Origin of the sequence: Flagellimonas zhangzhouensis, assembly GCF_900102925.1 — a bacterium.
GTDB lineage: Bacteria > Bacteroidota > Bacteroidia > Flavobacteriales > Flavobacteriaceae > Flagellimonas > Flagellimonas zhangzhouensis.
In genome coordinates, this window is the sequence record NZ_FNKI01000003.1 from 173,015 (window position 1) to 229,451 (window position 56,437).

Below are 56,437 nucleotides of genomic sequence, written 5' to 3' on the forward strand. Positions count from 1 at the left end.
GGGCATAACACGTAAGGTAGGGTTTTTTAGTATCTTTAGCGCCTAACTCAATAAAACTCCTAACAATGAAAAAAATTCTCCCATTGGGTGCCCTTTTGTTATTTGGTGCATCTACTTTGGTAGCTCAAAAAAAAGAAGCCGATGTAATCAAGGCTTTGGATGCCAAAACCGAAAAATATGGCGAAATCGCCCATGAAATTTGGAACTTGGCAGAAATGGGATACCTAGAAGAAAAAAGTTCTGCTTTATTACAAGAAACTTTGGCTGACGCTGGTTTTACCATTAAAACGGGTATTGCAGGAATTCCAACCGCTTTTATGGCCGAATACGGTTCTGGATATCCAGTAATTGGTATTTTGGGGGAATATGATGCCCTTCCAGGTCTTTCGCAGCAAGCCGTTCCAGAAAAGCAATCTGCTGGAGGTGCCGCAGGTCATGCTTGTGGTCACCATTTGTTTGGTACTGCCTCAACTGCTGCTGCTATTTCCGTAAAAGAGTGGTTGGCCAATAACAAAATTGAAGGTACTATCCGTTTTTATGGTTGTCCAGCCGAAGAAGGTGGTTCTGGAAAAGTATATATGGTTCGCGAAGGTGTTTTTGACGATGTAGATGTTGCCCTTCACTGGCATGCTGGTTCTGCCAATGCTGCAAGTGCTGGAGCCGCTTTGGCCAATAAATCTGCAAAATTTAGATTTCACGGGGTTTCTGCCCATGCTGCCGCTGCTCCTCAAATGGGACGTTCTGCCCTTGATGGTGTAGAAGCCATGAACGCCATGGTAAATATGATGAGAGAACACGTACCAGAAGATGCAAGAATCCACTACGTAATTACCAATGGTGGTAAAGCACCGAACGTGGTTCCTGATTTTGCTGAAGTGTACTATTACGCAAGACACAATTCAAGAGATGTGGTTACGGACATGTTTGACAGGATGGTAAAAGCTGCAGAAGGTGCTGCCATGGGTACAGGCACCACTATGGACTATGAAATGATCGGTGGAACCCACGAACTTCTGCCGAACCTGACCATTCAGCGCATAATGCATGAAAACTTGACCAAAGTAGGTGGGATAAAATACACTGCTGAAGAAAAAGCATTCGCAGAAAAAATTTCCAAGACCCTGGGTAGGGAAACATTGGACATTGCAACGGCTGAAAACGTGCAACCTTTTAAAGAAGAAGCCCAAGCGTTTGGTTCAACCGACGTAGGTGATGTAAGCTTTACTGTGCCAACCGCTGGTTTAGGAACTGCAACTTGGGTTCCAGGAACGCCTGCCCATAGCTGGCAAGCTGTTGCTGCTGGAGGGATGAGCATCGGTACAAAAGGGATGATGGTCGCTGCAAAAACATTGACTTTGACCGCTATGGATATTTTCAAAAATCCAAAAGTGGTTGAAGCCGCCAAGGCTGAGCTGATTGAAAGACGCGGCAAGGACTTTAAATATGTTCCTATGCTTGGAAACAGACCACCAGCATTGGATTACAGAAAATAAAAGACTTGGTTTTGTAACAAACAAGGCTTTATTCATACTTATCAATAAATAAAGCAACCCTTACCAACCTTTAGTGAACAAAGAACTGGAACATCGTTTTGTGACGGAACTTGAGGACAATCAGAACATTGTCCACAAGGTGTGCAGCCTGTACACCAACGACAAGGATTCCCATAACGACCTGTTCCAAGAAATCACGATACAACTTTGGAAAGCATACCCAAAGTTTCGGGGCGATGCCAAATTTAGCACTTGGATGTACCGCGTAGCGCTGAACACGGCGATTACATTGTACAGAAAATCCAAGAAAAGAGTCAAGACCCAAGATTTTGACTCCGTAGTACACAGAATCAAGGCCAATGATTACGATGATACGGAAGAACGGCAATTGAAATTGATGTACGACGCGATAAAACAGTTGGGCGATATTGACAAAGCATTGGTATTCCTTTATCTGGAAGACAAAGATTATTCTGAGATAGCCGAAACTTTGGGGATTTCCGAAGTAAACGCAAGGGTTAAGTTGAGCAGGGTAAAAACAAAATTAAAAACCATCTTAAACCCTTAATGGTATGGATGAATTGGAGCTCTTAAAAAAGGACTGGCAAAAACGGGAAGCACATCTTCCTAAATTGTCCTACGACCAAATATATAAGATGATTTGGAAGAAATCCTCCTCGATCATCAAATGGATATTCTACATCAGTATCCTTGAATTTGTGTTTTGGGCAGGTATAAATATTGGATTCAACAGTCCAGAAACCATGGCGGAGCTCAAGGCCATGCATATCCATAAAGTGATCATGGTGTTGAACATTATCAACTACATCATCATCCTATATTTTATCTATAAGTTTTACAAAAATTACAAGAAAATTTCCTTTACTGACTCGTCCAAAAAACTGATGAAGACCATTTTGGATGTAAAAAGAACCGTTACCCAATACGTTTGGTTCAATCTTATCATCTTCACCACCTTTTTGATCATTAACATGTATGGCGTTTTGATCTACGGCGAAGAAGGCAAAAAAATTATTGAAGCTGCATCTCAAGATGGTGATGCCTTTGTGTTTTGGGCCATGGTCATCGGAATATCCATAGTATTTACAGCCGCCATCCTCTTCTTGATCTGGCTGTTCTACAAACTACTTTACGGAATTCTACTAAAAAGACTTCGGGAAAACTATAATGAACTTAAAAAATTGGAAGTTTAATCGCCTTTGTAGCTATATCTTCTTTTTTGGTTCTCTTCTTCGTAAGCCATCAAATCTGCTTTGGATATCACTTTTAGGAAAGATGGATGTTGCTCAATGGCATATTCCAATTTTTCCAAAATCGCATCGATGGATTCGTTATCGTAATCAATTTCCAAAGGGGTTTTAATCTGCATGGATTGAAGAATACCCTTCTTTTTTACTCGTAATCCCTTTTTGTCGAATGAACGACGAAAGCCATCTATTACAACAGGAACCACAACAGGTTTATATTTTTTAATAATGTGTGCCGTTCCTTTTCGCAAAGGTTTCCATGGTGTAGTGGTACCTTGTGGAAAGGTAATTACCCAACCATCGTTAAGGGCTCTCCCAATATTGGAAATATCACTGAATTTTACTTGTCGATTTACATCTTGACCACCTGCTCTCCATGTCCTTTCAATACTGATGGAACCTGCATAGGCCAAAATTTTGGTCAACAAACTCTTTTTCATGGTTTCCTTGGCCGCCACATAATAAATATTCAATTTCGGATTCCAGAGATAGCCCAAATTTTTAATGTTGTCATCCCTGCCTTTTAAGCTGGCATTGAATACGTGGAACATGGCCACAACATCAGCAAAATAGGTTTGGTGATTGCTCACAAAGAGTACATTGGTATCGGGCAAATCACGAATAATTTGCGATCCTTCAATCTCCAGAGTATTAAAACCCTTATACCGCTGGTGCGTCATCATACCTGCGATACGAATCAACCATCGTTTTAAAAATAAAATATGTCCAAAAGGATTTTTCTTGAACAGACCCATGAATTGGCTTGTTTGATACTGCAAATTTACAAAAACACCGTTAAAGCACTTGCCGCAAAAGCTCTTTGATTTCGCTCAACATCATTGCCGTGGCGCCCCAAACGGTATAACCATTTAATCTATAAGCAGGTACATCTATATTTTTCGCGTAGGAAGTGGTCAAATTTTCCTCGATATGGTTCGAATCGTCCAAAAAATCGCTCAAAAATACCTCTACCAACTGTTCCACTTCACTTTCCTGAAGTACAAATGGTTGTGGTGAGGGATAAATTCCGATATAAGGCTGCACTAAAAAATTACTGGGCGGAATATACACTTCGCTCAATTCTTTAATTACCTCAACTCCTGAAGGGGGCACCCCAACTTCCTCATGGGTTTCCCGTAAAGCAGTTTCCAATAGGGTTTTGTCAATCCGCTCTTCCTTACCGCCAGGAAATCCAATTTGGTTCGAATGCACCCCTGGATAGGTCTTGCGTAAAATCAACAATAACTTGGTTTGCAATTCTTCATCAGGAAAAAACAAGGCCATTACTCCTGCACGTCTGGGGTTGGCATCTCGAACTTTATTTCGCTTCAACCACTCAATTCGCAGTTGAGGAGACATTTTATAATGCGAATCCTCTCCGGGAAGAGGGAGATTTTTTAATTTTAGAGCAAGTTGACAAAATTCATTAAAATCCATGCTGTTGAAACAATCGGCTTTTATCTCAAGTTTATTTCTATTTCTAATTATCTCCTGCGGAGAATCTCCTAAAAAAAGTACAGACAAAGTTCAGGAAAATATTGCAAAAACAGATACTGTTGCCGAGAGTGTAGTTGATACCACCTCAATTGAAAAGGAAGTTGAAGAAGAGGAACCCTTTGAGTTGACGGAAGAAAATGCCATTGATTTCTTTTTTGATTATGCCAAAACGCTTAAAGCAAACAAAGTAAAACTCACGACCACCCTCGGAAGTTTTACCATTGAACTTTATGACAATGTACCTTATCATAAAGCTAATTTTATCTATTTGGCACGTCAGAAATATTTTGACAGCACTCAATTTCATAGGGTTGTGAAAGATTTCATTATTCAAGGTGGTAACTCCGATGATAAGCGAACCGCACAAAAACGTTCTAAAATAGGGCGTTATTTATTGCCGCCAGATACTCGAAAAGGCCATAAACACCATCGAGGCACCATTTCTATGCCCAGTAGTGAAAGGGATAATCCGCATAAACTCGCCTCTCCTTATGAATTCTTTATTGTGGTGACCAAACCTGGCAGCTATCACTTGGATGGTTCGTATACCCCTTTTGGTCGTGTGATCGAAGGAATGGACATTGTGGATAAAATCAACAACGTACCAGTGGGGGATGGAGATTGGCCGTGGCAAAGTGTTTATATTCTTACCGCTGAAGTGCTATAGGTAAACTAAAAAAATATAAATTAGTTTACACGATTTAACAACTCACTCGACATGATTAAAACTCAAGATTTCATCTATGAAGGCGATGGAAAAACCTACCAAGGGGTACTCGCTTTTGATGACAGCCACACAGAGAAACGGCCAGCCGTTATGGTGTCCCACACTTGGTCGGGACAATCACAATTTGAAACCGACAAAGCCATAGCATTGGCAGAACAAGGCTACTTGGCCCTAGCCATTGATGTATATGGAAAAGGGAAAAGAGCCAAAGATGCCACGGAAGCCGAAGAACTTATGATGGAATTGCAAAATGACCGTCAAGAATTGCTCAACCGTCTCCTCCTATCCTTGAACGCCATTAAAAAACATGAGCTTGCCGATGCTGCCAAAATCGGAATTATTGGCTTTTGTTTTGGTGGAAAATGCGCATTGGATCTAGCACGCTCGGGAGTAGCCATTAAAGCTTCCGTATGTTTCCACGGTATTTTTGACCCACCTGGATTGGAGCAAGAGGAAGAAGTGGATATAAAAGCCAAAATTTTGGTACTCCATGGTTGGGAAGACCCTTTTGCTTTTCCAAAAGACATAGCAGCATTAGGTTATGAGTTAACCGAACGAAATGCCATTTGGGAAATTGATGTTTTTGGACACACGGGCCACGCCTTTACCAATCCGAATGCCAATGCACCAGACGATGGTATGATGTACAATCCATTGGCCACCGACCGTTCATGGCTTAGAATGTCAAACTTTTTTGAAGAGGTTTTTGCCGATTAACACTCGCAACGGCAGACTTTCCTTTTCGTCACTTGACGTTTCAAAAGCATCTTCTGTCACCCTTTTTCTTTCATAAATAGAAACAAGGGCAGCTATGATTATGAGATTTTTGAAGATGTACTGACCTACCAAGCTCAGGCCAAATGCCACTTGTGTAAATACTTGATCTGGAAAGAAAAATAAGGGTGTGAAGGTCAACACCATATGAACCAGAGCAGCCATGATTGCATATCTTCGAAACAGGCCCAAAACCAAGAGAATCCCAAGACCGACTTCCCAAACCGCCAATAAAAATAAGGCCACATCATCGGCCATAAAGCCAAATGTAAGTTGATGTATGGTGTTTTTGGCCAAATCTTCGGCTGGACTTAAGTGTGGAATAAATTTTAAGGCCCCAAACCATAGGTAAACAAGACCTATAGCTATGGAAATCAGTTGGTTTTTGAGGTTTTGTTTCATTGTATACGCGTTTTAACTTTTGAACTCGTTCATTAATTCTGGATCTACCTTTACTTTTTTATTCGAAAAGCGATAGGAAACCCCCACATTGATCAAATAATCTGCAAAGGCTGCATCACCATTTCTAGGATTACCAGTCAATTCTTCAGTTTGTTTGTCGGTAACACTTTGCGGACGTTCTCTTCGAACGGCAAAAGGCACATTCACATTCAAACTGAAATTATCTTTCATAAATGCTATCCCTGGATCAATGGACACCACATTTCCTGGTCTTCGGAACCCTTCATTACCCCCAATCAAATCTTTCACAGGCACACCTTCATAGCGAGCTCCCAAGGATGTAGAAATGGTATTGGACAACATTAAACTTGCACCTGCTCTTACCGAAAATTGGTCTGGCACGGCCATTATGGCTTCATTTTGTAGAATCGGACTCAAGGTTTCACGGAATGTGCGGGTTCCGTTAGTTTCTCTTGGGTTGATCAAGTAAAAACCGCCTCCGTAAGCGAAAAGTTTTTCAGCAATCTTTTGATAAAACTGAAAATCGACAGTGACACCAAAACCACCATCCCCAGGTTGAATACTTTGATCTACGGGACGTACTTGTGGACTTCCTTCTGGTCCTACGTTGTAAAAAATATCAGAAGCATTATAGTTTCCAGTGGGTAATTTAAAACCCAATCCTACCGCAATATTTCCGTTTTGATTTTTTTCAAGATCCAATAACCAGTAGCCCACTCCTACTCGGATATCGGCCAAACCTCTGGAAAAGGTTATATTACGTTCATCTCTTCCGTGTTCGTATAAAGATGAACGGGTATTGATCACTGTCGGAATGGTAATGCTGGTATAAAACCTATCCGTGATTCCATAGGTTAAAAAGAAATCCCATGAATGTGAATGATTGATTACTTCTGAACCATTGGCTACGCGATCTGGTTCTTCCTCTGTTCCCCTAAAATGACGGAACGATTTAAAATAGCGGTAATTGGTTCCTATTTGAATGTCGCCTGGACCCAACAAATTGTTTTCCAACGTATTCCCCACACATGAAGAGAAATGACGGATAGCCACACAGCCCTGTGCCTTAGCTGAGTGGAGGCCTAAAAATGAGGCAATAATGCATAGTGTAATAATTAGTGTTTTTGTTTTTTTCATTCGGCTTAGTTGATTGATTTGTGCCAAAACCCTGATTAAAAGGGCATTTGCAAAATTGTTTTGTTTTGTTCAAAGCCAAAATAGACCTATCCAAGCCTGAGAAAAGCTAATGGAAGTGTAAAAAACATTAAGAAAGGGTTAAGGGCCTTAATCAAGCATTAACCATAGGTGATAAAAGCATAATGATAGGGATGTTAATCCTTGGAACTATAAATATTGGGCAAGCGTACATCAAACTTTACCGCAACCAACCTTAGGGCAATCACCACCAAAATTGCGGCGATATAGGCATAGGTTTCCTTTATGGGTAATTGAATTAGCAAAAAGTAACTGGCACCACCTAAAATGCAGGCGGTAGCATAAATTTCCTTTCTAAAAATAACAGGGATTTCATTGCAGAGAATATCACGAATCACTCCACCAAAACAGGCCGTCATGGTACCCAAAAATATACACATAATGGGCAAAAGTTCTGCTGCCAAACCTTTTTCCACTCCTACCATGGTGTATAATCCAATCCCGATGGTGTCAAACAAAAACAACGATTTTCGAAGGTATTTGAGCTTGTTCACAAAGATGATGGCAAAAACCACCGAAATAAAAATAGTAATTACATAGGTTAGGTCTTGCATCCAACCCACTGGAGTATTTCCGATGAGCAAATCCCGTAAGGTTCCTCCACCAATGGCTGTCACAAATGCAATGATGAGAACGCCAAAAAGGTCCAACCGTTTTTCCATGGCGACCAAAACCCCAGAAATGGCAAAGGCCACAGTTCCCAATATATCTATAGTTTGATATAGCATCCTTACATCTTTTGGGTATAGTAGTTATAATCCTTGATTACCACATCCACAAATTCGATGGGTTTCATTTCGGTTTGGATTCCTGTTACTTCTTTGATCCGATTGTCCAAAGAAACAATTATGTTGTGGTTGCCATTCAACTTGGCGCCATCATATAATTCTTTAATGGTCTGAATTTCTCGATCTTTAAAAACAGTAACCTGAGAAAATGTAGGTTGATAGTCTTCAGGCAAATCTCGAAGTAAAGTATCATGTAGAGAAATTCGTTTCTTTTCACTGATCACTGTGGTGCCTGCAGCAATATCACCAAGACGTTGACCTTTACCTCTCAATAAAATTGTTAAAACAGCTCCACCACCAGAAGTCACTGTCACATCAATGATTCGAAGTGCCCATCGTACGAAATAATTCGCAAAGTTGGGTTTGGAACCATCGAGTTTCACCACACGAAGTGACATTGCCCCCTTGCCTATCGTTTTTCCGTTCATCAAGGTTTCAAACAATAAATAATAGAGAAAAGCTGGGATGGAAAGAATCAAATAAAATGCCCATTGATCTTCAAATTCAATATCCAAAGAAGCCAAAAAAACAAAAACCAAAATGGTATAGACCACGATTACAAAACTATCGATGATATAGGCCAACATACGCTCACCCAAATTGGAGGTGTTTTGTTGTATGGTTATATTTTGGGCCGTTTCTATTTGAAATTGTTCCATATTTTAGTTTCTTTACTTACAAACTAACCAGTTAATGCGAGAGGCCGCTTTTGTAAAGCAAAATAAGGATAAATGGGCCGCTTTTGAAAATGCCCTGAACAATAAAGGACGACTTCATCCTGACAAGCTTTCGGATTTATACATTGAGATTACCGATCACCTCAGTTACGCCAAAACCTTTTATCCCAATAGCAACACACAGTTATACCTGAATTCGCTAGCCTCACAAGCGCATCAAAAAATATATAAGACCAAACGAGAATCCAAGAACCGTATTGTTCATTTTTGGAAAACTGAATTCCCTTTAATGTTCTCCCAACATCACCGCGAATTATTGATTGCATTCTTGGTCTTTGCCTTTTTTACAACCGTGGGCGCATTTTCAGCTGCCAATGAAGGGGATTTTGTCCGTTCCATTTTAGGCAATGGGTATGTGAACATGACTTTGGAGAATATTGAAAATGGAGACCCAATGGCCGTTTATAAAAAACAAGGGGCATTTAATATGTTTTTGGGCATCACCATCAACAATATCAAAGTTGCGGTCTATGCCTTTTCATTTGGAATATTTTTAGGGATTGGGACTTTAATGGTGTTGCTCCAAAATGGGATTATGTTGGGCAGTTTTCAATACTTTTTCTACGATAAAGGACTACTTTGGGAATCGGCCCGCACCATTTGGATCCATGGTACCATTGAAGTTTCCGTAATCATTATTGCGGGTTGTGCTGGACTTGTATTGGCCAATGGTATTCTTTTCCCAGGCACCTATACCCGATTGGAATCTTTTAAAAGAGGAGTTAAAAACGGATTGAAAATTATGGTAAGTACCATCCCCTTTTTCATAATTGCGGGATTTTTGGAAGGTTTTGTGACCCGACATACCGAAATGCCCGATTGGCTGGCAATTTTAATTATAACCGCCTCGTTAAGCCTTATAGTATTCTATTACATTTTGTACCCATACCAAATCAAAAGAAAAACAGCTTATGCAAACACCACAGACCTATATTGAGTTTAAAAAACAACGTGAATTAGGGGAAATTCTCTCCGACACTTTTGGGTTTATTCGCAACCAATTCAAACCTTTTTTCGGCACTATCCTCAAAATAGTTGGGCCGTACATTGTGGTAATGTTGATTGCCATGGGTTTTTATATGTACACAGTAGGCGACATTTTTAATGTTGCTACCGTTTATAACACCGTACCTGATCTTTCACCAATTATAATGATTTTGGCCATAGTAGTGCTCATGTTCAGTTCAATTGCCGCTTACGTTTTGGCGCAGGGAACGGTGCTTCATTACATAAAATCCTATATCGCCAATAATGGTGTTGCCAATTATGATGACGTGCACAAAGAAGTGTATCGTTCCTTTTGGTCCTTGATCGGGTTGGGCATTTTGGTTGGATTATCTGTGTTTGTGGGGATGCTATTTTGTTTCATTCCTGGAATATATTTAGCTGTGCCGCTTTCAATTTCGTTTGCTATTCTGGTCTTTCTAAAGAAAGATGTAATGGAATCTTACAATTATAGTTTCACGCTCATCAAGGAAAACTGGTGGATAACCTTTGCTACACTACTTATAATTTACATTATTGTCGCTGTTGCCTCCTATGCCTTTAGTCTACCTTCGGTTGTTTATATGTGGATTAAAATGGGCATATTTTCTGGGGAAATGGATGCTGAAACTTTCAATTTGTTCAATGACCCAGTGTATTTGATTTTGAATGTGATCAGCACATTGATTCAATTTTTAATGAATATCATCCTGTTGGTTTCAACCGCATTTATATTTTTTAACCTTAACGAAAAGAAAAACTTTACAGGTACCTTTGAAAGAATCGACAACTTGGGGAAATCTTCAGAGGATTAATGCTACGAACACTGCTTTTTGGAATTTTACTTTTTTGTGCAACATCCATGTTTGCGCAACAAGATTCCATTGTGCAATACGATACTTCGGAGATTGAACCCCTTGAGGTTCGTGAAGAAGATTTAAGCGCCTACCGAAACAACGATGATTTCAATTACGAAATCGTGGAACAAGAATCCACTTGGTTGGATGATGTAAAAAATTGGTTCTACAATATCTTCCAACAACTATTTGAATGGATTTTTGGGGTGGAAAAAGCAACTAGCTTTTTGGCTACCTTCCTTCAGATTCTGCCATATTTGCTATTGGCATTGTTCCTTTATCTGGTGATTCGGTTTTTTGTGAATACCCATGCCCGATCTGTGCTTTTGAACAAGAAAAATCCCAATACAGTATCGCTATCCGAAGAAGAACGCATCATCAAAACCGAGGATATTGAACAACTCATTAAGGACGCTTTGGCGCAAAACGATTACCGTTTGGCCATCCGATATTATTATTTGTTCATTCTTAAGCAATTATCGGAGCGCAATTTAATTGATTGGCAACGACAAAAAACTAACGACGATTATATTGAAGAGCTTTCCAACCCTGAATTAAAAATTACCTTCGGCAAGGCCACTTTCTTATACGATTACATTTGGTATGGGGAATTTACCATTGATCAAGAACGGTACACCCAAGTAGAACAAGTATTTGTAACCCTTAAAAAATCAATCAACGCAGATGTCTAAAAAGGGTTGGATTTACATAGCGATTGCATTTTTTACCCTATTGGGGATATTTGTTTTGGAATACGGTAAACCCAAAAACATCAATTGGTTCCCATCCTATGTTTCACATCATAAAATTCCATACGGCACTATTGTTTTTAATGATTTGATGGAGAAACATTTCCCAAATTCAATTCAGCAAGTGCAGCAACCTCCCTTCGAGTTTTTAATGCGAAATGATGAGATTGAAGGCACCTACCTATTTATGAACGAATCCGTTGCTTTTGAAGAAGCAGAACTCCATACACTTTTAGATTGGGTAGATTTAGGAAACACCCTTTTTGTAGCTTCCGAATCATTTGATAAAACGTTACTAGACACATTGAATCTGGATTTGAAGAGTCTGTACAATACCAGCAAACTAGACCCAACCTTTTACCATCAATTGGTGAACCCCAAGTTGAGCAACACTCCTATTGCTTTCAAACAAGATTATTACGCAGAAACCTTTGGCGAAATAGACACATTGCAAACTGTAGTACTTGGTGAAGTTTATGGAGAATCGGATAGTACAGAAACCATTTCAAAGTCTGTAAACCTTATCAAACATCCTTTTGGTAATGGAGAAATCATTTTATCAAGTTTTCCCAAGGCCTTTACCAATTACTTTATACTAAAGGATAACAATCGGGAGTATACGGCAGGGATTATGTCCTACCTAAACAGAGCTGAAACTATTTATATTGACAATTTTCATAAGTCAGGAAAATCGTTCTACACCTCACCTATGTATCTATTTCTAAATACCAAAGAATTAAAATGGGCCTATTATCTAATTCTAATAGGAGCATTGGTCTATGTGATTTTTGAGGGCAAGCGAAAACAACGTGCCATTCCGATTGTGGAGCCCGTAAAAAACCAAACATTGGCTTTTACTCGCACCATTGCCGATATGTATTTTGAAAATGGGGAGCAAAAACTGATTGCAGAGCACAAGATTGCGTATTTTTTGGACTACATCCGAACCAAGTTGCATTTGCCCACACAAGAATGGGACGAAACCTTTTTTAATAATCTTGCTTCGCGAAGCAATGCAGAAGTGGAGGACGTAAAAGCACTTTTCAGTTTGATTGTAAGATTGCAGTCCAAAGAAAAAATAACCAATGAAGAATTGGAAAAATTGAACAAAAATATAGAAGCATTTAAAGCAAAAGCTGATGGAAAATAACGACTTGAACTTTGACAACAGGGTACCCTTGGAAGAATTGCGAACCACAGTAGACCAAATAAAAAAGGAACTGGCCACTGTGATTGTTGGGCAACATCAATTTATTGAATTGTTGATTGTCTCGATTTTGGCCGACGGTCATGCTTTGATTGAAGGTGTTCCTGGCATTGCAAAAACGGTTACAGCCAAATTATTTGCCAAAACCCTTAAAACAGGTTTTAGTCGAATCCAATTCACACCTGATCTAATGCCCAGTGATATTTTGGGAACCTCAGTTTTCAACTCAAAAACCACGGAATTTGAGTTTAAGCAAGGTCCTATATTTTCCAACATTGTTCTGATTGATGAAATAAACCGTGCCCCTGCCAAAACACAGGCAGCCTTGTTCGAGACCATGGAAGAACGTCAGGCAACCATCGATGGTACCACTTACCCCATGGGACAACCTTTTATGGTATTGGCCACCCAAAACCCTATTGAACAAGAAGGAACCTACGCCCTACCCGAAGCACAATTGGACCGCTTTTTATTTAAAATAAAAGTGGATTACCCTTCTGTGGAAGAAGAAGTACAGATCCTACAAACCCATCATGAACGCAAGGGAGAAAAGCCTCAAGACCATATTAAAGCAGTTTTGACGCCTAAAAAGTTAATGGAGTTCAAGAAGAACATCCATGAGGTGATTGTGGAAGGAAAAATCATGGATTACATCGCCAAAATCATTTCTCAAACTAGAAATCATCCACATTTATATTTGGGTGCCTCACCAAGGGCTTCCATTTCTACCTTGACTGCCGCTAAAGCATTTGCTGCCATTGCTGGACGTGATTTTGTGATTCCTGAAGATGTAAAAAAAGCCTTGGTTCCCGTACTCAACCACAGGGTAATTTTAACCCCCGAACGTGAAATGGAGGGTATGACGACAGAAAATGTCGTTTCCATGATCATAGAATCTGTTGAAATTCCCAGATAGTCATGCAGTTTTTAAGGTCATTTTACATACACACTAAATTTTTCTGGTACATCGCCATACTGGCAGCCAGTTTTGTTTTCTCCTATTGGGTTGCTGTAATTTACCCGATAGCATGGATTTTGGTGTATGTGCTATTGGCCTTTTTCTTTGTGGATATTTATCTTTTATATGCCACCCAAAATGCCATTTCGGCTAAAAGGGAATTGCCTCAAAAATTATCGAATAGTGATGATAATGTGCTATCGGTGCAATTGAGGTCAAAATATGCTTTTCCTACCAAAGTGGTTATTATAGATGAGCTACCCGTTCAGTTTCAAAAACGTGATTTTGAGTACAAAACTGAGTTATTGAAAAACGAAGATCATATCTACCAATATTCTGTTCGACCTGTGGAACGTGGCGAATATGTTTTTGGCAATTTGAATGTTTTTGCTTCCTCGCCCATTGGCATCGTAAAAAGAAGGTTTGTATTCCAAAAAGACCAAATGGTGCCAGTGTACCCTTCTATCATCCAAATGCAACAATATGATTTTTTGGCATCGAGCAACCGATTGACAGAATTTGGACTTAAAAAGATACGACGCATCGGTCACACCCAAGAGTTTGAGCAGATCAAAGAATACATTAAAGGGGATGATGTGCGGACCATCAACTGGAAGGCTACCGCAAAGAAGAGTCAGCTCATGGTGAACCAATACCAAGATGAACGTTCCCAGCCCATTTATTCCATCATCGATACCGGAAGGGTAATGAAGATGCCATTTAATGAGCTTAGTCTTTTGGATTATGCCATCAACGCAACCTTGGCTTTTTCCAATGTAGCACTTAAACGAAATGACAAAACAGGAATGTTGGCTTTTTCAAAAAACATTGAATCTTTTGTACCTGCGGTTCAAAAAATTACGCACCTCAACACTATTTTAGAGAGTTTGTACAACATCAATACCCGATTCTTGGATTCGGATTTTGGGTTGTTGTACGCGCACATTAAGCGGAAAGTAAATCAGAGAAGCTTATTGATGCTCTACACCAATTTTGAGCACATTTCTGCCCTAAAAAGACAATTGCCTTACATTTCTGCGATTGCCAAAAAACACGTACTGGTAGTTATTTTCTTTGAAAATTCTGAATTGGAATCTTTGATTTCAACCGATGCTGAGAATATTCAGGCCATTTACCATAAAACCATCGCAGAAAAGTTTTCTTTGGAAAAGCGATTAATGCAAAAGGAACTGCAAAAACATGGCATCCACACCATTTTGACCAAGCCCGAAAACTTGACCATCAATACCATCAATAAATATTTGGAAATAAAGGCTCGCGGACTTATTTAAGATCCACCTTACGAGAAAGACTAAGCGTATTTAAACTTGGAGGTGCATCGAACGACCCAATTTCAATCGGATTTAAATCTAATGGTTGATTCTCATAGAGGTCAGAATATCTACCCCGTAATCGTCTATTACTATCTTTTTTGGCAAAAAGTTCAATGGCCAAACCAACGGTCACTCCGCCTAAAACGGTCGCTGCCAAATCTTCGTTGTCCCAGCTATTATTTGGATTGGACGCATCAACAGCTTCCTTGGCAAGTCCTGCAATTGCACTACCTGCAACTGCACCCACAAAGGTCCAAACGCGATTCCCTTTTGAAGCCTGTTTGGCTATCCCAGCACCAGCAAGTCCGAAAAGACTTCCGCCAATAAAATGAAGGGTTTTATCGTGTTCCAATTGGCCATAGGAGCTTGAGGCCAATACAAAAAATATTAGGGTGGCTAATAGTGTTCTCATCTGCGGGTAAAAATATTGAATATCAGCAGAAATTACCTTGCCGTTCAACTAATAGTCCTGCATTTCATCCCGAGCCACATAGAATTCGGCCATCATATCAGCTAAAACCTGAGCTGCAGGCTTAATTTCATGGATTAAACCTGATACTTGACCTATCTCCAACTCCCCTTCTTCGGTATTACCTTCAAACATGCCCAACTTGGCCCTACCCCTACCTAAAAGTTGAATCAAATCTTCTTTTGAGGCACCTTCTGCATAGGCTGTTTGTACTTCTTGGTAAAATTTATTTTTGAGCAATCGAACAGGGGCCAATTCTTTTAAGGTTAAATGTGTATCTCCCTCTTGAGCATTTACCACCCATTCTTTAAAAATATCATGTGATGATGCTTCGGGGGTAGCTACAAATCGACTCCCTACTTGAACGCCGTCCGCACCCAAGACCATTGCGGCCAACATAGCTCTTCCTGTTGCAATTCCACCAGCGGCAATTAGGGGAATGTTAATTTTTTCCTTTACAGATGGAATCAAAACCATCGTTGTGGTTTCATCTCTTCCATTGTGACCTCCTGCTTCAAAACCTTCGGCCACCACAGCATCTACACCTGCCTCTTGAGCTTTAAGCGCGAACTTTACGCTGCTTACCACATGAACCACGGTAATACCCTTGCCTTGCAAATATTTGGTCCATGTTTTAGGATTTCCTGCGGATGTAAACACGATTTTCACCCCTTGGTCTACGATAATTTGCATCAGCTTTTCAATGTCGGGGTACAACATAGGCACATTCACCCCAAAAGGTTTGTCCGTTGCCTTTTTACATTTGATAATGTGCTCCTCCAACACTTCGGGATACATGCTTCCAGCCCCTAAAAGGCCAAGTCCGCCTGCGTTGGAAACTGCAGAGGCCAAACGCCATCCACTGGCCCAGACCATGCCGCCTTGAACAATGGGATATTCAATTCCGAAAAGTTGTGTGATTTTATTTTGCATGAAGATTCAATTCAAGATATCAGCAAAATAACCAAAATAATAAGGATTAGACTATGAAATCACCCCAGAACCGACCAACTCATCATCAATATACCAGGCTACAAATTGCCCCTCGGTGATTGCGGATTGTTTTTCTTTAAAATCCACATACAAACCATTTTCTACTTTGTAGAGCGTAGCAGGCTGTAAAGGTTGACGGTATCTGATTCGTGCCATCACTTCCAAAGTCTCATCTGCTTTTAAAGCCAAATCTGGTCGCACCCAATGTTCTTCATCAGCTTTTACAAACAAGGTGTTGCGCAAAAGTCCAGGATGGGTTTTTCCTTGTCCTGTATAAATGATATTTTGGTCCACATCGGTATCGATAACAAACAAAGGTTCCTTGGTGCCTCCTACATTGAGTCCTTTTCGTTGCCCGATGGTAAAGTAATGAGCCCCTTGATGTTCTCCAACCACCTTTCCATCTTCCAAAGCATATACCCGTTTTTCCGCCTGAAACGCCAATTTTTCCTTGGGTGTGTGGAATTCTGGAACCTCAACTTCAAATTGTGAAGCGGTGCTGGGCACCTCAACAATAACCCCTTTTTTGGGTTTTAATTTCTGCTGTAAAAATTCAGGTAGGTGCACCTTACCCACAAAACACAAGCCTTGGGAATCTTTTTTATCGGCTGTAATCAAATCGTTTTCCGCTGCTATTTTTCGAACCTCTGGCTTTAACAATTCTCCAATGGGAAATAAGGTTTTGGACAATTGTTCTTGCGACAGTTGACATAAAAAATAGGATTGATCCTTGTTCGGGTCCTTTCCCGCCAACAATTGATAGGTTTCGGTTCCATCTTCATTTTGGATGGTTCCTTTACGGCAATAATGTCCTGTGGCCACGTAATCTGCACCGAGTTGCAAGGCAATCTTTAAAAAGACATCAAACTTGATCTCACGGTTGCAAAGCACATCTGGATTGGGTGTCCTTCCCCTTTCGTATTCGTTGAACATATAATCCACGATACGCTCCTTGTATTCCGCACTCAAATCCACCGTTTGAAATGGTATGCCCAACTTCTCGGCAACTATCAACGCATCATTGCTGTCCTCCAACCAAGGGCATTCTTCGGAAATGGTCACAGAATCATCGTGCCAGTTCTTCATGAACAGGCCAATCACCTCATAACCCTGCTCTTTGAGCAGGTATGCTGCCACACTGGAATCCACTCCACCTGAAAGTCCCACAACTACCTTTTTCATTGCAATCATTTAAGGGTACAAAAATACAAAAAGGGTCTTATTAAACCGATTTTTCCTTCTAGTCGAATTACAATTATCAAACTGTCAACTCTTTAGCTCTATTTTAATTTTGTTAAACTTTTTCAATAAAATATTAAACACTATTGTTTTCATTTTGTTTAATCATAACTTTATTTAGTTAAACAATCTAAAAAGCACATGAAAACTTTCAACACAATTACTCGAATTACTTTACTGTTTTTGTTTGTAGCATTTACTTCTTGCTCCGACGACGACAACGGAGGAAATATGCCTCCAGAAACTGAACTTAACATTGTAGAAACTGCACAGGCCACTGCAGAGCTCAGCAGCTTGGTAAGTGCGCTACAAAAAGCGGATGAAAGCCCGAGCAACAATCTGGTTACAGCTTTGAGTGCTGAGGGATCATTTACCGTTTTTGCTCCAACCAATGCCGCATTTGATGATCTTTTTACACAACTGGATGGATTTGATTCTTTGGATGATTTCAACACCCAGCAGTTGCAGGACTTACTGGCAATAATTCTAACCTATCATGTTGTGGGGGCAGAGACCTACTCCACTGACCTTAGTAACGGACAAAGTATAACAACCCTTCAAGGTTCGGATGTTACTATCTCAACGGATGGTGGTGTTTTTATTAGTGACGCGACTTCAGTAGATGCACAAGTAACCACTGCAGATGTAGAAGCCTCGAATGGGGTGGTTCATATAATTGACAAAGTATTGTTGCCACAAGCTATTATTGATGAAATAGGTGACATTATCTTAAAGCCTATCACCGATTTGGTTATGGGCAATGAAAATTTGGAGAGTCTACTAGCCGCCCTTATTGCTGCCGATGGAGATTTACCAACTGTATTAAGAGGTGATGGTCCATTTACCGTATTGGCCCCTACTGATGAAGCTTTTGATGCCTTTTTGGATGGAGCAGCTTTAGCTGATATTCCTACTGATGTTTTGACCAATGTATTGTTGAACCATGTAATATCAGGGGAAGTTTACGCTGCCGATTTGGTAGGTTTAGGTGCAGGATACACTAATACATTAGCGGTTGGTGCAGGTGAAAGAAATATGAGCCTATATTTTGATACTTCTTCGGATGTTAGTTTTAATGGAGTTTCAACCGTTTCAACTCCAGATGTTAAGGCCTTGAACGGGGTAGTTCACATTGTGGATGCCGTGATTGATTTACCTAACATTGTAGATCATGCTGTGGCCAACCCAGGGTTCTCATCTTTAGTTGCTGCTTTAACCGATGGTGGGAATACAACCTTTACCGACCTACTTTCCAACGAAGAAGAGGACTTTACGGTATTTGCACCTGGTAACGATGCATTTGCTGCATTTACCAATCCCAATGGAAATGACATCAATGCTATTCTATCTAACCATGTAGTCGTTGGGACTACTGCATTTTCTTCAGATTTGACCAATTCTTACGTGAATACAGCTGCTGAATTTGATACTGATGAAAACTTAAGTCTATATATAAACACCGACGATGGAGTAACACTTAATGGTACAAGTTCAGTTGTAACCGCTGATGTGGTGGCAACCAATGGTGTGATTCATGCTGTAGATGCAGTAATCGACTTGCCGACCGTGGTGACCTTTGCTGTTGCGGACCCTAACTTTTCTACCTTGGTTCAAGCATTGACTGAATTGACACCTAGTACCGATTTCGTAAGCGTTCTTTCTGCACAAGGTGGAGCAGGAAGTGACCCGTTCACCGTATTTGCACCCACCAATGATGCTTTTGCTGCTTTGGCCAGTATTCCAGAAGAAGCTGACTTGATTCCTATTTTACAACACCACGTAGTCGCTGGCGCCAATGTAAGATCTGGAGACTTAACCGATGGCATTATGGCCACAACTTTGGAAGGTGATGCCATTACTATTAACCTCCCAGGAACAGGTGATAATGTTGCCGATGTTACCGATGGAGCTGGAAATACAGGAATTGGAATTGACGCCGTGGATGTACAAGCCATTAATGGTGTAATCCATGTATTGGATGGCGTATTAATACCAGATACGACCAACTAACCTACAACAGAGTTTTTGTTTGATTGATTGGTTGAGTTTTAACCACAAAAGCCTCCTTGGTGAACAACCTTGGGGGCTTTTTAACGGATTGCATTTACCGTTCATCGATGACACATCAAAACCGAGATATTTTGCCCACAAAAAGTACGGGTTACACAACTATTAATTTTTTCACCCACCTCAATGATGCATCTTTGGAGTCCCAAATCTTATCAAACTAAACCTATAAAAAAACTCCCCCAAGACAATTGGAGGAGTTTTTTGCTTTTAAAAGGTTGTACAGAAATCTATCTTCTTCCTGATTTCTTTTGCTCTTCAGCCTGTTCCATCATTTCGCGCATTTTACGCTGGAACTTATTTTCCTTTTTAGGTTTCTTTTTGTTCTCCTGAATCTGTGCATGGATTTTATCTTCATCCAAAATATAGTTTTTGATAGCCAACATAATAAAGATGGTAATCAAGTTGGAGATAAAGTAGTACAAACTCAACCCACTCGCGTAGTTGTTAAAGAAGAACAACATCATTACAGGGGATAGGTACATAATGAATTTCATATTTGGCATTCCAGGCTGTTGTTGCATCTGCATGCTCTGTCCTGTGGTCATTTGCATGTAAAAGAAAATGGCAACTGAAGCCAAAATCGGGAACAAACTCACGTGGTCACCATAAAATGGAATCGTGAACGGTAATTCAAAAATGGTGTCATAAGAAGACAAATCTTCTGCCCATAAAAATGGCTTCTGCCTCAAAGCAAATGAAGTCGGGAAAAACATGAACAAAGAATAGAAAATGGGCAACTGCAACAAGGCAGGCACACAACCACTCATGGGGCTTACTCCAGCTTTGTTGTAGACTTTCATGGTCTCTTGCTGCTTCTTCATGGCGTTGTCCTTGTACTTCTCGTTGATTTCTGAGATCTCAGGCTTCAACACTTTCATTTTGGCTTGCGACAAGTACGATTTGTAGGTCACTGGCGACAAGGCCAAACGTACCAAAATCGTCATGATGATAATCGCAATACCGTAAGGCAAGAACGAACTCAAGAAGGTATAGAACGGGGTAAAAATGTAACGGTTGATCCATCCGAAAATCCCCCATCCAAATGGAATGGAATCTGCTAGACCTAGTTCTTTATAATTGTCCAACACCTTAACATCGGTAGGTCCATAATACCAGTGCATATTTTGGGAAATTTCCCCTCCTTGCAATTGCAATGGAGCACGGGTACTGTATTCTTTGGTAAATAAAATGTCCTTGCTTTCTTCCTCAACCAAGTTTTTGGAACTCAATTCAGCGGTTTCAAAATGGTCATCTGTCGCCAAAATGGAACTAAAGAAATGCTGACGGTAGGATAACCATTTTACATCTACTTCTGACTCTTCATCAGTTTCGCTGCTTTCGGACAACTTGCTGATGCTACCATCATCATGGTTATAGGTCAAACGGGTGTAACGGTTTTCGTAACGCACACTTTTATCGTGACGGATACCTTTCATATCCCACTCCAAAGTAATAGGCTTACTACTGTTGATCACGCCGTTCAATCCTTGGGAACGCACCGTAAAATCCACCAAATATTCATCTGGTTTAATTTCATAACGGTATTCCAAAAATTGATTGCTGGCCACTTTGGCTTTCATGGAAAGCACTTTGTTGTCGCCACTGGTGGTCATGGATGGCTCAAAATACAAATCGGCAGTATTCAACACACGATTGTCCGAAGTGGAAAAAGTCAACCCAAAATTGGCATTCCCATCTTTTACCAAATACACTGGGATGGAGTCATGGGTGACATAATCTTTCATCTTGGCCTCAACAATCTGTCCACCTTTGTTGGCAATTTCAAGGTAAAGTACCTCATTTTCCAATTTGGTAGTTCCATCTGTTGCTTGCGTAAAACCAAAGGCACCTATGGTGCTCTTATAATTGGCCACCGCTGTGGAATCGCTAAGATTGATGGTTTCAACTTCATTGATTGGTGCTTTTTCAGTCTCTTCCTCAGCTTGAACAGCCATGGCCTCAATCTTCTCCTGCTCCGCTTTTTGAGCCTCTAGCTCTTCTGGTGTGGGTTGATTTTGGAAAAACATGAATACAAGTATTCCAAAAATCAATACAAATCCTATTATGGATTTGACGTCCAGCTTCTTTTCTTCCATGAAAATTATTTAGTCGAATTCTTTTTATCGATAATTCAGTGGGCAAATATATGCCCAAATCCGCCTTTTATGCCAAACTGGCATTGTTTTGTTTCTGCTTCTGGGTCAAAACTGCCTTTACAAAACCAACAAACAATGGATGCGGGTTGGCTACGGTACTCTTATATTCTGGATGGTATTGTACCCCAACGAACCAAGGATGGGCTGGTACTTCAACTACTTCTACTAATCCTGTTTTTGGATTAAAGCCAGATGGCACAAGCCCAGCTTCTTCGAGTTGTTGCTTGTATTCATTGTTGAACTCATAACGGTGTCTGTGACGTTCAGCAATATCGGTTGAACCATACACCTGCTCCACCAAACTGCCTTCTTTTAAATGACAGTCCCAAGATCCCAAACGCATGGTACCTCCCATATCCTTGATGGATTTTTGTTCCTCCATCAAACTAATGACAGGGTAAGGGGTGTTTTTATCCATTTCGGTAGAATTGGCACCTTCCAAACCTAAAATGTTGCGTGCATATTCGATAACGGCCATTTGCATACCCAAACAGATTCCCAAGAAAGGGATATCATTTTCCCTAGCATATTGCACGGCCTTTACTTTTCCTTCGATACCGCGTTCCCCAAAACCTGGAGCTACGAGGATCCCATCCAAGCCCATTAATTTTTTGTCGACATTCTTCACCGTTAAGTGTTCGGAATGAATGGACCTTACCTCAACTTCTACCTCATTGGCAGCACCTGCATGGATAAAAGCTTCTTGAATGGATTTATAGGAATCTGGAAGTTCTACGTATTTTCCGATCAATCCGATAACCACTTTGTTCTTCGGATTTTTATGACGTTGCAAAAATTCTTTCCATTGGTCAAGATTCGGCTCAGTGGTATTTGGCAAAGCCAATTTTTCCAAAGCAACCGTATCCAAACCTTCTTCCTGCATTAAAATCGGCACATCATAAATGGTGGATGCATCGATGGATTGAATTACGGCTTCTTTCCTCACATTACAGAACAAAGCCAATTTTTGTTTGATGTCCTCCGAAATTTGATGCTCGGTTCTACATACCAAAATATCTGCCTTGATTCCACTCTCCATCAAAGTTTTAACGGAGTGCTGTGTTGGTTTGGTTTTTAATTCCCCCGCGGCAGATAAAAATGGCACCAAAGTGAGGTGGATAACGATTCCGTTGTGCTCACCCAATTCCCAAAGTAACTGACGAACAGATTCAATATATGGTAGAGACTCAATGTCACCCACGGTACCTCCGATTTCAGTAATCACGATATCATAATCACCACTTTTACCCAAAATTTGGATACGCTCTTTTATTTCGTTGGTAATGTGAGGTACAACCTGTACTGTTTTCCCCAAAAATTCACCTCTACGTTCCTTTTCAATAACGCTTTGATAAATACGTCCTGTGGTTACGTTGTTTGCTTGTGAAGTTCGTACGTTCAAAAAACGCTCGTAGTGTCCCAAATCCAAGTCGGTTTCGGCACCATCATCGGTCACATAACATTCCCCATGTTCGTACGGATTCAGGGTACCTGGATCTACATTTATATAGGGATCTAATTTTTGAATGGTGGTTCGGTATCCCCTGGCTTGCAGTAGTTTGGCCAAGGATGCGGCGATAATTCCTTTACCTAAAGATGATGTTACGCCTCCCGTAACGAAAATGTACTTTGTCTCTGACATATTGCTATCTCTATTACGGGGCGTAAAGGTACAAATTGCTGCTTATAAATCAGGAGGATTCGCGAGGAAAATCTTTTTGAATTTTTTTGATGATGGGTTCCAGGTTGTTATCCTTAATGGTGAGCATCATATCCAAGTAGTTGCCCAACTTCCCCTCGGGGAATCCCTTTTGCTTGAACCAAACCAAATAAGGAAGCGGTAAATCCAATAAATAGCGGCCCTTGAACTTGCCAAAAGGCATGCGATAATGGGCCAGTTCCACTAATTGTTTTGAATCGGGTCGTATTTCCATTTATAAGTCTAAAATACTATCTTTCCAATTACAAATCCGAAAAATGAGACGTAGAAATTTTATCACCACAGCTGCCATTGGCTCAGCTGGGTTGGCTTCCGCATCAGCAATGGCAAGTAGTCAAAGCCCATCCAAAGAATTTAAACTTAAAGGCAACATCAACCACAGTGTGTGTGAGTGGTGTTTTAACGATATTCCTTTTGAAGAGTTTTTGCAAACATTGAATGAACTTGGGGTAAAAGCAATTGATTTGGTCGGTCCTGATAAATGGCCACTTCTAAAGAAGTACGACATTCATTGCTCTATGTGCAATGGGGCAGAAATTGGACTGGCCGAGGGCTGGAACAATCCAAAATACCATGAGCAACTGATAAAAAACTATACGGAAATGATTCCAAAGGTGGCTGAGGCAGGGTATACCAACCTTATCTGCTTTAGTGGAAACCGAAACGGCATGAACGATTACGTTGGGCTACAAAACTGCGTAGACGGATTATCCCAAATTATGCCATTGGCTGAAAAACATGGTGTGGTTATTCAAATGGAATTGTTCAACCAAGTAAACCACCCAGATTATATGTGCGATAGTTCTATTTGGGGCGTTGAGCTTTGTAAACATTTGGGCAGTGACAACTTTAAGCTATTGTTTGACATCTACCACATGCAGATCCAAGAAGGGGATATTATTCGAAGTATCCAGAATTACCACCCTTATTTTGGACATTATCATACGGCAGGTGTTCCTGGAAGACATGAAATCGATGAAACCCAAGAATTATATTACCCTGCCATCATTAAAGCGATACATGCTACAGGATTTAAAGGGTATGTTGCCCAAGAATTTATTGTGACTTGGGAGGATAAAATCGAAGCGTTGAAAGACGGATTTATGCGCTGTGATATTTAATCACATCCCATCAACTTGACTAAACAATAATGAACAGAAGAGCATTTATTCAGAATACGGCGATGGCTTCCAGTGCAACCCTGTTATTGGGATTGGGGTCTTGTTCGCCCACTTCAAAAGGGTTGGACAGCATCGGTGTCCAATTGTTCTCACTTCCTAAATTATTGGACAATGATTTAGAAGGAGCTTTGGAAATGTTGTCTCAAATGGGCTACAAAGAAATTGAAATATATGGCCCCTACCCTTTTAGTGCTGCCGCCGCTCATGAACGCTGGAAAGCGGTAACCCCAAGTTTAGGTTTTACGGGAAGTGGTTTTTTCGGCAAAACAGCAGAAGAATTTGGAAGCCTGCTGAAAAATCATGGTTTAAAGGCCACATCTGGCCATGTTGACTTGGTAAGTCTACAAACCAAAATGCCCGAAATTGGAAAAGCGGTTCGCACGCTTGGATTGGATTGCTTTGGTATCTCTGCAATTCCAGGAGATTTAAGAGCAAGCTTGGACGATTACAAACGAATGGCGGATACGTTTAACGCCATCGGCAAAAATGCAAAAGAGGAAGGTTTCAAATTTATTTACCACAATCACGGTTACGGTCTTCACGAAATGGATGGCCAGATTCCATTGCATATTATTTTGGACAACACCGACCCTGATCTGGTCTTTTTTGAAATGGATATTTATTGGACCACTGCTGGTGGTGCAGACCCAGTTGCGTATTTGGAAAAATACAAAGGTCGTTACAAGGCCATGCACTTAAAAGATATGAAAGAAATTACCACTTTTAAGGGTGATGGAGGCTCTTCGGATCAATGGATCGAATTATTTCCGTTGATGACTTCGGTAGGAAAAGGTGCAATGGACATTCCCGCTATTGTGGAAGCTGGTCAAAAATCTGGTGTGGAACACTTTTTTGTAGAACAAGATGTGGTTGAAAAACCTAAGGTTGCCCTGAAGGAAAGTATTGATTATTTAAAAACGCTTTAAAATATTTCAGCATAAAAAAAGGGCCATCAAAATAATTTGTTGGCCCTTTTTATTTTAATAGGAGCTGGCTTTATCCAGCAATTCCAAATCTTCCGAATCCAACTGCAGTTCGGGTGCATTGAAAAGAGTTTCCAACTGTCTTTCACTTGTTGCACTAGCAATGGGAGCACCCAAATTAGGTTGAGCCAATAGCCAGGCCAAAGAAACCGTTGCCTGAGTAGTATTGTGCTTCTCGGCCACTTGGTCCAATGCTTTGATGACTCCGAGTCCTTTATCGTTCAGATATTTTTTAACGCTGCCACCACGTACACTTTTATTCAAATCGTCTTCGGAACGGTATTTCCCAGTTAAAAAACCAGACGCCAAGGACCAATATGGGAATACGGTCAAATTGTATTTTTCGGCTAAAGGGGCATAATCGGTTTCGTATCCCTTGCGCTCCAATAAATTGTAGTGGGGCTGCAAGGCTTGATATTTTGGCAATCCATTTTTCTCGGCCACTACAAAAGATTCTTCCAAACGTTCTGGCGACACATTGGATGCGGCAATATATCTTACTTTCCCAGCCTTGATGATTTCATCATAGGCCTCCAAAGTTTCTTCAATAGGCGTTTTATTGTCATCGAAATGGGTGTAATACAAATCAATGTAATCGGTTTGCAATCGCTGCAATGATTTATCCACTGTCTCCAAAATGTGTTTTTTACTTGTGTCCACTGGATGTGTTCCAGTTTCCCCACCCACTTTGGTAGCCATGATCACGTCGGATCTGTTACCTCGGGCTTTCATCCACTCCCCCAAAATGGTTTCGGACTGTCCTCCCTCACCGCCATCTACCCAGTACGAGTACATATCGGCAGTATCTATAAAATTGAAGCCTTTGTCCACAAAAGCATCCAAAATTTTAAAGGATGCATCCTTGTCCAAGGTCCATCCAAAAACATTTCCTCCTAAATTAATGGGAGCCACTTCTAAGTCGGTACTCCCTATTTTTACTTTTTTCATATGTAAACTTTACTTCAAAGGAACCAAAGAAATCTCGCAATCCCTTATAAAGAAATTATAAAATCCGAGAGGTTTACTCCATCTCAAAACTCATATTTCAACTCCTCTAGTAAATTAAAAAAATAATAATCGTAGTTTTAATAACTGTACACCAACCAACCTCAACATGTTAGCATTTTTTAGAAGAATTAGGCAACAATTACTTTCCGAGAATAAATTCAGTAAATATTTGCTCTATGCTTTTGGCGAAATTATTCTGGTAGTCATTGGGATTTTGATTGCGCTACAAATCAACAATTGGAACGAGGAACGAAAAAATACCCAACTCGAAAAAAATTATCTGATTTCCATATCGACAGATTTGGAAAATTTAAGCTTAAACACACAGCGAATTTACGTTGACCAATTTGATGAAAAAATTGAAAATCTACTTTTCGCCAAAAAATATATTGAAGTACCCTTTGCCATTGTTGACACCCTTCAATTTATAAACACCATCTCTAAAGGAGCCGCATCATTTAGTGGTTTTTATTTGGTAGATGATGAGGCATATCAAGAATTGGTGAGCACTGGTAATTTACGTTTGATAAGGAATGATAGCTTACGAAAAGATTTATCCGAGTTCTATACGGATATGAAAGTACAAGCTGAATTATCCAAAAGGTACAATACGGAATATGGTAATTATATAAATGCCATTCGACCTTTTAACAATGATAATCCCAGCTATGTCAATCTATATGACGTTAATGAATTTTTGGAGGAGTTGAAAACGAAAAAGTTTCGCCAATTGGTCGATCACGAACTTACGTATGGTTATAGAACCAGGCGAATGGCCAAAAATGTTGTTAAAAATGCGCAAAAACTGAAAGAAAGGGTTGAAGAAGAAATTAAATAACAAGATTCAAGTTCAAGTCTCAAGTGCAAACTCAAATCTAACTTTCTTCTTTTAGGGCTTTTGCGATTTTCTGGTTCCATTCCAATTGCTTTTCCCGATTTCTAGAGAAGTTGGTTTCCCAATCGTAGCGTTCTTGATAGTCTTGGAGTTCGTTTAAAATGTCCTTATAAATTTTTCTGATTTCTGCTTTTACATCATCCGAAAAGGAAGTTCTTTCCAATTTGTTGCGCATTTTTCTGGCGAAGAGTTCTGAGATATCAAAATGCAATTGTTCATGCGCCAAGGTGTTATCGGTGCATTCTTCAGGTTTATACCAAGATTCGTTGGGATAGAAATAGGCATTAACCTCAAAGTCTAGCTTCACCTCATGATGTAATAAATTGGCTGAATACGAATAACTGATTCCACTTGCGGTTGTTGCAGCAGGTCCTACACCTACGGGTACCTTACCTTTAAAATCGTTCCAAGTAAGGCGTTTCATTTCGCCCCATGCCACACCTTCCTCAATTTCTTGTGCAAATCCAACAAAACTGAGAAAAAACAAGCATGTTATGGCGGTTATTTTACCCAATGAAAATCAATTATTCTTTCAATATCGGGGTGCAAACTAAAATGCACTGGACAAGTTCTGGCGGTGTGTTCCAAAATTTTACGGTTCTTGTCTGAAACATTGGCTGGCATTTCCAACTTCACTTCTATTTTGGAAATCCGTCTGGGATTTGCTTCCATATGTTTGGTCACTTCCGCAGTGGAACCCACCAAATCAACTCCAAGATCACGTGCTTTAATGCCCATCATGGTCATCATACAATTGGCCAGTCCGTTTGCCACGGTATCTGTTGGTGAAAAAGCCTCGCCTTTCCCATTGTTGTCCAACGGGGCATCGGTTATAAACTCACTACCAGAGCGCAAATGCACATTGGTAGTTCGTAAGTTTCCGTTATAAGTTACTTTTGATGTTGCCATCTTGTTTTACCTCTTTAATTTGAAGATCTTCGTATTGCATAATGTACGCTGCACGGTTAAAATACCCCGATGTCCAATCCCTGAAATAATCAAAGCTATTTCCAGAATAATCAGTCTGTCCTATAATTGCCGAGGTTTCAAAAAGATTGTTTTTGTGGGCTAATTTCAACAATACATCCATGGTCACATCAAATCCACGAATCGCATAGCGATCGGGTTGGTTCCCTTTGAATTTTTTAGCATAGGATTTCGCGAAGGCATCATTACCTGCCGATCTGTAAAAAGATGGATAGGTGAATTTAAGATTGGACAAGTGTGTATTGGAAACAGCATCATCTTCAAAAGCGCTATTATAACTCGTTGTGAACATACGCACTTTGGTAGGTTTTACGTCCTCACCTACTCCTACTACTGGAGTATTGGCAGAGTTCAAAATTGAGGTTACACTGGCCACCATATTGGGTTGTTCGGTTTCTAAAAACACCCAGTTTTCTTTTTGATCGGAAAGTTTGACCAAAAACTCATCCAACTTCAATGATTTATTTTCTACAATTTTTGCAATCTGAGCAGCTGGAAACTTGCTTAAAATAGAATCGTGCGCCGCACGATGCGTAGAATCTGCAATGATGATTATGTTTTCATCTTTGTGGATTTTCTCCATGTACGCCAACATCTTTTCCCTTAACACCTCATCCTTGGGTACGGAGTAATACACATTGCCATGGCTTAATTTGCTGTCGGATGCAATGGGCGCAACTACAGGAATATTTTTAGCAGATGCCTGAACGGCTACTTCATCCAAAGCTCCAGAAGATAAAGGCCCAATAATGGCATTTACGCCATTTAAATTATCCCTAAATAGGATTTCCTTTACTTTGGTTTGGTTCAATTCGGTATCGTAGGTCTTTACATCTACAGATACTCCCATTTGTTTAATGGAATCCAATGCAACCATAGCACCTGTATAGAACCCAAGGCTCAAAGCCAAATCGCGACGGGTTTTAATTTGGGCTTCTGCAGTTTCCACATCCGAAGGGTTTACACGATCCAAACGGAAGGGTAACATAAATACCAACTTAGGTCGGTTCTCTACATTAATGCTATCCACCAAATTAATTTTATCAATCACCAAGGCGTTTTTCACTTCCAGACCTTCTTCTTTTTCCTTGGGAAGTTTTAATACCATCCCTGCTTTCAATCCATTTTCAAGATCTGGATTTAGTTTAAAAAGCTCATCACGGGTAATATTCAGGTTTTGGGTAATCCTGAAAATATTTTGTTTTGGTTTTACCTCATAAAAAATGAAGTTATCCGTATTAACCTCGCCTGTGGTTTCCCGTTTCTTAGGTAAACGAATCACCATTCCCTCCTTAAGACCACCAACCTGCATGATCTCAGGATTCAATTTTACTATCGAATCCGATGGAATGCCATACTCGCGGCCTAAACTATATAAGGTCATTTTTTGAGGTACGGTGTAAGAGGTGAAAAGTTCTATTTGCTGTTCTTTTAAACTATCACCTTTAGGTCTGGGCAATTTTAGCTCTTGTCCAGCAGCCAAATAATTGTTGTTTTTATCCAATTCTGGATTCAAAATCAACAAGCTATCGATTGTGATTCCATATTTATGGGCAACACTCCAACGGGTTTCTTTCGGCTGAACAGTGTAAGTTTCAAAATCGAGTTCCTTATCTTCATTAGGATCTACTTCAGGAAATTCAGGAATCTGCAACACCATACCCTTTTGCAAAGATTCGGAATACAATTGGGTATTGTATCTTTTTAATTGCTCTTCGGTAATTCCGTATTCTTTGGTAAGACCGAACATAGTTTCACGCCTCTTTACCCTATGACGACTAAACCCTATAGGTTTAATTTCTTCCTTTTTTTCTTCTTGGGTTTCTTTCTTTTCTGGAATTACAGCGCCATTCAAAGGAATAATTAAAATAGTGTTCACCTTTACATCGGCGGCACTTTTAATTTCCTTATTGGCCTGTAAAATACTGTAAGGGGTCACCCTATATTTTTGAGAGATACTTTGAAGTGTTTCTCCTTCTTTTACAGCGTGAGTTTCATAGTTCTGTGCGGAAACTGGAATTGCAGCCAAAAAAATGACCGCAAAAACCAGTTGTAAAATATGTTTTTTCATTCCCATTCTATAGTTGCCGGTGGTTTTGAGCTAATGTCATACACTACTCTATTAACGCCTTTAACCTTGTTTATTATATCGTTAGATGTCTTTTGCAGGAATTCATAAGGCAAATTCACCCAATCAGCGGTCATACCATCGGTACTTTCCACTGCTCGGAGTGCCACGCACTTTTCATAAGTACGTTCATCTCCCATAACTCCTACACTATCTACGGGTAAAAGCATGGCTCCGGCCTGCCAAACCTTATCATAAAGGCCCCATTTTTTTAATCCATCAATAAAAATGGCGTCCACCTCCTGTAAAATAGCCACTTTTTCTGCGGTAATATCTCCTAAAATTCTGATACCCAATCCAGGTCCTGGAAAAGGGTGTCTACCCAAAATTTCAGGTGACATTCCCATGCTGGCCCCTACTCTTCGCACTTCATCTTTGAACAACATTTTTAAGGGCTCAACTATTTTCAACTTCATATAATCTGGCAAACCGCCAACGTTGTGGTGACTTTTGATCACTGCGGATGGCCCTCCACTTGCCGAAACCGATTCGATTCGGTCTGGGTAAATGGTTCCTTGTGCCAACCACTTTGCGTTTTCCACTTTGTGCGATTCATCATCAAATACCTCGATAAACACGCGTCCAATGATTTTTCTTTTTCCTTCTGGATCAGATTCGCCTTTTAGGGCATCCAAAAAGCGTGCCGAAGCATCAACCCCCTTAACATTAAGTCCCATGTGTTTATATTGGTCCAACACACTTTCGAACTCATTTTTACGCAACAATCCGTTGTTTACAAAAATGCAATACAGGTGATCTCCAATGGCTTTGTGCAACAGCATGGCCGCCACACTGGAGTCAACACCTCCAGATAATCCCAAGATTACTTTTTCATCTCCGATTTCCTGTTTCAACTCCTCAACGGTAGTTTCCACAAAGGCATCAGGAGTCCAATCTTGTTCTAGACCAGCTATGTTCACCAAAAAGTTTTCCAACAATTTGGCTCCATCGGTGGTATGATATACTTCGGGGTGAAATTGAATTCCATAAGTGGTCTCCCCATCAATTTTATAGGCTGCATTGGCCACATCATGGGTGCTTGCTAATCGAATCCCCCCTTCAGGTAATTCCTTTATAGTATCGGAATGGCTCATCCATACTTGGCTTCCTTCGCTTAATCCTTCAAGAAAATCCTCTCCATCTTTAACAAAAGACAAGTTGGCTCTACCATACTCCCTAGTTGCTGAAGGTGCCACATTCCCACCATTAAAATGGGAAAGATATTGTGCGCCATAACAAATGCCCAAAAGGGGCTTTTTGCCTTTTATTTCTGACAAATCGGGATGTGGCGCAGATTCGGAACGCACCGATGAAGGTGAGCCTGAAAGAATCACAGCTTTGTATTCCGAAAGGTCCTCGGGAAGCTTGTTATACGGTTTAATTTCTGAGTAAATGTTAAGTTCCCTCACGCGTCTCGCGATCAATTGGGTATACTGGGAACCAAAGTCTAGAATGAGTACGTTGTTATGCATGGGCAAAAATAGCAATTTGCTTTAGTTGCAAAAGTATCTTTTAAAGGTTATTTATGACAACTTTCTTAACAATCAAATTCCTTTAATTAAGAATCAATTAGAATGAAAAGGAAAAATAAACCCTGCTATTCCTTAGTAAAAACATAACACTATCTAGTTTTTTTCTTAATTCTTTTCATCATTTCTTTGCGCTTTCAATAAACGTTGACCATGATTAAGGGATTTATTTTTGATTTGGACGGTGTGATTACCGATACGGCTGAGCTTCATTATGAGGCGTGGAAAAAACTATCGGATGATATGGGTTGGTTTTTTGACCGAGAGCTCAATGAAAAGCTTCGTGGCATTTCCAGAATGGATTCCATTAAAGTTATTATGGATCATAATAAAGTTTCTTTGGATGAAGCTACCGTGGAAGAGTTGGCGACTAAAAAGAACGACATCTACGTTGACAGTTTGGATACCATGACTGAGGAAGATTTCCTTCCTGGGGCCAAAGAACTTTTGACCCATCTACGTGCGGAAGGTTTTAGTGTTGCCCTGGGAAGTGCAAGCAAGAATGCCCCAAAGGTGTTGCAACAATTAAAAGCCACCCATTACTTTGATGTTGTTGGAGACGGAAATAGCGTTGAAAAAAGTAAACCTGCTCCAGATATTTTTCTTTTTGCTGCTGAAAAAATGAGATTGCCTGCGGACAACTGTATTGTGTTTGAAGATGCCGAAAAAGGAATCGATGCCGCTAAGACTGGAGGATTTTATAGCGTAGGGATTGGTCCTGAAGAGCGTGTAGGCCATGCTGACCTTAGATTCGATACCATGAAAGAAGCGACCTTATTTGAAGTGAAGTCTTTTTTCTCAGATTTGTTCTAAAATCAATTACCACCCCTTTTTCACAGACCTAAACTCTTCTTTTTCATAAAGTTGAGGCAAAATGTATATTTTTAAGATATAAATCAGCCTCAATGAAGACCCAAAGCCAAATTTTGGTTATCCTTTTTTGTTTTATAGCCTCATTTGTAAATGCACAAAATGATAAAAAACTGGATAGCCTCTCGAACGTTTATCGCTCTCTAAACAACGATACCACTAAAGTTCGAATATTGGGAGATTTGTACAATGCCACACTTTATAATGATGTGGAAAAAGCAAAAACCTTTGCGCTGGAACGAATTTCACTGTCCAAAAAATTGAATTTTGAAGATGGTCTAGCAGCAGGGTATTATGATTTGGGTGGTTATTATAAAAATACATTCACAAATGATTCCGCACGATTTTACTTCAACAAAGCCCTTGAGATTTACAAAAAGCATGATAATGTAAAAAAAATAGTATCGATCAACTACTCTAATGCCATTTTGGAGATGGAAGTGGGCAATTATGACAAAGCATTGGACATTACCAATTCCAATATTGAAATACGAAAAGCATTGAAGGATACCCTTGGTCTGGCCATAGAATATGTTTTTAGAAGTGGGATAAATGAAAATAAGGGCAGATTTAAACTAGCATATGAAGATGTTTTGTCCGCTTTAAAACTATATGACCAACTGGACGAACCTATACGAAAAGCGGATGCCTTCAATAGCTTGGGATCGCTCGAAGCAATTTCAAAGAATCATGAAAACTCAATTGCATACGGAAAGCAGGCCTTGGAAATATATAAGGAGCATAATGACAAACTTTTTGAAGCGCTCACTTCAAATGCCATCGGACAGAGTTATATCACTCTGGAAAAATCAGAAGAGGCAAAACCCTATTTGATCAATAGCATCGCCTTGAGCAAAGAAATGAAAGCCTTGGTTTTGGAAGGAGCGGCAACCCGCAACCTTGGCAGGGTCTATATGGCTGAAGGGAATACTTCTGAAGGACTCTCACTTTTGGAAAAAGCCATTGAAATCCACCGGGCGTCGGAAAGGCCCATTGCGCTAATACGGTCTTTGGCCTATGCTTCTGATGCATATAACAACATAGAGCGACCAAACGATGCCATGGCCCACCTAAATGAAGCCATTGGCATGATAGCGTCAGAGAATCAGACCAGCCAATGGCACAATCTTTATGAAGGCAGGTCCAAGTCTTGGGAAATTTTAGGAAACTACAAAAACGCCCTGGAAGACCATAAAACATTCCAAGTATTAAAGGATAGTGTATTCAATAAAGAAAAAGTACAACAGATAGAGGAGCTAAAAACCATTTACGAAACGGAAAAAAAGGAACAGCAAATTGCGCTACAAGAAAAAGAAATCACTGTTTTAGAACAAGATGCAAAAATAAGCAACCTTCAAAAACTACTTTTAGCGGGGTTATTGTTATTGTCCTTAATAGGGTTTTATGGCATACGCCAGAAATTAAAACGCAACAATCTTGAAAAAGAAATGGTGGATGCCGAACTGGCCTTTAAAAAGAAAGAATTAACCACCCACGCCCTGCATTTGGCCAAAAAGAATGAAGTCCTGGAAGATTTGAAACAAAAAGCTGAGCATTTAAAAGAGAGTGAGACTTCCAAAGGCGGATACCAACAGCTCATCCGTACTATAAATTTTGACCTTCAAGATGATAACAATTGGAAAAACTTTTCCCGATATTTTGAAGAAGTCCATAAAGATTTCAACAGCAATGTTAAGGAGAGGTTCCCAGATGTGACCTCAAATGAACTTCGTTTGTTGGCGCTATTAAAGATGAATCTGTCCTCCAAGGAGATTGCCAATATCCTGAACATTTCACAGGAAGGCATCAAAAAGGCACGCTACCGACTTCGTAAAAAGTTGAACATCTCCTCAGAAGAATCTTTGCAAGATATAGTGGTATCCCTTTAAACACCATACTTCATAAAAGCACCTGACTTTTATCTCCTCATTTTTTTGAGGATGTCCACCTTTTGTCCACCACTTAAATTTTAAGGGCTTTTCACATCCCTCTAAGTTTGTTCAGTCGTGAATTCGACTTTCGTTTTGTGGTCTTGTTCGGTAAGGGCTGCAGACCTGTTCCGGGCAAGTCGCACAAAACAAAAATGTTCAACCACAAAACAAGAAAGATGAAATCAATACGTAAATCATGCGAAAAGGTTCTTTTATGGACTTTTCTATTATTGGCCTTTTCGTGCAGTAAAGAAGAAAACCCGGATTTAGGAGAAGTGGATGTGTTGCCTCCAGAAATTCCCTTGGAAGAATTTGAGACTGATGCCGGTGAAATTGGCATCAGCATCAGTGGTAGGGAAATTGCAAAAAAAGGATATACCCCTTTCTCCGCCCTTCTTAATTTTGAAAACACAAATGCCATTAACGATACCGTAATCAGCTTTGACGCCTTGAACAATCTGGCGAACCTCACCCTTAAAAATGAACAATTGAATTCTGATAGGGAAAGTGAGCTCAAAGAAGGTGTGGCTGTGGAAGTTACCATTTTGGATGAAGATGCCAATGTACTGGCCTCCCAAAATTTCACGAAACTATCCTTTGCATCAAGCCCGTCAGAAAGGCCCATTAATGCTGACCAGCTTGATGATCTATTTGCTTCCGTTTCGCTACGGGAAGACCTTAAATATTATATGCAGATCGTGAACAACAACAATTCGGTTTTTGGGGTTCCCAGTTCCCAAAATTATACCAATACTTCAAATTTGGCCACTACGGTGGTATTCCGTGAAGACTTGGACTATTCTCAAAATGCCGCATTTTCCATGGAAAACAACACAACCTACTTTTTCAAAAAAATACCTGGAAATGAAGATTACTATTCCATAGGAGTACATAACAACAACGACCTACATTATTTTTACATGATCAACTCCGAACTCCGCATTCAAAGTAAGGCCAATCTTGTACAAAATGGCATAAACACACCTGTGGAAGATTATCCCAATTATTGGTTCCGTATCCTTAAAGAAGGGCCTGGACTTTTTAAGATCGTGCCCAATGGAGCTGATTTTCCCTTGATCAGGTCGGGGCAAAAATTTATTCAGGCCAGCAGCGAAGACCCGAATGACCCTATTTACTTTAGAATTCTTTTGTTTGATATTGATTGGGACATACAGGCCATTGATTCTAAAATAATGTCCCCAATAATGCCTCCTTCCACTACCAATAGTGCTTATAATAGCACCTTACGTAATTGTAGTAGCGGAACATTAACCCAAACCGTAGGCGAAAGCACCACAATAACAACAACTCAATCCGCAGGTTGGGAAGAAAGTATGTCCGTTTCTACCTCCAATTCGGGCAGTATATCCGTAACAATCTCCCATGAGGCTGAGACGAAGTTTTTTGGCACTGGTGGAAAAACATCGGGATCCATAACTGGAAGTTATGAGTATACCAAAACCCAAACCGAAACCAATACCCGATCGGGAAGCCTTAGTACCGAAAAATCGGTCCAAGTTTCGGTTTCAAGACAAATTGGAGTACCTCCTGGAACTGCAATTGCTGTTGCAGATGTGTACCAACAATACACAAATATTAAAGTTCCCTTTGTACAACGTTTTAGAATTTCGGGAAAATATCAGGAAAACAACAATGACCTCACAGGGCAAGAAATCCTTACCCAATTTGCTTTTAACAGTTTTACAGGGGTAGTAACTGATGTACAAGCTAATTTTATTGAAGTAACTGTCCGAGGAACCACGACCATAGATAGAATTATCGAAACCACAACGGAAACCAGGGATATAAAAGATGCCTGTAATTAATTTACAAAAGAGGATAAAAGCAAAAAGCCCCGGGAACCACTCCGGGGCTTTTTAATAAAATCAAAACCAACCTAAACATATGAGTTAACCAACTCAATATATTTGCTTTTTCATAGCAATTTTCAATAGTAGAACAATCCAAAAAAGGAATACCCTACCATCAATTTAATTTTTTTTCAAAAAAGTTTTGGTTAACCCTTATCGGAATTAATGGGTCAATACCACAAAGTCTGCTTCAAAAGGGTGTAAATATTGCAGAAGAGCAGGGATAAGATCTTCACCCATTTCCAAATACATTTCAGAAAAATTCAATTGTCTTTCTTGCAAGGATTGGTTCGGAAACAATTCATTTTGCAATTCGGTCAATCGAATTACGTGGTCTTTCAATTTTCGCTTTTGGGCTGTCAAAAGTCTTTTTTCAAGAGCATCCAGACCCTTTTTCTGTTTTACTTCTTGTGCTTTTACCGCTCCCAAAAAACTTTCGTCGGTTTGCTCGGCCAACTCGTACATATGTTGGAATTGTTCCTCAAGCAATTTCTTCTGTGGTGAAAAATCAATATCAATATTCGAAATATCCCGAATCTTTTTATTGATCAAGGAATGCTGCTTCATAAAAAGATGACGCACTTCCAAATCCATCTTTTTAACTTTTTCAGCCTGCTTTTTAGTAATCAACAAAGCCGAATTTCGGAGCATCAACATCGGAAATGTAACATCCAATTCCTCAAAATAGGCTTTCAATTCCAACCAATAGGCCAATTCACCCCCTCCGCCAATATAACATAGGTTGGGTAAAATTACTTCTTGGTAGAGCGGACGCGCCACCACATTGGGTGAAAATCGTTCAGGGAACTCTTGTATTTCTTTTAAGAGCTCTTCTTTGGAAAAATCCATGTGTGTATTCACCACATGATATTTTCCATGTTTCTCGATGATACGCTCACGGAGTCCATCTTTTAAATAGAAGTAATTGATTTCTCTTGGATTCACTTGAATGGTATAATCCGCAGAAGCTTGGGTCAATCCTTCGATTGATCTTGATATGGTTTGGAAAGGCGTATGCTCAAAAATATCTTTCTCCGCATAGGGCATCAGTAATTTCTTCAGGGCAGCATCATCTCCATCTACAATCAACAAACCTTGTTCGGCAAAAAGAGCATTGGCCAAAAAACGGGTGGCATCAGTTAAATTCGAATGCTCTAAATAAGCTTTTTTGAAAAGTTCTTTCAACCTTTCCGAAATGCCCAAATTGCCCAATTCAGCGGCAAAAATGTCAAAAACCTCATCCAATCCGTCAGTACTCAAATGCCCAACGGCTCCAGAAGCTTTTAGGTTCCACTTTACTTTTTTACCATGAAGGTTGAAGTAGTTGATCTCGTCAAAATCATGATCTTCCGTGGCCATCCAATACACAGGAACAAAGTGCTGTTTGGGATATTTCTCTTGCAGCTCTTTGGCCAAATTAATAGTGGTCACAATTTTATACAAAAAATAAAGGGGACCAGTAAATAGATTCAATTGATGTCCTGTAACCACCGTGAAAGTATTTTCATTGGTCAAGGCATCGATGTGGGCCTGTGTACTTTCGGAAACCTCAAAACCTTCGTATTGCGCGGTTAAAGAATCGACCAATACCTTTCGGTGTGTTTTTGGAAAGTTCGCTTGCTTCTCTTTGATCTGATCTTCAAAGTTTTCTAACAATGGAAATCTATTATAAAACGGCCGCAGCGCTTCATTTTGATCTAGATAATCGCAAATAAGTTTGGAAAAATAACCTGTTTCCTTAAAGGGTATACATTCTACATCCATTAAAACTGATAATGAGGTGTTCAAAGATAAGGGTCTTCTTTTTTTCAGTTGCTAAAAATACGTTAATTGAATTTTTCGCATTTATTGTTCCCGCTAAGCTATAAAATTAGGCATCTACTTCAATTTATTAGTAGATTTGGAGCTACTAATTAACCCAAACATGACCAGATTTTTATTTTCACTAGTACTTTTATTTTCAATCTCAGTTTCTGCTCAACTTAAATCACCAGCCGAATTTTTAGGATACGAATTGGGCTCCCAATTTACACGTCACCACGAAGTTGTGGATTATTACGAATATTTGGCCGAACAGGAGCCTGATAGGGTAAAATTGACCGTGTATGGAAAAACCAATGAGCGTAGACCTCTAATTATGGCCTATGTTTCTTCTGCGCAAAACATTGCCAATCTTGAAAGCATTCGCCAAGAACATCTAAAAAGCACCGAAGGAGGTGGTAGTTCCGACAAAGCCATTGTATGGTTGAGTTACAATGTGCACGGGAACGAAAGTGTGAGTACCGAAGCTTCCATGCAAACTATTTACGAGCTTTTGACCAAAAAAAGCTCCTATTTGGAAAATACAGTAGTAATTATGGATCCTTGTATCAACCCTGATGGACGTGATCGTTACAGCAACTGGTACAACCAATACAAAAACACACCTAATCAAGTAGACCCAAACAGTAAGGAGCACCACGAAGGTTGGTGGGGCGGACGAAGCAACCACTATATGTTCGATTTGAACCGTGACTGGGCTTGGTTAACTCAAGTGGAAAGTCAGCAACGTTTAAAGCAATTTAACAAGTGGATGCCTCACGTGCATGTTGATTTTCATGAACAAGGGGTAAACAATCCCTATTATTTTGCTCCAGCAGCTGAGCCTTACCACGAAGTAATCACAGATTTCCAACGTGATTTTCAGGTGACTTTGGGTAGAAACCACGCGAAATATTTTGATGCCAACGGTTGGTTCTATTTCACTAAAGAAGTATTCGACCTTTTGTACCCAAGTTATGGTGATACCTACCCAATTTACAACGGATCTATTGGTATGACCTACGAGCAAGGTGGTGGCGGAAGAGCTGGTTTGGGCATAATCACTGGAAATGGAGACACCCTTACCCTAAAAGATAGAATTGACCATCACTTCACCACAGGAATTTCTACGGTTGAAGTGTCCTCTCAAAATGTGGATAAATTGAACAGTGAGTTCAAAAAATTCTACACCAACAAAAACTTTGCTTACAAAAGCTATGTGTTAAAAGGTGATGAGGATAAATTAAATGCCCTAAAATCTTTGTTGGACAAACACGAAATTGAATACGGAGATCTTTCCAACGGTTCATACAAGGGATATGACTACAGTTCTGGAAAAAGTGGAAGCATCTCTGTTCAAAACAATGGGATGGTAGTTTCCGTAAATCAACCCAAAGGGACATTGGTTACCGTTTTATTTGAGCCAAGTGCCAAACTTTCAGATTCATTGACCTATGATATTACAGCTTGGTCCCTACCCTATGCCTATGGTTTGGATGCCATTGCATCCACAAGTACTGTAGCAGGGCAAGATGTTACCAAAAGCGCAAAAAACACCAGTATAACTTCTGGAAGCTATGCTTATCTTACGGATTGGAACAGCATGAACGATGCTAAATTCTTGGCAGAACTTTTAAAAGAAGGTATTCGTGTTCGTAAGGCTGACCATCCATTTTCCATCGAAGGAAAATCTTTTGCAAGAGGTACACTGATCATCACCAAAGGTGATAATGCATTAAAGAACGATTTTACGCAAACGCTTCAAGCCATTGCAAAGAAATACGATAAGAATATTGCCCCAACCAGCACTGGGTTTGTTGATTCTGGAAAAGATTTTGGTTCCTCTTCCATCCAAATGATTGAAAAGCCAAAAATTGCTGTGTTATCTGGTGGACCAACTTCTACCTTACGTTTTGGAGAAATTTGGCATTTCTTCGAGCAGCAATTGCATTATCCATTAACAGTTTTGGATGATGATTATGCCAGCCGCGTGGATTTGAACGAATACAATGTTTTAATCCTACCTGATGGTCGTTACGGTAATCATTTTAATGAAGATCAACTTTCCAAAATAAAGGATTGGGTAAGAAATGGTGGTAAACTTGTTGCCATGGGCGGTTCTATTAATGCTATTGACGGAGAAAAAGGTTTTGGCATCAAGAGAAATGAAATGGACAAGGAGCCAGAAAAAAATACGCCACAACCCTATGAAGATTGGGAAAGAGAACGCATTAAAGGCGCCATCACAGGAGCTATATTTAAAGCCAAGGTGGACAACACCAACCCACTTGCCTACGGATACGGTAAAGATTATTTTTCTTTAAAACTTGGAAGCAGCAGCTATGCCTATCTAACTAATGGAAATGCTGTTTATTTAGAGAAAGATGCCAAACCATTTTCTGGTTTTGCAGGTAGCGAAGCACAAAAAGAAATATCGGAATCCTTGGTTTTCGGACTGGAAAACTACGGTCGTGGCCAAGTGGTGTATATGGTGGACAATCCATTGTTCCGAGGATTTTGGGAAAACGGAAAACTGTTTTTTGCCAATGCCCTATTTATGGTGGACTAAAAAGCACTTTAACCAAGGTTAAACAAAGTAAACCAACCAGTTAAGATTTAATTGGTTGGTTTTTTTGTGTCCAAAATTTTGTATATTTAATAAAAGGAACAAAAGAAAATTGCGGAAATGAAACTCAGTAACCCTACAATCAAGAAAACTCAAATTATACGGAACGCACTATTTATTTGTGCGACATTTCTATTTTTTGGAATCAATCAATCTTTGGCATTCCAAGAGCAACCAGGTGTTGATTTTGATGAATACCGAGGTGAAGTTGTGGATGCGGAATCCAATAAAGCGTTGGTATTTGCCACACTCACCGTGGAAGGCACCAACATTAGCACCATAACCAATACGGAAGGCAACTTTTTGCTTAAAATCCCAAAGAACATCAACAGTTCCAATGTGATTGTTTCTTTCTTGGGCTACAAAACAACCTCTGTCCCTATTTCATCACTGGAGAAAGAAGGAAATAAAATTTCTTTGATGGTCTCTGTTACTCAATTATCGGAAATCAACATCAATGCACCCAAGGATGCAAAGGCATTAGTTAGAGCAACAATGGCAAAAAGGGACGATAATTATTTTAACGATCCTTCCTTAATGACCGCATTTTATAGGGAAACCATTAAAAAGCGAAGAAAAAATGTTTCTTTGGCTGAAGCTGTAGTCAACATATATAAAACACCTTATACTTCAACCAAAGATGATGCGGTCGAGTTATACAAAGCACGAAAAAGTACCGATTACACCAAGTTGGATACCGTTGCACTAAAACTTCAGGGCGGCCCTTACAACACCCTTTATGTGGATATCATGAAATATCCCGAATATATCTTTTCCAGTGAGGCGATTGACGATTACAAATTCACTTTTGATCGTTCTACCCGAATCAATGATAAATTGATTTATGTGATCCGATTCAATCAATTGGAGCATATTTTGGAACCTTTGTATCAAGGTGAATTATATATTGATGTGGAAAACAACACGCTCACCAATGCCACTTTCACGCTTAACATAATAGACCGTGAAAAAGCAGCAAAACTTTTTGTTCGCAGAAAACCAGCCAGAGTTGATGTTTGGCCAACTGAAGTTTCATATCGTGTGGATTATCGCGAGAAAAATGAAAAATGGTACTACGGATACAGCAGTGTTTTTATGGAATTCAAAGTGGATTGGCAAGGAAAATTGTTCAACTCCACCTATAGTATGAATGCCGAAATGGCCATTACGGATTGGGAATTAAATGCAACTGGAGATTTGCCAAGATACCGTGAGCGCATTAAAAGATCCATTATTTTAAGTGATGAAGCCACTGGATTTTCCGATCCTAGTTTTTGGGGGGAATACAACATTATAGAACCAGAACAATCCATTGAATCAGCAATCAGAAAAATCCAAAGACAACTGCGTCGCACTGAGCGAAATAGCGATTAAATCTAGTTTTTGTTTAAAATTTTATGGATTTTTACCTTCGTTTTGAAATAACCCCTACATAATGTCCAAACGAAGAAGTTTTCTTAAGTCTGTTACTGCTCTAGGAACCGCATCGTTGTTGCCGCAAATTAATTTGGCTTCAACCAATAAATCGGTGCAACCTCCTAAAATCAAGCCCAGTAAAATTAAACAAGGGGATACTATTGGATTGGTCGCTCCTGGCTTTGCCATTAAAACAGAATCACTTTATCTGGCGTTGGACACCTTGGTCAAAATGGGTTATAAAACGCATCATACCCAAAGAATAATAGGGAATTATGGGTATTTCAGCAATACTGACGAAGAACGCGCAAAGGACATCAACGAAATGTTCGCCAACCCCGATATCGATGTAATACTTTGCGCTCGTGGCGGATACGGGTCAACCCGCATTTTGGATATGTTGGATTATGAACTGATCAAAAATAATCCAAAGCCATTTATAGGGTTCAGTGACATCACCGCAATAATTAATACCATTTATCAAAAAACGGGATTGGTAGCATTTCACGGTCCAATGGGCAGCACCATTGATGATGAGTATAGCCAAATGTACCTCCATAAAATATTGATGGACATGGAGAAACCCCTCCATTTAAAAAACGCCATTTTAAACGACCCTAAATTATATCGCAATAGTGAATATTACCGATATACCATTTCCTACGGTTCTTGCCAAGGCGAAATGGTCGGAGGAAGTTTAACTTTGGTCACGGCTATGATCGGCACCCCTTACGAAATTGATTTTACAGATAAAATCGTTTTTTTGGAAGAAGTGGAAGAAGCTCCGTACCGCATTGACCGCATGTTGACCCAATTGGTACAAAATGAATCTTTCCAAAAAGCCAGAGGTATTGTTTTTGGGGTTTTTAAAGGTTGTGACCGTCAAAAAGTAAGTGAAAATTTTATTCTTAAGGAAGTGATCATGGACCGAATAGCTCCTTTGGGCATTCCTGCCGCCTATGGACTGAGTTTTGGCCACGTTACAAATAACCTAACCCTCCCCATAGGCGTAGAAGTTTATTTTGATGCCACAAAAAAACGGCTCAGATTGTTGGAACCAGCCGTTTCTTAGTCAACTTATTTTTTGAATTCCTGTAGGGTTTTAATAATGATTCCTACACAATCCATCAATTGCTCTCGATTCATCACCAAAGGTGGTGCAAAACGAATAATATTTCCGTGAGTAGGCTTGGCCAACAGACCATTCTCCTTTAAGGCCATGCAAATGTCCCAAGCAGTGGAACTATCTTCCGTGTCGTTGATCAAAATGGCATTCAACAATCCTTTACCACGAACTTTAACCACCAAATCATTAGTGGGAATAAATTTGTTCAGCTCTCTTCGGAATACTTCACCCAATTCTTGGGCATTTTGCGCCAAGTTTTCGTCTTTTATCACTTCCAAGGCAGCCATTGCAACAGCTGCGGCCACTGGATTACCTCCAAAGGTACTTCCATGACTACCAGGAGTAATCACCTCCATAATGTTATCATTGGCCAAAACTGCAGAAACTGGATACACCCCTCCTGAAATGGCTTTTCCCAAAATCAATATATCGGGTTTCACCTCCTCATGGTCCACAGCTAACATCTTTCCGGTACGCGCAATTCCTGTTTGTACTTCATCTGCAATGAACAACACATTGTATTTTTCACAAAGGGCCTTCGCTTTTTTCAAATACCCCTCGGATGGCACATATACTCCAGCTTCCCCTTGAATAGGTTCCACTAAAAATCCTGCTGCATGTGGATTGCTTTCCAAAGCTTTTTCCAAAGCTGCCAGATTATCATATTCTATTTTGATAAAACCTTCGGTAAAAGGACCGTAATTATCCTTGGCAACTGGGTCGTTGGAAAAGGAAATGATTGTTGTAGTCCTCCCGTGGAAATTGTTCTCACATACAATGATCTGTGCTTGATTTTCAGGAATACCCTTTTTCTCGTATGCCCATCTTCTGCAGATCTTTAATGCAGTTTCTACCGCCTCGGCACCAGTATTCATGGGCAAAAGTTTATCAAAACCAAAGGTTTCGGTGGCATATTGCTCATAGGTGCCCAACATGTCATTGTAAAAGGCTCTAGAAGTTAAAGTCAATGTTTTGGCTTGTTCCACCATGGCCCCAACAATTTTAGGGTGACAATGCCCTTGGTTTACTGCAGAATAGGCAGAAAGAAAATCGTAATATTTTTTTCCTTCCACATCCCAAACATAAACGCCTTCTCCCCTACTCAAAACCACAGGTAGTGGGTGATAATTGTGCGCTCCGTACTTGTTTTCCAAATCTATCGCTTGCTGCGATGTTAAATGCTCTAAAACAGCCATTTAAATACTTTTTTAAAATTATTAAAACAACTATTCCTACAATACCTTTATTCTTTCGAGGACTCGAAAAAGCAGCGTGGGAGAGAAATCATCCCTGAAGAGCCTGCAAATTACAAATTATTGTGTAAAAATTATCCAATTATTGGTTGCACAATCAAAAAGTTTAGGGGCAATTTAAGAGCCCAGTTTCTGTGTAATTATAAAAAGAACTTACTTTTGCGGCATGCGAAAAAAGAACAGGCGACAAACATTTGAAAATGTTGAAGTAATCGATGCCGGAGCCAAAGGAAAAACTGTGGCCAAGGCACCCGACGGACGTGTAATTTTTCTATCCAATGCAGTTCCGGGTGATGTGGTGGATGTAATGACCACCAAAAAAAGAAAGGCATATTTTGAAGGGGTGGCTACGGATTTTCATACGCTTTCGGATAAAAGAACAGAACCCGTTTGTGAGCATTTTGGAACTTGTGGCGGATGTAAATGGCAAAATATGGGCTATGAGCATCAACTGTATTTTAAACAACGGGAAGTTGAAAACAACCTAAAACGAATAGGTCATTTGGAATTGCCCGAGATCACACCCATACTAGGTTCCAAAAAACAGTATTTCTATAGAAATAAAATGGAATTTTCATTCTCCAGCAGCAGATGGCTTACACAAGAAGAGATTAATTCCGATACCGAAATTGACGACAGAAATGCCCTAGGATTCCATATTCCAGGGATGTGGGATAAGATTTTGGACATTAAAAAATGTCATTTACAACAAGATCCATCCAATGCCATTCGCTTGGCCGTAAAAGATTTTGCCAACGCCAATGGACTATCTTTTTTCAATCCTAGAAAGCAAGAAGGGCTATTGCGTACGTTGATGATCAGAACAGCTTCAACAGGAGAAATCATGGTCTTGATTCAATTTTTTGAGGATGATATGGAGCATAGAGAACTGCTCTTGAATCATTTGAAAGCTGAGTTTCCTGAAATTACTTCTCTATTATATGTGATCAACTCAAAACAAAACGATACCATTTACGATCAAAACATTATTTGTTTTGCAGGTCGTGACCATATTTTTGAAGAAATGGAAGGATTGCATTTTAAAATCAATGCAAAATCTTTCTACCAGACAAATTCAGAACAAGCCTATGAATTGTACAAGATAACCCGAGAATTTGCAGGGCTTTCCGGCAACGAATTGGTGTACGATTTATATACGGGAACAGGCACCATAGCACAGTTTATTTCTAAAAATGCAAAAAAAGTAGTTGGTGTTGAGTCGGTGCCCGAGGCTATTGAAGATGCAAAGGCAAATGCTATCCACAATAAAATTGAGAATGTGGACTTTTATGTGGGTGATATGAAAAATGTGTTCAATGAGGAGTTTATAGCCCAACACGGTCAACCAGACATAATTATTACCGACCCACCAAGGGATGGAATGCACAAAGATGTGGTAGAGCAGTTATTGCGTGTGGCGCCGCCCAAAATTGTATACGTTAGCTGCAACAGTGCAACCCAAGCTCGGGATTTGGCCCTTATGAAAGAACAGTATCAAGTAAGCAAGGTGCAACCCGTGGATATGTTTCCGCAGACCCACCACGTTGAAAATGTTGTACTTTTGGAAAAACACTTATAATGCTTACATTCAAAATTTATAGGTAGCCTAAATGAAAAAAATAATCCCCGTCTTACTAATCGCATTGATCCTATCCTATGTTTCTTCTTGTGAAAAGGACGATATCTGTGTTGATGGTGACACTCCATATTTGGTCATAGGTTTTTATGACATTGCAGATACCACCGAATTCAAGGAAGTTTCTTCCCTACGAATCAAAGCTATTGACAATGACAGTGTTTTGGATAACGATTCATTTAATGATCGAGCCGATTCTCCAGACTCCTTACTTGTGCCACTAAGGATTGATAATACCAACACATCCTATCAATTTATACTGGACTCCGAAGATGATTCCGAAACCGATCAAGAAACTGGAAATATTGACACTTTGATCATTTCCTATAGTACACGTGAAGCATTTGTTTCTAGGGCGTGTGGTTTTGTTATGAATTACGACGGAATTAATATTGCCCTTCCTAGTGGTTCAGAGAACTGGATTCAAGATATAAAAGTTGTGGAATCAACAGTAGAAAATACCAATAACATCCATGTCAAAATATTTCATTAGTATTTTTTTGGGCCTGTTACCCATTTTGGGTAAGGCACAGAGCGAACCCATAGACCTTCAACAAAAGGATACGGTGGAATACAAAGACCCGTATGGTTTAAGAGTTGGGGTCGATCTAAGCAAGTTGGTGTTGACTTTTGTAGATGAAGATTATACCGGATTGGAATTGGTTGGTGATTTTCGTTTGACACGAAAACTTTATCTGGCTGCAGAAATTGGAAACGAAACAAAGGCTCAGTCTGAAAATTTGGGCAATACTTTGTTGTATAATTTTGAGACTTCTGGAAGCTACATCAAAGCTGGTGTGGATATCAACACCTATACAAACTGGTTTGGCATGAACAACGCCATCACCATTGGTGGGAGGTACGCAGTATCAAGTTTTAGCCAAACACTTGGCGATTACAGTATTTATGAAACCGAGCAATTCTTTAATTCCGATTTTTTGGCAGGCACGGAGCCTAACCGAGAATTTAGTGGACTAACCGCATCTTGGTTGGAGTTTGTAGTAGGTGTAAAAGCTGAATTATTTGCTAATATTTTTATTGGGATGAGCGCACGTTTGGGCTTCTTGGTCACCAACACCGAAGACGAGCAGTTTCCGAACTTATGGATTCCTGGATTTAATAAAGTTACGGATGGAAGCAATTTTGGAGTGAACTATAACTACTCCATTTCCTATTTTCTACCATTGTATAAAAAATCCAGAAACAAAAAAACCGCTGAAACCAGCGAGCAATAAAATGGAACCCACCCGAATAGATTATATTGAATTTAAGTCTACCGACCTATCCAAAACCAAAGCATTTTACCATGCGGCCTTTGGTTGGAATTTTACGGATTATGGGCCAGCGTATTGTTCATTTTCAGAAAGTGGTGTAGCTGGAGGATTTGAACTTACTGCCGAAGCAATTACCAACGGAGTACTTGTAGTGCTTTATCATTCAGATTTATTGAATATCAAAGCAAAAATTTCATCTACTGGAGGGGAAATTACAAAGGACATTTTCTCTTTTCCTGGAGGAAGACGATTCCATTTTAAAGACCCTTCGGGCAACGAATTGGCCGTTTGGTCCGATCTATAAAAAAAGCCCCAACGATTGTCGGGGCTTTTTCATTTACAATTTGGTTGAGTTAGTTAGTTGTGTTTTTAAAACACGTGCCAAAATAATCAATAATACCATAGCTACCAATTACAATCGGAAACAAAACTTAGTATTTTTGTTGTGCATACAACTAATTGTTAAGGTATTTCCCCTTCTTACTCCCCTCATATATTTGATAGCACACGAGTCTGGCTTCCAACTTTCCATTATATGTTTTAATTTTTCGACTCGGCTTAAGACCTACATATTTTAAAGCCTCTAAATTTGAGGTGATCATCCACGCATCTGTACCAGGATAATTTTGTTTCAGGGTATCACCAATTTTACCATAAAATTCTTCAATCTCAATAGGTAAACGTTCCCCATATGGAGGATTGAAAACCATGTGCAGCTTTCCTTCAACAGGTTTCTCAGTTCTGAAGAAATCTTTACGTTCCACCGAAATGTATTCCGAAAGATTGGCATGTTCCACATTTTCTTGAGTTTTCCGAACTGCTGAAGGTGCTTTATCCCATCCAATAATTTTATGATGAAACTCACGTACCTTTTTTAAACTTACGTCTACAATTTTATCGTATAGCTCGGCATCAAATTCTTTCCAATGCATAAAAGCATAAGATTCACGATTTATGTTTGCTGGAATATTACAGGCAATCATAGCTGCTTCCACCAAAAAGGTACCACTCCCGCACATGGGATCCAAATAATCCGTCTGACCATCCCATCCACTATGCAGCAACAATCCAGCTGCCAATACTTCATTGATCGGCGCGATATTCGTTAAAATCCGATACCCCCTTTGGTGCAGCGAATTCCCAGAACTGTCCAATGAAACTGTACAGGTATTTTTATATATATGGATGTTTATGCGAATATCTGGGTCATGCGTTTTTACATTGGGCCTTTCGCGAACCACATACCTGAACTTGTCTACAATAGCATCTTTTGCCTTTAAAGACACAAACATTGAATTATCAAAAACAGGAGAATTCACCACGCTGTCAATAGCAAAGGTTTTCTCCACATCAAAAATAGCAGGCCAATCCAAATCATAAATATGTTTGTAAAGGTCCTTCTCGTTAAATACTTTAAATGTTTTGATCGGCTTAAATACCTTTAATGCAGTTCTTAGGCACAAGTTTGCCTTGTACATAAAGCCCAAATCTCCTTCAAAAGATACATTTCTAACGCCTTCCTCCACATGACCAGCGCCCAAATTACGAAGCTCTTTAGCCAAAATTGGCTCGAATCCGTATAGGGTTTTGGCCATCATCTTAAAATTTCCTGCCATGTTGGTGTAATTTCTTTCGACAAAAATAGACTATTTTTGCTCCCTTGATTTGAAGCATGAATTTTCCTTCCAGTGTTATTTATATCATTCCCATTTTGGCCGTTTGGTCAGGTTTTGCATTTGTCTGGTTTACAAAACCCAATCATACTGATAATATAAAATTACTATTGGCTTTTAGTGGTGCATTTTTATTGTCCTTGACTTTTTTCGAACTTCTACCCGATGTTTATGAAGGACACGATCCAAAAAAAATTGCACTATATATTTTAGGTGGAATTTTGCTACAGGTGTTTTTGGAGTTCTTTTCCAAAGGTGCAGAACACGGACACATGCATGTTCATTTGGAGGAAAACAAATTCCCAACACTGCTGTTTTTAAGTTTATGCATTCATGCCTTGGTTGAAGGCGTTCCCATTCATGAAAATGATTCTATTCTTTATGCCATCATCATTCATAAAATTCCAATAGCTATTATATTGAGTATCTTTTTGATCAATTCAACGCTAAAGTTTAGCACAACCCTATTATTTATCGGATTATTTTCTTTGATGACTCCTTTAGGAAGTTATTTTTCTACAACCCCTCTACTTACCGATTATGGATATTTACTTACGTCCATATCTATTGGGGTATTCTTTCATATTTCTACAATTATCCTATTTGAAAGTGCCCAAGGGCATGCATTTAACCTGCGCAAATTGGTAGTGATTATTCTTGGAATCGGGATTGCTTATTTGGTATAGCAAATAATCTTTCATACCCATCTAATATACCTATTTACGTTAAAGAGCAACAAATGCATTTTAACGAATTTTCTTACTTTTAAAAAGGTGCTTATTATTTTTCTTGGAAAAAATAATAGATTTAAGTGCACATAAATTGTAATAATGAATACTAACAAACTAAACTATCTTCTCCTTTTTTCAATTTTTATTTTATTTTCCTGCTCCTCAGACTCCGAAGATCCAACTCCCTCTCCTGATACAATAGCTCCAGAATTGGAATTTAGTATTCCAGGTAGTTCATCTGGTTCTTCAGGTTCAGAAACTCCTATAGTAAGCAACCAACTTGTGGTTGAAATCAATGCGGAGGATGCAGGTGGTATTGATAAAGTTGAAGCATTTCTAAACAATGAAAAAGTTGGGGAAGACACTACGGCTCCCTATCAGATTACCATCGATGTATCCGGTTACACCTCAAAAAACTCGCTAACCAATAAATTTACTGATTACACCCTAAGAATTACAGTTACCGATACTTCTGGAAACGAAACATCTGAAGAACAAATAATACATATAGACAACGAAATACCTGTTATTTCCGAAGTTTCACTATCCGATGGACAAATTATCGGCGGAGATTCCAACCAGGTTACATTTAATGTAAGTGACAATGAAGGGTTAATGTCAATAAAAACATATCTAAATGAGACATTGTTAGAAGAAATTACAGAAGATATTTTCGAGGTTAACTTAAGTACATTAGCACTTGTAGATGGTGAAAACACTTTTAAAATAGAGGCTGTTGATTTGGCTGAAAATACAGCCAATTACGAGGTTGCGTTTATTTCCGACAATACAGGACCTGCAATTAGCCTAGCGGTAACTTTTGAAAAACTTTATGACCCCACCACAATTGAACCTGATGTTTCTGACCAATTTTCCGAGGTAAAATCCGTCGAATTCTTAATTGGAAATGAAAGTTTGGCACTTTTGGAAAATGAAGCTAATCCATCTTATTTACTCATTCCTGATAATATTGATACTGGTGTGAATACCTTAACTATAAAATCATTGGATAATTTGTCTAACGAATCCGTTTTAGAAATCCCGCTGAGCATAGAAAGAAAACTGATAACAATCAACATACCAGAAGATAGATTACACCCCGCGATTGTAGTTCCTATCGTATTTATATCAAAAATGGATGGGTCTATGGTAACTTATCAGGAAATATTAAGGGACGACAGAGAGATAGTATTAAGTACGCCTGAAGAGTTTACAGATACCGATGAGTTTATGTTAACTTTTTTTCTTCAAGACAATAGTGGCACCAGCGGTATTTCAACACATCAAAACTTGACTCGAAGTACACCTGGTGTCATTAATTTACCGTCACCAAAAAGATTGATGGCAGATAACAGTTATGAAATTCCTGCGATTAATTTTTTAAGTACGGATAGCACGCATGGCACTGGAGGCGAATATCTTGTTTCTACAGCTGAATACCATAGCTATCTTAATACAACAGAGGGTAATTTCAGTATCTCCTCTTCTGCAGTTGAAAGCACAACCAATAGGTACGATTCATTTTACCTTTATAAAAATAATGGCGGCTATTCCTATAGGTTTATTGATAACCCTGTTGACAACAATTTTGTATTGGATGCGAACGATTTTATAAATGACGGCGTGGAAACACAAAGTTTTACAGTAAATTCAACTGAAGCCCTTTTTGACCAAATTTCCAATCTAATTATTTATGGTTATCAATCTCAAAATGATTTCCAGAATAAACTTTCACATCAAATCTACCATTCATCCTTCGCTGCACATACAGGTACTAACGTGAGCTACCAATTAAATACTGGTTTTGACAATTACCAGCATTTTCTCCTATTTGGCAAATATTACACCTATAGAAATGGTCCTCCGATTGACAATTATTCCATACCCGATTTATCTTTTACGTATTCAAAAAACAACAATATTGTTGATTTGAACATTCAAGGAGAAAATCATGTTGTAGGAAGAATGCAATGTATTGATTTTGACAATTTAAACTACGATTGGTATATCACATTTAATAGTGAGTCCACAACCAGTGTAGTTCTGCCAGAATTTCCAGACGTTATTGACCATTATGTAAATCAAGCACAACAGGATGGCAATATTAAAATAGAATCAATTGAACTGCTTTCGTATGAATCCATTTTCAGTTATGACGAATATGTAGAACAAGTAGTCAAAGACCAAAAAAATGTATTGGATGTTACCGATTGGTACCAACTAATCTTTGAATCAAGAACTGGTAACTTTAATCTCCCAAACAAAGAATTCATTTTTCAATAGGGCCTTTGATGATTTTCTCAAAATCAATTAAATATCATTCTCTTATACTCTCCTATCCAAAATAAGTATTATGAATCCATTTAGATCATTATTTCCAGCAATATTCTCTATTTTAATTTTATTTTCTTGTTCTTCAGACTCAGAAGACCCTAACTTAGAACCTGATACATTATCGCCCACGGTAGATTTTACAATTGCAGGCATACCCAATCCCGACGATTCCCAAACAGTTGTGGTGAGCAGTCAAATCCAAGTTAATATCAATGCCGCGGATGAAAGAGGTATTGCTAAAGTAGAGGCTTTCATAAATAATGAAAAAGTTGGTGAGGATACCACAGCTCCCTACCAAATTACTATTGATATTTCCAACTTTGCCTCCAAAACAAATGAAACATTAAAATTCAAGGATTATGTTCTTAAAATTTTAGTAACCGATACCTCTGGTAATGAAAGCTCAAAAGAACAAGTAATTCATATTGATAATGAAATACCTGTTATTTCCAATGTTTCCATTTCGGAGAATGATATTATTGGGGGTGACATAAACGAGATAACCTTTGAAATTGAAGAAAACGAAAGTTTAAACCCCATTGAAATATATATAAACAATCTATTGTACCAAGAACTTGAAGCGGACAGTTTTAATTTCAATTTACAAACATCAGAACTGGCAGATGGGTCAAATATATTAAAGATTGTTGCCAGGGACTTAGCAGATAACATCGCACTTTATGAAGTCGCTTTTATATCAGACAACACAGGTCCTGAAATAGCTATTGAAAATTTATCTGATGACCAGATAATTGATGGGACAATTACCATAGCGCCTAATCTTACAGATGAATATTCCGAACTGTTTTCGCTTTCCATAGAAATTGATGATCAAGCACTTTTGGCGGTTGAAAATCCAGAAAATGAAGCTTATGTTTTTAATTCTTCACAATTTCTTACTGGCCCTGGCACATTCAAAATCATAGCTAAAGATGTTTTATTAAATACAACAGAAGTTGAAATACCAATAACCATTCTAAGGCGACTGCTTGAAGTAAACGTTCCTGCAAACTATTTTTACAGTGAGCTAGAAGTACTGTTTTTTCTTTCTAAATTGGATGGTACCCTTTTGGATGAGGCAATGGTTTCGCAGGATGAACAACAAATAGTTTTTAGAACTGCCTTGGATTTAGAACCTGAGGAAAAAATGATGTTAACCTTCGCCTTGAACAGTCCTAGTCCCAGTAATGATTTCGTAAGATTTTATTCCATTTCGGATATTAACATCAATATTCTTCCCATAATCAACCTAGACTATAAACCGATATTGGATCACAGCTATCAATATTATGAAGCCAGTGGTTTTACAACGGATGACAGGCATGCGGTAAGGGCTGCAAGTACCAAATATCAAGGTAATTTGGTTTGGGATGATCCAAATAAATTCCAATTCTATAATATGGATTGTTCAACATGTCCCCCATACGAAATGGAGAAATACTATTTTATGTTAAGAGAGTCTGATACACAATCTTATCAATATGCATGGATACCGGCTCCGATTGATGCTAATACCATTTTAGAAAAACAAAACTTTACAACAGAGGGCATCGAACAAAGGTTCATACAGGCATACAACCTCCCATCAAGTAATTACCAAATAAATTTACAAATATTAGGTTACTTAAATGATGAAGAATTTACAGGTGATTATTATCATCTAATGGATGAAAATTTAATAAGTTATTGGGAAGTTGAACCCAATGGCATTGGATATAATTACAATGGTGAATTTGAATCCTATAGCACCAAAATAAAACTACGCAATTATCAACCCTCAACTCAAGGTTACCAACTTACAAGTTTTGGATCAGTAATCGAGTCATTCACTGTTCCAGACTGGACAGTTGATTGGGTTGAAATCGATAGAGCAATTACTATAAACAAATCAAGCACAGGTGATATATTAGGGAAAGTTGAACTTGGAATAGATAATCATGGAGATGAAAATTTTGTTCCCTACGATTGGAACATAATTTTCAACAGCGCTGAAACAAGTTCGGTGAAACTTCCAGAATTACCTGAGACGATAAAATCTTGGGATTTTTATTCCGACTTTGTGGAAAAACCCCTCTTCATTCAGCAAGTGGATATCAAAAAATATGAAGGAATATCTGATTATGACGACTACTTACAAAAAGTGATAAAAGATAACAAATCCCCTCATTTGGCATCCCCTAGAATAGAAAGTGTATACAATAGAAATCCATTGGCTATCAGCGAATCCTTTGATTACTATTATTGGCTATTTGATTAGAGCAACAATTATTAAAATAATTTAATTTAAAATTTCAAGGACCAAAAGCCAATGGCTTATTGCTCCACCAAGCACAAAAAAATGCCATATAAGATGATTATATGGTATTTTTTTAATCGCATAGAATAATATTCCAATGGTATAAAAAGCACCGCCCAGCGAAAGATAAAATAGTCCAGATGCCGACATATGACTCAATAAATAGGGTAAATCAATTACAATAAGCCAACCCATTACACCATAGAGCACCAAGGAAAAAGCTTCGAACTTACCTGTAAAGAAAATCTTGAGTATCGTACCAAACAATGCAATCCCCCAAACAGCATAAAATAACAGCCATCCTTTTGATGGTAACAAAACGGTTAAACAAACAGGTGTATAAGTGCCCGCAATAAGGTAATAAATACTGATGTGATCTAAAATTCGTAGCTTTTTCTTCCATCTTGGATTCTCTACTGCGTGATATACAGTAGATGCAGCAAACAAAACAATTAAAGAAATGGAATAAACTAAAACACTTTTTTTTAAATAGGGAATAGTGTGTAATTCATTTTGAAAAAGGAAGAATGCTCCTATTATGGCTAAAAGTATTCCTAATGCATGGGAATAAGCGTTTAGTTTTTCCTCAAGAAGTACTGGTTGTGTTTGTGTATTCAATGCTATAGCAATTTGGGTAACATCATTGCAAAGATACCATCAAAAAACAAAAAAGCCCGATACGATGTGTATCGGGCTTTGAGGAAGGCGGCGACCTACTCTCCCACCTGGTGTGGCAGTACCATCGGCGCAAACGGGCTTAACTTCCCTGTTCGGAATGGAAAGGGGTGGGCCCCGTCGCCATGGCCACCTAGATCTTCAATATTTTAATTACGGTTACTGAGCGTAGCCGAAGTATGACATAATTTGGGACGGATGCGTGCATCCGTAAAGAAGAGTCAACGAAGTATGTTGTTTTTTATAAAGAACCTGCGAGAGGGCTGCGCAAGCTTACGGGCAATTAGTACCGCTCGGCTACATGCATCGCTGCACTTCCACCTACGGCCTATCGACGTGGTCATCTCCCACGGCCCTTTAAAGAGATCTCATCTTGTGGCGGGTTTCGCGCTTATATGCCTTCAGCGCTTATCCCATCCCGACTTAGCTACCCGGCGATGCCCCTGGCGGGACAACCGGCGCACCAGTGGTCGGTCCAACCCGGTCCTCTCGTACTAGGGTCAGGTCCACTCAAATCTCTAACGCCCGCAGTAGATAGAGACCGAACTGTCTCACG

At 39.4% G+C, this 56,437-nt stretch carries 49 protein-coding genes and 2 rRNA genes; 28 read left to right on the forward strand and 23 right to left on the reverse strand.

Annotated features, from left to right (window positions below):
- Positions 1–65: 65 nt before the first annotated feature.
- From BLQ18_RS14330 to BLQ18_RS14340, 3 genes are all read left to right on the forward strand, one after another.
- Complete coding sequence (locus BLQ18_RS14330; RefSeq protein WP_090298066.1) at positions 66–1,493, forward strand: amidohydrolase; 1,428 nt, start codon at positions 66–68, stop codon at positions 1,491–1,493.
- A 73-nt stretch (positions 1,494–1,566) separates the two neighbouring features.
- Positions 1,567–2,061 carry an RNA polymerase sigma factor gene (locus BLQ18_RS14335; protein ID WP_090298069.1) on the forward strand — a complete coding sequence of 165 codons (495 nt, stop codon included), beginning with the start codon at positions 1,567–1,569 and terminating at the stop codon, positions 2,059–2,061.
- Positions 2,062–2,065: 4 nt separating this feature from the next.
- Positions 2,066–2,707: a hypothetical protein gene (locus tag BLQ18_RS14340; RefSeq protein ID WP_090298072.1), complete on the forward strand. Its 642-nt coding sequence runs from the start codon at positions 2,066–2,068 to the stop codon at positions 2,705–2,707.
- Here BLQ18_RS14340 and BLQ18_RS14345 read toward each other — a convergent pair.
- Both BLQ18_RS14345 and BLQ18_RS14350 read right to left on the reverse strand, forming a co-directional pair.
- On the reverse strand, positions 2,704–3,516 hold the full coding sequence (locus BLQ18_RS14345; RefSeq protein WP_090298075.1) for a lysophospholipid acyltransferase family protein: 813 nt from the start codon (positions 3,514–3,516) through the stop codon (positions 2,704–2,706). The genes BLQ18_RS14340 and BLQ18_RS14345 overlap by 4 nt on opposite strands.
- 40 nt (positions 3,517–3,556) lie before the next feature.
- Positions 3,557–4,198, reverse strand: a complete 642-nt coding sequence (locus BLQ18_RS14350) for an NUDIX hydrolase (RefSeq protein WP_090298078.1) — start codon at positions 4,196–4,198, stop codon at positions 3,557–3,559.
- On the opposite strand from BLQ18_RS14350, the gene BLQ18_RS14355 reads away from it, so the two are divergent.
- Both BLQ18_RS14355 and BLQ18_RS14360 read left to right on the forward strand, forming a co-directional pair.
- Positions 4,197–4,925, forward strand: a complete 729-nt coding sequence (locus BLQ18_RS14355) for a peptidylprolyl isomerase (RefSeq protein ID WP_090298081.1) — start codon at positions 4,197–4,199, stop codon at positions 4,923–4,925. The genes BLQ18_RS14350 and BLQ18_RS14355 overlap by 2 nt on opposite strands.
- 51 nt (positions 4,926–4,976) lie before the next feature.
- Positions 4,977–5,702, forward strand: coding sequence for a dienelactone hydrolase family protein (locus tag BLQ18_RS14360; protein ID WP_090298084.1), 726 nt, complete (start codon positions 4,977–4,979; stop codon positions 5,700–5,702).
- Here BLQ18_RS14360 and BLQ18_RS14365 read toward each other — a convergent pair.
- From BLQ18_RS14365 to BLQ18_RS14380, 4 genes are all read right to left on the reverse strand, one after another.
- A complete protein-coding gene (locus BLQ18_RS14365) occupies positions 5,670–6,161 on the reverse strand; it encodes a DoxX family membrane protein (RefSeq protein WP_090298087.1) in 492 nt (163 codons plus the stop codon). The two genes, BLQ18_RS14360 and BLQ18_RS14365, sit on opposite strands and share 33 nt — an antisense overlap.
- Before the next feature lie 12 nt (positions 6,162–6,173).
- Positions 6,174–7,319, reverse strand: a complete 1,146-nt coding sequence (locus tag BLQ18_RS14370; RefSeq protein ID WP_090298091.1) for a hypothetical protein — start codon at positions 7,317–7,319, stop codon at positions 6,174–6,176.
- Positions 7,320–7,513: 194 nt separating this feature from the next.
- Entirely contained in the window at positions 7,514–8,125 is a 612-nt protein-coding gene (locus BLQ18_RS14375; RefSeq protein ID WP_090298094.1) for a trimeric intracellular cation channel family protein, read from the reverse strand.
- Between the two features lie 2 nt (positions 8,126–8,127).
- A complete protein-coding gene (locus BLQ18_RS14380; RefSeq protein WP_090298097.1) occupies positions 8,128–8,844 on the reverse strand; it encodes an RDD family protein in 717 nt (238 codons plus the stop codon).
- A gap of 34 nt (positions 8,845–8,878) precedes the next feature.
- On the opposite strand from BLQ18_RS14380, the gene BLQ18_RS14385 reads away from it, so the two are divergent.
- The 6 genes from BLQ18_RS14385 to BLQ18_RS14410 are packed head-to-tail and all read left to right on the forward strand — an operon-like array spanning position 8,879 to position 14,969.
- Complete coding sequence (locus tag BLQ18_RS14385) at positions 8,879–9,859, forward strand: stage II sporulation protein M (RefSeq protein WP_090298099.1); 981 nt, start codon at positions 8,879–8,881, stop codon at positions 9,857–9,859.
- The gene (locus BLQ18_RS14390; protein ID WP_090298102.1) at positions 9,834–10,721 is read left to right on the forward strand and encodes a hypothetical protein; all 888 of its coding nucleotides are present in this window, start codon (positions 9,834–9,836) and stop codon (positions 10,719–10,721) included. The genes BLQ18_RS14385 and BLQ18_RS14390 overlap by 26 nt, the downstream gene beginning before the upstream one ends.
- Positions 10,721–11,455 (forward strand): DUF4129 domain-containing protein, encoded by a 735-nt coding sequence (locus BLQ18_RS14395; protein WP_090298104.1) that lies wholly within the window; start codon positions 10,721–10,723, stop codon positions 11,453–11,455. The genes BLQ18_RS14390 and BLQ18_RS14395 overlap by 1 nt, the downstream gene beginning before the upstream one ends.
- On the forward strand, positions 11,448–12,662 hold the full coding sequence (locus BLQ18_RS14400; protein WP_090298107.1) for a DUF4350 domain-containing protein: 1,215 nt from the start codon (positions 11,448–11,450) through the stop codon (positions 12,660–12,662). The genes BLQ18_RS14395 and BLQ18_RS14400 overlap by 8 nt, the downstream gene beginning before the upstream one ends.
- Positions 12,652–13,635, forward strand: coding sequence for an AAA family ATPase (locus tag BLQ18_RS14405; RefSeq protein WP_090298111.1), 984 nt, complete (start codon positions 12,652–12,654; stop codon positions 13,633–13,635). The genes BLQ18_RS14400 and BLQ18_RS14405 overlap by 11 nt, the downstream gene beginning before the upstream one ends.
- A 2-nt stretch (positions 13,636–13,637) precedes the next feature.
- Positions 13,638–14,969 (forward strand): DUF58 domain-containing protein, encoded by a 1,332-nt coding sequence (locus BLQ18_RS14410; RefSeq protein WP_090298114.1) that lies wholly within the window; start codon positions 13,638–13,640, stop codon positions 14,967–14,969.
- Here the strand turns inward: BLQ18_RS14410 and BLQ18_RS14415 are convergent.
- The 3 genes from BLQ18_RS14415 to mnmA are packed head-to-tail and all read right to left on the reverse strand — an operon-like array spanning position 14,962 to position 17,655.
- Complete coding sequence (locus BLQ18_RS14415) at positions 14,962–15,423, reverse strand: hypothetical protein (RefSeq protein ID WP_175443777.1); 462 nt, start codon at positions 15,421–15,423, stop codon at positions 14,962–14,964. The two genes, BLQ18_RS14410 and BLQ18_RS14415, sit on opposite strands and share 8 nt — an antisense overlap.
- Before the next feature lie 48 nt (positions 15,424–15,471).
- Positions 15,472–16,413, reverse strand: coding sequence for an NAD(P)H-dependent flavin oxidoreductase (locus tag BLQ18_RS14420; protein WP_090298116.1), 942 nt, complete (start codon positions 16,411–16,413; stop codon positions 15,472–15,474).
- A 51-nt stretch (positions 16,414–16,464) separates the two neighbouring features.
- Positions 16,465–17,655 carry a tRNA 2-thiouridine(34) synthase MnmA gene (gene mnmA, locus BLQ18_RS14425; protein WP_090298241.1) on the reverse strand — a complete coding sequence of 397 codons (1,191 nt, stop codon included), beginning with the start codon at positions 17,653–17,655 and terminating at the stop codon, positions 16,465–16,467.
- Positions 17,656–17,853: 198 nt separating this feature from the next.
- Here mnmA and BLQ18_RS14430 point away from each other — a divergent pair, with 198 nt between their 5' ends.
- Positions 17,854–19,722: a fasciclin domain-containing protein gene (locus BLQ18_RS14430; RefSeq protein WP_245668139.1), complete on the forward strand. Its 1,869-nt coding sequence runs from the start codon at positions 17,854–17,856 to the stop codon at positions 19,720–19,722.
- Between the two features lie 287 nt (positions 19,723–20,009).
- Here the strand turns inward: BLQ18_RS14430 and yidC are convergent, their stop codons facing one another.
- From yidC to BLQ18_RS14445, 3 genes are all read right to left on the reverse strand, one after another.
- A complete protein-coding gene (gene yidC, locus BLQ18_RS14435) occupies positions 20,010–21,878 on the reverse strand; it encodes a membrane protein insertase YidC (RefSeq protein WP_090298119.1) in 1,869 nt (622 codons plus the stop codon).
- Positions 21,879–21,945: 67 nt separating this feature from the next.
- Positions 21,946–23,580 carry a CTP synthase gene (locus tag BLQ18_RS14440; RefSeq protein WP_090298122.1) on the reverse strand — a complete coding sequence of 545 codons (1,635 nt, stop codon included), beginning with the start codon at positions 23,578–23,580 and terminating at the stop codon, positions 21,946–21,948.
- Between the two features lie 49 nt (positions 23,581–23,629).
- A complete protein-coding gene (locus BLQ18_RS14445) occupies positions 23,630–23,872 on the reverse strand; it encodes a DUF3820 family protein (RefSeq protein ID WP_090298125.1) in 243 nt (80 codons plus the stop codon).
- 43 nt (positions 23,873–23,915) lie between these two features.
- Here BLQ18_RS14445 and BLQ18_RS14450 point away from each other — a divergent pair, with 43 nt between their 5' ends.
- Positions 23,916–24,779: a hydroxypyruvate isomerase family protein gene (locus BLQ18_RS14450; RefSeq protein ID WP_090298127.1), complete on the forward strand. Its 864-nt coding sequence runs from the start codon at positions 23,916–23,918 to the stop codon at positions 24,777–24,779.
- A gap of 29 nt (positions 24,780–24,808) precedes the next feature.
- Complete coding sequence (locus tag BLQ18_RS14455) at positions 24,809–25,765, forward strand: sugar phosphate isomerase/epimerase family protein (RefSeq protein ID WP_090298130.1); 957 nt, start codon at positions 24,809–24,811, stop codon at positions 25,763–25,765.
- A 54-nt stretch (positions 25,766–25,819) separates the two neighbouring features.
- Here the strand turns inward: BLQ18_RS14455 and BLQ18_RS14460 are convergent, their stop codons facing one another.
- A complete protein-coding gene (locus BLQ18_RS14460) occupies positions 25,820–26,770 on the reverse strand; it encodes an aldo/keto reductase (RefSeq protein ID WP_090298133.1) in 951 nt (316 codons plus the stop codon).
- 166 nt (positions 26,771–26,936) lie between these two features.
- On the opposite strand from BLQ18_RS14460, the gene BLQ18_RS14465 reads away from it, so the two are divergent.
- Entirely contained in the window at positions 26,937–27,668 is a 732-nt protein-coding gene (locus BLQ18_RS14465) for a DUF6090 family protein (RefSeq protein WP_090298136.1), read from the forward strand.
- A gap of 37 nt (positions 27,669–27,705) precedes the next feature.
- Here the strand turns inward: BLQ18_RS14465 and BLQ18_RS14470 are convergent, their stop codons facing one another.
- Genes BLQ18_RS14470 through guaA form a run of 4 tightly spaced genes read right to left on the reverse strand, consistent with a single transcriptional unit; the run spans position 27,706 to position 32,312 of the window.
- The gene (locus tag BLQ18_RS14470; protein WP_090298137.1) at positions 27,706–28,239 is read right to left on the reverse strand and encodes a DUF922 domain-containing protein; all 534 of its coding nucleotides are present in this window, start codon (positions 28,237–28,239) and stop codon (positions 27,706–27,708) included.
- Positions 28,227–28,634 carry an OsmC family protein gene (locus tag BLQ18_RS14475; protein WP_090298140.1) on the reverse strand — a complete coding sequence of 136 codons (408 nt, stop codon included), beginning with the start codon at positions 28,632–28,634 and terminating at the stop codon, positions 28,227–28,229. The genes BLQ18_RS14470 and BLQ18_RS14475 overlap by 13 nt, the downstream gene beginning before the upstream one ends.
- On the reverse strand, positions 28,609–30,783 hold the full coding sequence (locus BLQ18_RS14480; RefSeq protein ID WP_090298246.1) for a LysM peptidoglycan-binding domain-containing protein: 2,175 nt from the start codon (positions 30,781–30,783) through the stop codon (positions 28,609–28,611). Before BLQ18_RS14480 ends, BLQ18_RS14475 begins: the two co-directional genes overlap by 26 nt.
- Positions 30,780–32,312, reverse strand: a complete 1,533-nt coding sequence (gene guaA, locus BLQ18_RS14485) for a glutamine-hydrolyzing GMP synthase (protein ID WP_090298142.1) — start codon at positions 32,310–32,312, stop codon at positions 30,780–30,782. The genes BLQ18_RS14480 and guaA overlap by 4 nt, the downstream gene beginning before the upstream one ends.
- A gap of 210 nt (positions 32,313–32,522) precedes the next feature.
- Between guaA and pgmB the strand changes: the two genes are divergently transcribed.
- From pgmB to BLQ18_RS14500, 3 genes are all read left to right on the forward strand, one after another.
- Positions 32,523–33,182 carry a beta-phosphoglucomutase gene (pgmB, locus tag BLQ18_RS14490; protein ID WP_090298146.1) on the forward strand — a complete coding sequence of 220 codons (660 nt, stop codon included), beginning with the start codon at positions 32,523–32,525 and terminating at the stop codon, positions 33,180–33,182.
- 92 nt (positions 33,183–33,274) lie between these two features.
- Positions 33,275–35,128, forward strand: a complete 1,854-nt coding sequence (locus tag BLQ18_RS14495) for a tetratricopeptide repeat protein (protein WP_090298149.1) — start codon at positions 33,275–33,277, stop codon at positions 35,126–35,128.
- A gap of 218 nt (positions 35,129–35,346) precedes the next feature.
- Positions 35,347–36,996: a hypothetical protein gene (locus BLQ18_RS14500; protein WP_139150407.1), complete on the forward strand. Its 1,650-nt coding sequence runs from the start codon at positions 35,347–35,349 to the stop codon at positions 36,994–36,996.
- Positions 36,997–37,203: 207 nt separating this feature from the next.
- On the opposite strand, the gene bshC is transcribed toward BLQ18_RS14500, so the two are convergent.
- The gene (gene bshC, locus BLQ18_RS14505) at positions 37,204–38,805 is read right to left on the reverse strand and encodes a bacillithiol biosynthesis cysteine-adding enzyme BshC (protein WP_090298155.1); all 1,602 of its coding nucleotides are present in this window, start codon (positions 38,803–38,805) and stop codon (positions 37,204–37,206) included.
- 160 nt (positions 38,806–38,965) lie between these two features.
- Here bshC and BLQ18_RS14510 point away from each other — a divergent pair, with 160 nt between their 5' ends.
- From BLQ18_RS14510 to BLQ18_RS14520, 3 genes are all read left to right on the forward strand, one after another.
- Positions 38,966–41,410: a M14 family metallopeptidase gene (locus BLQ18_RS14510; protein ID WP_090298157.1), complete on the forward strand. Its 2,445-nt coding sequence runs from the start codon at positions 38,966–38,968 to the stop codon at positions 41,408–41,410.
- A gap of 117 nt (positions 41,411–41,527) precedes the next feature.
- The gene (locus BLQ18_RS14515) at positions 41,528–42,841 is read left to right on the forward strand and encodes a carboxypeptidase-like regulatory domain-containing protein (protein WP_090298160.1); all 1,314 of its coding nucleotides are present in this window, start codon (positions 41,528–41,530) and stop codon (positions 42,839–42,841) included.
- A gap of 61 nt (positions 42,842–42,902) precedes the next feature.
- Positions 42,903–43,955, forward strand: a complete 1,053-nt coding sequence (locus BLQ18_RS14520) for a S66 peptidase family protein (RefSeq protein WP_090298163.1) — start codon at positions 42,903–42,905, stop codon at positions 43,953–43,955.
- 5 nt (positions 43,956–43,960) lie between these two features.
- Here the strand turns inward: BLQ18_RS14520 and rocD are convergent, their stop codons facing one another.
- Positions 43,961–45,205 (reverse strand): ornithine--oxo-acid transaminase, encoded by a 1,245-nt coding sequence (rocD, locus tag BLQ18_RS14525; protein ID WP_090298166.1) that lies wholly within the window; start codon positions 45,203–45,205, stop codon positions 43,961–43,963.
- 223 nt (positions 45,206–45,428) lie between these two features.
- Between rocD and rlmD the strand changes: the two genes are divergently transcribed.
- Genes rlmD through BLQ18_RS14545 form a run of 4 tightly spaced genes read left to right on the forward strand, consistent with a single transcriptional unit; the run spans position 45,429 to position 48,476 of the window.
- Positions 45,429–46,841 carry a 23S rRNA (uracil(1939)-C(5))-methyltransferase RlmD gene (gene rlmD / locus BLQ18_RS14530; RefSeq protein ID WP_090298170.1) on the forward strand — a complete coding sequence of 471 codons (1,413 nt, stop codon included), beginning with the start codon at positions 45,429–45,431 and terminating at the stop codon, positions 46,839–46,841.
- A 31-nt stretch (positions 46,842–46,872) separates the two neighbouring features.
- Positions 46,873–47,391 (forward strand): DUF6452 family protein, encoded by a 519-nt coding sequence (locus tag BLQ18_RS14535; protein ID WP_090298173.1) that lies wholly within the window; start codon positions 46,873–46,875, stop codon positions 47,389–47,391.
- Positions 47,372–48,133, forward strand: coding sequence for a DUF6048 family protein (locus BLQ18_RS14540; protein ID WP_090298176.1), 762 nt, complete (start codon positions 47,372–47,374; stop codon positions 48,131–48,133). The genes BLQ18_RS14535 and BLQ18_RS14540 overlap by 20 nt, the downstream gene beginning before the upstream one ends.
- Position 48,134: 1 nt before the next feature.
- A complete protein-coding gene (locus tag BLQ18_RS14545; protein WP_090298180.1) occupies positions 48,135–48,476 on the forward strand; it encodes a VOC family protein in 342 nt (113 codons plus the stop codon).
- Positions 48,477–48,627: 151 nt separating this feature from the next.
- On the opposite strand, the gene BLQ18_RS14550 is transcribed toward BLQ18_RS14545, so the two are convergent.
- Positions 48,628–49,788: a THUMP domain-containing class I SAM-dependent RNA methyltransferase gene (locus BLQ18_RS14550; protein ID WP_090298184.1), complete on the reverse strand. Its 1,161-nt coding sequence runs from the start codon at positions 49,786–49,788 to the stop codon at positions 48,628–48,630.
- A 56-nt stretch (positions 49,789–49,844) separates the two neighbouring features.
- On the opposite strand from BLQ18_RS14550, the gene BLQ18_RS14555 reads away from it, so the two are divergent.
- The 3 genes from BLQ18_RS14555 (at position 49,845) to BLQ18_RS14565 (ending at position 55,167) form a co-directional block, all read left to right on the forward strand.
- Complete coding sequence (locus tag BLQ18_RS14555) at positions 49,845–50,531, forward strand: ZIP family metal transporter (protein ID WP_090298187.1); 687 nt, start codon at positions 49,845–49,847, stop codon at positions 50,529–50,531.
- Between the two features lie 144 nt (positions 50,532–50,675).
- Complete coding sequence (locus BLQ18_RS14560; RefSeq protein WP_090298190.1) at positions 50,676–52,859, forward strand: Ig-like domain-containing protein; 2,184 nt, start codon at positions 50,676–50,678, stop codon at positions 52,857–52,859.
- A gap of 70 nt (positions 52,860–52,929) precedes the next feature.
- The gene (locus BLQ18_RS14565) at positions 52,930–55,167 is read left to right on the forward strand and encodes an Ig-like domain-containing protein (RefSeq protein ID WP_090298193.1); all 2,238 of its coding nucleotides are present in this window, start codon (positions 52,930–52,932) and stop codon (positions 55,165–55,167) included.
- A gap of 21 nt (positions 55,168–55,188) precedes the next feature.
- On the opposite strand, the gene trhA is transcribed toward BLQ18_RS14565, so the two are convergent.
- The 3 genes from trhA to BLQ18_RS14580 form a co-directional block, all read right to left on the reverse strand.
- A complete protein-coding gene (trhA, locus tag BLQ18_RS14570; protein ID WP_090298197.1) occupies positions 55,189–55,824 on the reverse strand; it encodes a PAQR family membrane homeostasis protein TrhA in 636 nt (211 codons plus the stop codon).
- An 82-nt stretch (positions 55,825–55,906) separates the two neighbouring features.
- Positions 55,907–56,018, reverse strand: a 5S ribosomal RNA gene (gene rrf, locus BLQ18_RS14575).
- Between the two features lie 126 nt (positions 56,019–56,144).
- Positions 56,145–56,437: ribosomal RNA gene (locus BLQ18_RS14580) — 23S ribosomal RNA — on the reverse strand; the annotation flags it as partial.

Excerpts from the sequence above, each read along its gene's own strand:
- BLQ18_RS14330 (WP_090298066.1), top strand. The coding sequence starts at position 66 with ATGAAAAAAATTCTCCCATTGGGTGCCCTTTTGTTATTTGGTGCATCT.
- BLQ18_RS14340 (WP_090298072.1), top strand. The coding sequence starts at position 2,066 with ATGGATGAATTGGAGCTCTTAAAAAAGGACTGGCAAAAACGGGAAGCA.
- BLQ18_RS14345 (WP_090298075.1), bottom strand. The coding sequence starts at position 3,516 with ATGGGTCTGTTCAAGAAAAATCCTTTTGGACATATTTTATTTTTAAAA.
- BLQ18_RS14355 (WP_090298081.1), top strand. The coding sequence starts at position 4,197 with ATGCTGTTGAAACAATCGGCTTTTATCTCAAGTTTATTTCTATTTCTA.
- BLQ18_RS14350 (WP_090298078.1), bottom strand. The coding sequence starts at position 4,198 with ATGGATTTTAATGAATTTTGTCAACTTGCTCTAAAATTAAAAAATCTC.
- BLQ18_RS14360 (WP_090298084.1), top strand. The coding sequence starts at position 4,977 with ATGATTAAAACTCAAGATTTCATCTATGAAGGCGATGGAAAAACCTAC.
- BLQ18_RS14365 (WP_090298087.1), bottom strand. The coding sequence starts at position 6,161 with ATGAAACAAAACCTCAAAAACCAACTGATTTCCATAGCTATAGGTCTT.
- BLQ18_RS14370 (WP_090298091.1), bottom strand. The coding sequence starts at position 7,319 with ATGAAAAAAACAAAAACACTAATTATTACACTATGCATTATTGCCTCA.
- BLQ18_RS14375 (WP_090298094.1), bottom strand. The coding sequence starts at position 8,125 with ATGCTATATCAAACTATAGATATATTGGGAACTGTGGCCTTTGCCATT.
- BLQ18_RS14380 (WP_090298097.1), bottom strand. The coding sequence starts at position 8,844 with ATGGAACAATTTCAAATAGAAACGGCCCAAAATATAACCATACAACAA.
- BLQ18_RS14385 (WP_090298099.1), top strand. The coding sequence starts at position 8,879 with ATGCGAGAGGCCGCTTTTGTAAAGCAAAATAAGGATAAATGGGCCGCT.
- BLQ18_RS14390 (WP_090298102.1), top strand. The coding sequence starts at position 9,834 with ATGCAAACACCACAGACCTATATTGAGTTTAAAAAACAACGTGAATTA.
- BLQ18_RS14395 (WP_090298104.1), top strand. The coding sequence starts at position 10,721 with ATGCTACGAACACTGCTTTTTGGAATTTTACTTTTTTGTGCAACATCC.
- BLQ18_RS14400 (WP_090298107.1), top strand. The coding sequence starts at position 11,448 with ATGTCTAAAAAGGGTTGGATTTACATAGCGATTGCATTTTTTACCCTA.
- BLQ18_RS14405 (WP_090298111.1), top strand. The coding sequence starts at position 12,652 with ATGGAAAATAACGACTTGAACTTTGACAACAGGGTACCCTTGGAAGAA.
- BLQ18_RS14410 (WP_090298114.1), top strand. The coding sequence starts at position 13,638 with ATGCAGTTTTTAAGGTCATTTTACATACACACTAAATTTTTCTGGTAC.
- BLQ18_RS14415 (WP_175443777.1), bottom strand. The coding sequence starts at position 15,423 with ATGAGAACACTATTAGCCACCCTAATATTTTTTGTATTGGCCTCAAGC.
- BLQ18_RS14420 (WP_090298116.1), bottom strand. The coding sequence starts at position 16,413 with ATGCAAAATAAAATCACACAACTTTTCGGAATTGAATATCCCATTGTT.
- mnmA (WP_090298241.1), bottom strand. The coding sequence starts at position 17,655 with ATGAAAAAGGTAGTTGTGGGACTTTCAGGTGGAGTGGATTCCAGTGTG.
- BLQ18_RS14430 (WP_245668139.1), top strand. The coding sequence starts at position 17,854 with ATGAAAACTTTCAACACAATTACTCGAATTACTTTACTGTTTTTGTTT.
- yidC (WP_090298119.1), bottom strand. The coding sequence starts at position 21,878 with ATGGAAGAAAAGAAGCTGGACGTCAAATCCATAATAGGATTTGTATTG.
- BLQ18_RS14440 (WP_090298122.1), bottom strand. The coding sequence starts at position 23,580 with ATGTCAGAGACAAAGTACATTTTCGTTACGGGAGGCGTAACATCATCT.
- BLQ18_RS14445 (WP_090298125.1), bottom strand. The coding sequence starts at position 23,872 with ATGGAAATACGACCCGATTCAAAACAATTAGTGGAACTGGCCCATTAT.
- BLQ18_RS14450 (WP_090298127.1), top strand. The coding sequence starts at position 23,916 with ATGAGACGTAGAAATTTTATCACCACAGCTGCCATTGGCTCAGCTGGG.
- BLQ18_RS14455 (WP_090298130.1), top strand. The coding sequence starts at position 24,809 with ATGAACAGAAGAGCATTTATTCAGAATACGGCGATGGCTTCCAGTGCA.
- BLQ18_RS14460 (WP_090298133.1), bottom strand. The coding sequence starts at position 26,770 with ATGAAAAAAGTAAAAATAGGGAGTACCGACTTAGAAGTGGCTCCCATT.
- BLQ18_RS14465 (WP_090298136.1), top strand. The coding sequence starts at position 26,937 with ATGTTAGCATTTTTTAGAAGAATTAGGCAACAATTACTTTCCGAGAAT.
- BLQ18_RS14475 (WP_090298140.1), bottom strand. The coding sequence starts at position 28,634 with ATGGCAACATCAAAAGTAACTTATAACGGAAACTTACGAACTACCAAT.
- BLQ18_RS14480 (WP_090298246.1), bottom strand. The coding sequence starts at position 30,783 with ATGAAAAAACATATTTTACAACTGGTTTTTGCGGTCATTTTTTTGGCT.
- guaA (WP_090298142.1), bottom strand. The coding sequence starts at position 32,312 with ATGCATAACAACGTACTCATTCTAGACTTTGGTTCCCAGTATACCCAA.
- pgmB (WP_090298146.1), top strand. The coding sequence starts at position 32,523 with ATGATTAAGGGATTTATTTTTGATTTGGACGGTGTGATTACCGATACG.
- BLQ18_RS14495 (WP_090298149.1), top strand. The coding sequence starts at position 33,275 with ATGAAGACCCAAAGCCAAATTTTGGTTATCCTTTTTTGTTTTATAGCC.
- BLQ18_RS14500 (WP_139150407.1), top strand. The coding sequence starts at position 35,347 with ATGAAATCAATACGTAAATCATGCGAAAAGGTTCTTTTATGGACTTTT.
- bshC (WP_090298155.1), bottom strand. The coding sequence starts at position 38,805 with ATGGATGTAGAATGTATACCCTTTAAGGAAACAGGTTATTTTTCCAAA.
- BLQ18_RS14510 (WP_090298157.1), top strand. The coding sequence starts at position 38,966 with ATGACCAGATTTTTATTTTCACTAGTACTTTTATTTTCAATCTCAGTT.
- BLQ18_RS14515 (WP_090298160.1), top strand. The coding sequence starts at position 41,528 with ATGAAACTCAGTAACCCTACAATCAAGAAAACTCAAATTATACGGAAC.
- BLQ18_RS14520 (WP_090298163.1), top strand. The coding sequence starts at position 42,903 with ATGTCCAAACGAAGAAGTTTTCTTAAGTCTGTTACTGCTCTAGGAACC.
- rocD (WP_090298166.1), bottom strand. The coding sequence starts at position 45,205 with ATGGCTGTTTTAGAGCATTTAACATCGCAGCAAGCGATAGATTTGGAA.
- rlmD (WP_090298170.1), top strand. The coding sequence starts at position 45,429 with ATGCGAAAAAAGAACAGGCGACAAACATTTGAAAATGTTGAAGTAATC.
- BLQ18_RS14535 (WP_090298173.1), top strand. The coding sequence starts at position 46,873 with ATGAAAAAAATAATCCCCGTCTTACTAATCGCATTGATCCTATCCTAT.
- BLQ18_RS14540 (WP_090298176.1), top strand. The coding sequence starts at position 47,372 with ATGTCAAAATATTTCATTAGTATTTTTTTGGGCCTGTTACCCATTTTG.
- BLQ18_RS14545 (WP_090298180.1), top strand. The coding sequence starts at position 48,135 with ATGGAACCCACCCGAATAGATTATATTGAATTTAAGTCTACCGACCTA.
- BLQ18_RS14550 (WP_090298184.1), bottom strand. The coding sequence starts at position 49,788 with ATGGCAGGAAATTTTAAGATGATGGCCAAAACCCTATACGGATTCGAG.
- BLQ18_RS14555 (WP_090298187.1), top strand. The coding sequence starts at position 49,845 with ATGAATTTTCCTTCCAGTGTTATTTATATCATTCCCATTTTGGCCGTT.
- BLQ18_RS14560 (WP_090298190.1), top strand. The coding sequence starts at position 50,676 with ATGAATACTAACAAACTAAACTATCTTCTCCTTTTTTCAATTTTTATT.
- BLQ18_RS14565 (WP_090298193.1), top strand. The coding sequence starts at position 52,930 with ATGAATCCATTTAGATCATTATTTCCAGCAATATTCTCTATTTTAATT.